We start from the raw sequence: 54423 nt of genomic DNA, 5'->3' as shown, positions 1-54423 counted from the left end.
CCAATCACTGCGTTCATCGGCGTGCGGATTTCGTGGCTCATGGTGGCCAGAAAGGTGCTCTTGGCCCTGTTTGCCTCATCGGCCTGTTCTTTTGCCGCGCGCAACTTATCGAACAGTTGTCGCCGTTCACTAATGTCGATCCAGCCGCCGATAATGCCTTGCACTTCACCACTCGAATCGCGATAGGGCAGGATCCAGTGATAGATCGTCAGCCGGCGGCCGCCAATGTGCAGCGGGCGGTCGAGTAACAGCGGAATCCCTTCGGCCACTACGCGCTGGTAATCCGCTTGAAACGCCTGGGCTTCGAAGGCGTTGCTCAGGGTGCCGTCCATTACGCTTTTGCCAATGACGTCTTCGCGTCTGGTGTTGAAGACCTCAAGATAGCTGTCATTACAGCTCTGTAGCAGGCCCTGGCGGTCGCGAACGTAGATCGGATGTGGCGTGCCGTTGACCAGTGAACGCATGAACTCGAACTGATCGTTCAGCGCCCGCTCGGCGGCCCGACGTTGTTTGATCTGTCGGCGCATGTAGGCATTCCAGGCGAGCAACAGCAATAGAACCAGGCAGGCGCCAATAATCACTTGATAGAACAGGCGCTGGTAATTGCGCCAGGTGTTCTGGGCGGCGGTTGAATAACCGCGCCAGCGGCCATTGATGACACCGAGTTCTTCAGGCGCGATGCTCAGCAAGGCCTTGTTGATGATTGAACTCAGTTCGGTATTGTCGCGCGCAGTGGCCAGTGAAAAGGCCGCCTGACCAGTGCCGATGGTGGTGGTGATCTGCAGCGCACGGTCGAAGATGCGTGACGAGATGAAGTAATTGGCGATTACCAGCGAGTTCACGGCGCCATCGACATGACCTTCAGCCAGCAACGAGACCGCGCTGAAGGTGTCCGCCGTTTCGATCAGATTAATCCTCGGAAAGTCCCGGCGCAGGTACTCGACCATCGGATTGCCTTGCGCGATCGCCACTTGCTTGCCTTTGAGCTGACCGAGGTTTGTCGCGCTGTCGGCGGATTTACGCGTCAGCAGGACAAAAGAGTTTTCCAGGTAGGGGCGGCTGAAGTTCAGTTGGGTCTCGCGTTGCGCGCTGGGGAGCAGCGCGGCGATCAAGTCGGCCTGATTGTCTTTGACCAGGGCGATCATTTGGTTGTCGCCGCGGCTGCGCTGGATGTCAAAGCGCAAACCGGTACGCAAGCGGATCAGTTCGAGAAGGTCGGCGGTGACGCCGCGAAAGTTTCCGTTGCTGTCAAAAAACGTCAGCGGCGCAAACGCCTCGTTGACCACCACACGCACCACCGGGTGTTTTGCCAGCCAGCGTTGTTCGCGTTCAGTCAGTTGCAGCTTGTGATCGGTGAGGAGAATGTCGCTGCCGGCACTCCAGCGCTTGGCGATGCTTTCCCGCTCGCTGGTGGGGACGGCCTTGAGCGTCGCGTTGATGATCTGTAACAGATCCGGGTTGTCCTTGTGCACCGCGAAGCTGAAGCCGTGGGCTTCGTGTTTACCGAAGTTGGCCATGCGGACGTTGTTCAGGTAACCCTTGTTGATCATGTAGTGGGTTGAAATGGTGTCGCCGAGAAAGACATCAGCCTGGTCGAAGGCCACTGCATTGATTGCATTCTGGTAGGAGGGGTAGTCGGTGATGATCGCTTTCGGGTACAGCGCCTTCACTTCCTCGCGCGGTAAATAGTGATACACCATGCTCAGTCGCAGCCCGGCGAGGCCGTCGGTCAGCGATCGGGTTTCCCCCTCGCGGGTGACAAGGACGGGTTGATCGGTGGCGTAGGGAACGGAAAGCGCGAGGTTAGCGTTGCGGGCCTCGTAGCCGTTGGCCGTACCGAGCATGTCGACTTGCCCGTCGACCAGCGCGCGAATGGCAGCATCGCGGGAAGGGAAACGCTCAATGCGCACAGGCAAACCTGTGGCGATGCTCAGGAAACCTGCATAGTCAGCGGTCAGACCCTCGTAATCACGACCGCTGACTGTCATGTCGAAGGGCGGATAATCGGGAGCAGATGTGCCCAGTATCAGTTCGCTACGAGTCTGTAGCCATTGCTGCTGAGACGGTTGCAGCGTCACCGGCACTGATTCGCTTGCCGAGCGGCTGAGCAGCGAATAGTGCGGGGTGGTCGAGAGCACGGCGAAGGCGTTGGTGCTCAGCAACAGACTGGCACTCAAGGCAATTAAATAGTCCTTTATGCGACTGGGCATCCTGTCTCTCACACTAACGCGTTACGTTTTGCCATCTCGATGAGTTCTACCAGGGATTTGGCCTTGAGTTTTTGCATGAGTCGTTTCTTGTAAGTGCTGACAGTCTTGTTGCTCAGGAACATGCCTTTGGCGATTTCCTTGTTGGTGCGCCCTTGGGCGAACAGTTGCAATACCATCAATTCACGGTCGTTGACTGACTTGAACAGCTCAAGTTCTGCATACCTTGCGTCATCCGGGCGCACGGGGTTCAAGGCCTGGCTGGGGAAGTAGTTGTAACCGGAAAGTACAGCCTTGATGGCGCTTACCAGTTCACTGAGATCTTCTTGTTTGCACACATACCCCGAGGCCCCGGATTGCATGCAGCGAATGCCGAAAAGTGTTGGGCATTGTGCTGTCAGTACCAGTGTTTTCAACGGTGTGCTCATGGCATTGAAACGAGCGAGTACTTCCAGTCCGTCGAGTTTGGGAATACTGATATCGAGAATGATCAAATCAGGCATGCATTCGCGAACCATCTGCATGGCATCGACCCCATTATCGGTTTCGCCCACGACTTTATAACCCTCATGCTCCAGCAGCATCCGGACAGCAAGCCGGATGACGGGGTGATCGTCGACAATAAAAACGGAGTTCATAATCAAGTCCCATACGAGCGCGAATAAAGCGCGCACCTTAGCTCAGATGTATGAGCGCTCACATGAACGGGTATGGCTCAAGGTGTGTTATCGGATTATTCCTACAAGTAATGAGGACGAGGACTACGGTCGAGTAGGTTTGATGTAAGGAGGAGGGATTATTAGTTGTATTGATCGGCGTGAAGTGTCACGTGAGATTTGTTCGTGAAGGATGTTTGTACGTGTCTGATATGGCTTGTTCGGGTGGTGTTTACTTGTACACCCGACCGGCCATGACGCCGGTCGGGTACAAACGATCAGTGACTGGAGCGGCCGGTCATTTCCTGGGCCATTTCGCTGGCATAGCTGTCGGTCATGCCGGCGATGAAATCAATCATGCGCAGGAACGATGTATGCAGCGGGCCATGGGGATCGGGCGCGTTGATACCCAACAGGTCGAGTACGCGGCGGCTCTTGAAGGACGGTGTGCGACCGTTGTGCTGTTCCAGTGCAGCGCCGCAGAAGGCGTTGAGCAGGATTTCCAGGGTGGTGTAGGCGCCGATTTCATGCAGCGTCTTGCGCTTGTCCTGGAAGATCTTTTTACGCGCCATGTCCTTGGCATTCAGCACGCAGCGCTTGGCCGGGCCGTGCATGTGCTCCACCAGGTCGCCCGGCAATGTGCCGGCCAGCAACGCGTCCTGTTGCTCGACGAAGGCCCGCGCGGCCGCGTTGGTCAGGTGTTCGATGGCCTTGCCCCGCAGGATCGCCAGTTTGCGTCGGCGCGAATCCTGTGGGCCGAGCAGGCGATAGGTTTCCGGTATATCGTCGCCTACCAGGTCCAGCAGCAGGGATTCGACTTCGGCGTATTCCAGCAGGTCCATCTCCAGGCCATCTTCAAGATCGATCAGCGCGTAGCAAATGTCATCGGCCGCTTCCATCAGGTACACCAGCGGATGACGGGCCCAGCGCTGGTCTTCCAGTTGCGGCAGGCCAAGTTTGTGCGCGATCTGTTCCAGCAGCGGCAGTTCGCTCTGATAGCAGCCGAACTTGTGCTTCTTGTAGCCCAGAGAATCGGCGTGCTTGGCTGTCCACGGGTATTTCAGATAAGTGCCGAGGGTGGCGTAGGTCAGCCGGGTACCGCCGTCGAACTGGTGATACTCCAGTTGCGTGAGCACGCGGAAGCCTTGGGCATTGCCTTCGAAGTTGAGGAAGTCGTTGCGTTCGACCTCGCTCATTGCATCCAGCCAGCCACGCCCGGCGGCTTGCTGGAACCAGTGACGGATCGCATCTTCGCCGGAGTGACCGAAGGGTGGATTGCCGATGTCATGGGCCAGGCAAGCCGATTGCACGACCATGCCCAGGTCGCTCGGTTCGCACCAGTCGGGCAGGGCGTTGCGGATGGTTTCGCCGACGCGCATCCCAAGGGAGCGGCCGACGCAACTGACTTCCAGTGAGTGGGTCAGACGCGTGTGGATGTGATCGTTGCTGGAGACCGGATGGACCTGAGTCTTGCGCCCCAGGCGGCGGAATGCGCCGGAGAAAATGATGCGGTCGTGGTCTTTGTGAAAAGGGCTGCGGCCGAGTTCTTCCGGGCTGTGCAGCGGCTTTCCGAGGCGTTCTCGGGTGAGCAGGGTTTGCCAATCCAAGGCTGGGTCTCTCCGTCAAGTGACTGATGGCCCAGTGTCCTTACTCGCATCAGTGCCTGCAAGCAGAACTACAACCCGGCGGCGTCGATATCGATGAGCAGCAGTCGCTCGCCATTGTCGAAAAACTGTCCCGCCGTCAGGCAATACTGATTGCTGGTGGCGTCGCGGTAGGTATTGGAAAGGGTTAGCCGACGCTCATCCCAACCTTCGGCCAGCAGGTGATAGAAGTACGGGCGCCATGACCAGTTGTGGCCCAGGTAGCGGTTGTCGGCCTCCCAACAGTTGTTGCGCCATTCAAGGTTGGGCGTCAGTTGCGTGCCGTGACGGTCGCATTGGTAGAAGCGCAACAGCCAGGGAAAAGCATCCAGTTGCGGTAAAGCGCTGAGGGGCGCGCGGGCCTGAGCCCAGTCTTGCAGGATGGCCATCAGCTCGGTGAGTTGCCGGCGCATGATCATCAGCCGGCCACGTTCCGTCAGCTTGCGCTGAACATAACGTTGGCGCAGTTGCGCGAACTGTTCGACAAAGGCATCGGTGGCAAAGAAACCGGTTTGCGCCCGGGCGAACAGAAACCCCTGCACATAGCGTGAACCGCACTCCAGGGCGAAATTAAGCTGGGCCTCGGTTTCCACCCCTTCGGCGATGATCCAGCACCCGGTTTTCTCGGCCATTTGCGCCAGGGCCTTGACCACTTCGCTGCTCGGCCCGCCCAAGGCGGCGGCCTGAAACAGGCGCATGTCGAGCTTGAGAATGTCCGGTTGCAGGGCCAGCACACGATCGAGTTGGGAGTAACCGGCACCGAAGTCATCGATCGCAATCCGTGCGCCGGCCTGTCGGTAGCGCGCGACCACTTCGGCCAGACGTTGGCTGTCGCCCCCCAGTTCAGTGATCTCGAAGACAATGCGTTGCGGATCGACGCTATGCCTGGCCAATTGCTTGAGACTTGGCAAAGCTTGGTCCGGGCGCAGGCGGCTGATCCAGCGTGGTGACATGTTCAGGCTCAGAAACCAGTCCGCAGGGGCCTCGTGCAAACGACTCAGGGCGTTATCGCGGATCTGTCGGTCGAGACGGCGCAGGGCGATGGCCGGGGTTCGCGGGTCGGCGAACAACGGTCCCACAGAGGTCAATTGACCATCGGCCTGACGCAGTCGACCCAGTGCCTCGACGCCGGCGATACGGCCAGTGGCGGTATCGATGAACGGCTGAAAGCAGGCGAGCGGTTGCCCGTCGATCACGAGGCCTCCTTGGTAAGGTCTTGTTTTTGGATAAACCTGGTCACCGGGTAGGTAGGCAGGATCGAACCCCTCGATAGAGAGGTTCATCCCGGTGGTATTGCAAGAATGCAGCCAGATAGCGGCTGATCAGGGTTTACGTGAGGAGCCCTGCATGACCAGTTTGATCAGCGGCCCCAGGCTGGCGCCGAGTTGAACCAGGCGAGTCAGGCTGCTGACGCCACCGTTTTTGGCGCTCTTGCCGGTGAGAAAACCGAGCAGGGTCACGGCGGCCACGCCCCAGAGCGGGGCGTGCTTGATGCCGAAACCGTCCTGCAGGTTTTGTGTCATCCCGCGCACTCGCTGCAAGGGTTGCAGCAGTTGCCGGGATTCCTGGCGGATTTCCTGGCGGTGCATTTCCATGCGCAAGCGGATCAGCGCCTTGCGCATTTCGGCGCGGGAACTGTTTTGAGGTAGCTGAGGCAGGCTCATGGCAGCAGGCGCTCCCGGTCGTTGGCCAATTCTTCCAAGGTGCCATGGAAGGGTGAGGACTCATCGAAGACCGCAGCCTTGAGCCGCATCCCGCAAAATATCGCAGCCAGGGTGTAGAACACGCAAAGCCCAATGATCGCGGCCAGGCGGTAGGTGTCCCAAAACAGGATCATCACCAGCGTCGATAACCCCACCAGCAACAGCAAGGCAAAGACCAGCGCCAGGCCTGCAAACAGCAACAGGCTGACGGTGCGTGCTTTCTGTTCCTGCAATTCGATGCCGAACAGTTCGACATGGCTGTGCAGCAACCCTAGAAATGCGGCACCCAGGCGCCGCGTTGTAGCGCTGGTGCCCGTCGCGGACGAGCCGGATTCGCCGATAGACATATCAGCGACGCGTGGCTAGCAGGCCGATGAGGAAACCCACGCCGGCGGCGATGCCGACCGATTGCCATGGGTTGGCCTGAACATAATCCTCGGTGGCGGTGACCGCAGCCTGGCCGCGATCACGCAAGGAGTCTTCGGTCAGCTTCAGGGTTTCGCGGGCGCGCAGCAGGCTGTCGTGGATCTGGTCGCGCAATTCATCGGCCTGGTCGCCGGCCAGGGACGCGGTGTGTTCCAGCAACCGTTCGGTGTCGTTGACCAGGGTTTGAAAATCGTTCATCAGGATTTCTTGAGCAGTCTTTGCCTTGATGCTGGCCATGGGTAGATCTCCGTAAGTGGCTTCTGATGCGTTCGAGTATGAGCCTTGGGCGAAGGTTCAGTACAAATGACTGGTACAACTTTTGCTATGTCGTGGTGCGTTGCCCGGCGGTCGTGCGCTGTTGCCGGGCGTAAGTGTTGAAAAACCTTAACCCAATTAAACCCGGTTCGTGTCAGCACATCGACCTCGTGCGCCAAAGCAGTTCACCCGGCATTCGCTTGTGTGACTCTGTGGTCGCAACTTGGTGCATGGATTGCCTGCGCGAACTGCTTTGGTGCTTTTTTAGCCTTCAGGTCTGCCAACCCCATGGAAAATCTGCAAAGCGCTGTGGACACGCTGGTCCACAGCTCCAACACGTTGTTCATTCTGATTGGTGCGGTGATGGTACTGGCGATGCACGCCGGTTTCGCTTTTCTGGAAGTCGGCACGGTTCGACAAAAGAACCAGGTCAACGCGTTGTCGAAGATCCTCAGCGACTTCGCCATTTCGACGCTGGCCTACTTCTTTATAGGCTACTGGATTTCCTACGGCGTCACTTTCATGCAACCGGCGGCGGTGATCAATGCCGATCATGGTTACGCGCTGGTGAAGTTCTTTTTTCTGCTGACGTTTGCCGCGGCGATCCCGGCGATCATTTCTGGCGGCATTGCCGAGCGTGCACGCTTCGTTCCGCAGTTGTGCGCGACCGCGCTGATAGTGGCGTTCATCTACCCGTTTTTCGAGGGCATGATCTGGAACGGTAACTTCGGTTTTCAAGCCTGGTTGCTGGAGCATTTTGGCGCCAGTTTCCATGATTTCGCCGGTTCCGTGGTGGTCCACGCCATGGGCGGTTGGTTGGCGCTGGCGGCGGTATTGTTGCTCGGGCCACGGCAGGGGCGTTATCGCGACGGTCGACTGGTGGCGTTCGCACCGTCGAGCATTCCGTTTCTGGCTTTGGGCTCGTGGATTCTGATCGTTGGCTGGTTCGGCTTTAACGTCATGAGTGCACAGACGTTGCAAGGTATCAGCGGGTTGGTGGCGGTGAATTCGCTGATGGCCATGGTCGGCGGCACCGTGGCGGCGTTGATCGTCGGGCGCAATGACCCGGGCTTTTTGCATAACGGCCCGCTGGCCGGGCTGGTGGCGATTTGCGCCGGTTCCGACCTGATGCACCCGGTGGGTGCACTGGTGACCGGGGCGATTGCCGGGGCGTTGTTCGTCTGGTGCTTCACCGCTGCCCAAGGCAAATGGCGCATCGATGATGTGCTGGGTGTCTGGCCATTGCATGGTCTGTGTGGCGTGTGGGGCGGGATCGCTTGCGGCATCTTCGGTCAGACTGCCTTGGGCGGTTTGGGCGGGGTGAGCCTGATCAGCCAGTTGCTTGGGACCTCGTTGGGCGTGGTCGTGGCACTGGCCGGTGGCTTTGCGGTGTATGGCACGATCAAGGCGTTCCACGGGCTGCGCCTGAGTCAGGAAGAGGAGTATTACGGCGCGGACCTGTCGGTGCACAAGATCGGCGCCGTGAGCCAGGACTAGTTTTCTTCATCTTCTGCACCGGGATAAAACCGGTGCAGCAGGCGATAGCGATCGTGGCGCACCTGATCGACACGCTCCTGAACCTGATGCGCGGGCAAACCCAGCATGATCAGCGCATGGGAGGCGAGCATCAGGCTCGACTCCAGCAGCTCCGGCACCACTTCATTGGCGCCGGCCGCTTTCAATTCGGCCCACTGACTGTCGTCCCGAGTGCGTACCAGGATTGGCACGCTCGGGTTATATCGGCGTGCTTCCTTCAAGATCAGTAACGCAATGTCGCTATTGTCCACCGCGATCACCAGCAACCTGGCCCGTTCCAGCCCCACGGCAGCCAGAAGTTCGCCACGGCGTGAGTCGCCGTAGTGCACGCTGCGTTCACCGACGGCAGCCTCCTGAACCCGCACGGGGTCGTTATCCAGGGCAATGTAGGTTTGTTGCGCGTTGTGCAGAAACCGGCCAATGGATTGCCCCACACGACCGTAGCCACAAATCACCACATGGCCTTGCAGGCCGGCATTGAGCGCGCTGATTTCCTCAAGCTTTGCTTCTTCGTTGGGTTTACGGTGCAGGCGTGCGGCGATGCGTGGCGCGGCGCGCAGCAACAGCGGCGTGACCAGCATCGAACAGAACGTCGCGGCCAGCAGCAGGCCGCCGAGGTCGGCGGGCATCAGTTTGTGTTGCTGCATCTGCGCCATCAAGGCAAAGCAGAACTCGCCACCCTGGGCCAATGCCAGACCGCTGCGCCAGGCTGTCTCGTCATCGCTGCCACGCCATTTGACCAGCAGGGCTACCACGCTGCCCTTGATCAAGAGTAGGCAGAGGGTCAAACCGAGGATGAGCAGACCGTGGCTGGCAAACAGCTGCAAGTCGATCAACATGCCGATACTGACAAAAAACAACCCGAGCAAAATGTCGCGAAACGGCCGGATATCGGCCTCGATCTGATGTCGGTAATGGCTTTCCCCCAGCAACATGCCGGCCAGGAAAGCGCCGAGGGCGGGGGAGAGGCCGAGCAAGTGCGTCAGCCAGGCCGTCAGCAGCACAATCACCAGGGCCAGTAGCACGAACAGTTCCGCGGAACGCGACGCGGCCACCTCATGGAACAATCGGGGCAGCAACCAGCGGCTGGCCAGCAGCAGGCCAACAAACAGCAGCACGGTCTTGGCCAGTGTCAGGGGGAGCGCCCAATACCAGGCTTGATCGCTGCTACCGGCAAACACCGGCACCAAGGTCAGCAGCAACACCGCCACTACGTCCTGGAACAGCAACACGCCGATGGCATTCTGGCCGTGACTGCTGAAAATCTCACCCAGGCTGCCAAGCTCCTTGCTGACAATGGCCGTGGAAGACAACGCCAGGCCGGCACCGAGCAATAATGCTGGTGTGACAGACATACCAAACAGCATCAGCAAAGCCCCCAGCAGCATCCCGGAGCCCAGCACTTGCAAGCTGCCAAGGCCGAACACGACGTGGCGCAGCGCGAGCATTTTCGACAGGGAAAACTCCAGCCCGAGGGAGAACAGCAGGAACACCACGCCCAGCTCAGCGAGGTCAGGTAGCTCGTCGCTTTCGTTCACCCAGTCGAGTGCTGTAGGCCCGATCATCAGTCCCACACAAAGGTAGCCCAGCACCGGCGGCAAGCGCAGGCGCCGGAACAAGGCAATGACCACCAGGGAGGAGGCAAGGATGATCAACAGATTGGCAAACACAAAAAACTCCGGTGACGACTTCGGGCTACCCAAGCGTAGAGGCAAAAAAGTCGAGAGCATCGCGCAAACGGGATTCGGCGCAAATGATATGCATCAGGAAATTGCCGAAACCTTTTGAAATCGACTGCCGGGGATGTCTCCAGGCCTTACGGTCATTGGCTCGACAGCTTTGGTGGGCCTAGAATGAAACCTCACTTTGCCTGGTCTGTTTGTCATGCCTCCTGAATGTCAGCTATTCGGCACCCTGGGTTGCCATCTGTGTGAACTTGCCGAAGAAGAACTGATGCCCTTGGTCGAGCACGGTTTGTTGGTGGAGTTGGTCGATATCGCGGAAAACGAAGATTGGGTCGAGGACTATGGCCTGCGTATCCCGGTGTTGCGGCGTCTTGATAGCGGCGCTGAACTCGATTGGCCCTTCGATGCCGAGCAGGTCGTGGCGTTCTTGCGCTGAACGTTCCCACCCGTCGCGGTGTTGCGTTCATCCATTGGCGCAAAACAGGTTATTCGGTTACTGTATGTCTGTACAGTTATTCGGATTGCCTGCCCTGCATCCTTCTCTTTCGGAGTTGGCCAGGTGATCCCGTGAGTCAGAGGGATGAACCGTGGTCAATGTCGAACAATTGAAGAACAGCGTGAACCGGATGTCGGCCGACGTGGTGCGCGAGGCGGTCCTCGAATTGCGTCTGGATGGCCTGGTCACCGAAGGTAAAACCCCGTTCAACAAGCTGCATTTCAACACCTGTTTCGCCGAAATCGAAGCCTTGTTCCAGCGCGCGGGCTATCACCGGCAACTGGATGTCGTGGGTTATCAAGGCTTGATGTATGCGCTTTACGATCCCGGCCGCTGGGAAGCGGTGGATGTATTGCGCTGGCTCAAGGAGTTCACTGAGGCTGCCGCGCGGACCCAGTCGATCCCGGCTTGAGGATTCTTCGCTAGGTTCGCTCCGGTCACTGTTGGATAATGCCGCCCTGCATTGAGGGTTAGAGCTTTCGTATGTCCACTTCGTCTTTTTCTGCTGCACACAGCCAGGCCAGCACCCTCTACTTGCCACCCGGCCCGTGGCAGACCGTCCTCGATTGCCTGTGCGAGCACTTTCGCGCAATTGGTCGTGAACAGTGGCTGGACCGGATCGCTCGCGGTCGTGTCCTCGACGGACAAGGCCTGCCAATCGCCCTTGACCTGGCCTACAAGGAAGGTCTGCGGATTCACTATTTTCGTGAGGTGCCGGACGAAAAACCTATTCCGGTGATCGAGTCGATCCTGTACGCCGACGAACATCTGGTAGTCGCGGACAAACCGCACTTTCTGCCCGTAACGCCGGCTGGCGAATACGTGGAGCAGACTCTGCTACGGCGGCTGATCCACCGCTTGGATAATCCCCACTTGGTGCCTTTGCACCGCATCGACCGGCATACCGCGGGGCTCGTGCTGTTTTCAGCCAATCCTCAGACGCGTTCGGCGTATCAGTCGTTGTTCCCAGCGCGGCAAATCGAAAAACGCTACGAGGCCATTGCCCCGGCGTTGCCTGAGCTGGCCTTTCCGTTGGTCCATAAAAGCCGGCTTGTCGATGGCGAACCGTTCTTTCGCATGCAGGAAGGTCCGGGCGTCAGCAACACCGAGACGGCGGTCGAGGTCAGGGAGAAAAACGGCGAACTCTGGCGTTACGGGCTCTATCCGGTCACCGGCAAGAAGCACCAGTTGCGCGTGCACATGACGGCTTTGGGCGCGAGTATCTGCAATGATCCGTTCTACCCACAGGTGCTCAAGGACGTCGAGGATGATTACGCCAACCCCCTGAAATTGCTGGCCCAGGGACTGCGCTTTGTGGACCCGGTCACCGGTCAGGAGCGGGCCTTCGAAAGCACCATCACCTTGCAGTGGTGATAACGCTTATAGCTTCTGATTCTTGACACTGTCCGGTCACGTTCTCTAGGATGTTGCTCATGCGCCGATTTAAACAGCTACTTGCGGGGCGCCAGGTGACTCATCCAGTTGCCGATAGAAGCTTGAAACAGGCTTCGAAATACCGCTAAAGCGCTGGTTCGGTGTTGCCTCTCACCTGCCATGCAGACTTTTGAGGCAGAGACACGACCCAATGAATGCACTAAGCCCCGTTGTACGCCCCGCGCCGATCACGGCACACCTCACCCAGCGCAATCCAAAAATCCTGCTTGGCGGCAAACATCAGCCGACGCTTCTGCGTTATCTCGACGGCTGGCCACGTCGTACTGGCGGCCCCGCAGCTTTCCTGATCCAGTTTGTCGAAGATGGTGAGTCACTGGCTCGGTTTGCCAACGACAGTTTTGATCTGGCGGTGATTCAGTCGCCGAGCCTTGAAGATGCGCCCGAAGTGATCAAACAATTAACCCGTGTCGCTCGACAAGGGTTGATTACCCGGCGCTGAGGTTTCAGGACGCTACAGATACTCGATCGCCACGATATACACGCACTGCTCACCGGTGGGTGTCTGGACCCGGACTTCTGCGTCCAGTGCCTTACCGATCAGAGCGCGGGCCAGTGGCGAATCAATGCTGATCAGTCCCAGTTTGAGGTCCAGTTCGTCCGGGCCGACAATGCGATAGCGCGACTCTTTGCCGTCCTCATCTTCAATCGTCACCCAGGCGCCGAAATACACCTTGTTCGGATCGCTGGGTTTTTCGCTGACGACTTTCAGGGCTTCCAGTCGTTTGGTGAGAAAACGCACACGACTGTCGATCTCGCGCAGCATTTTCTTGCCGTAGGTGTATTCGGCATTTTCCGAGCGATCACCCTGGGCCGCTGCCTCGCTGACCGATTGCGTTACCTGCGGTCGGCGCACGTGCCAGAGTTCGTGAAACTCGGCACGCATCCGCGCTTCACCTTCGGGGGTGATCAGCGCGGTGCCAGCGGTGCGGGGAGGGCGATAACGGCTCATGGCGACTTCTTGTGGTAGAGAGTGCTGGAGTCTATCAACCCTCGCGCAGGACTGTCAGGGGGCTGGCGTTCAGGGCGCGACGCGTGCCGAACACACCGGCACCGCCGATCAGTGCCGCGCCGATCAATGGCAGCACCAGCAGCCACGGATGCGGGTGCCAGGGCAGGTCGAAGGCGTAACGGTAAAGCACCAGGCTGACCAGCTCCGAACCCAGGGCCGCCAGCAGGCCGCTGACGGCGCCGAGCAAGCCGAACTCGATGCGCCGGGCCTTGACCAGCAATTGGCGCTCGGCCCCTAGGGCGCGTAACAGCGCCCCTTGGCGAATTCGTTCATCCAGTGTTGCTTGCAGGCCGGAGAACAGCACGGCCATGCCCGCCGCCAGCACGAACAACAACACGTATTCCACCGCCAGGGTGACTTGGGCAAGGATACTGCGCAGCTGTTCCAGCAAGGCTTCAACTTGCAGAATGGTGACCGCCGGGAACGCCCGGGACAGATCGACAATCTGCTGATCGTGACCGGCTGCCAGATAAAAACTGGTGAGGTAGGTCGCGGGCAGATCTTTCAAAGTGCCGGGCTGAAAGATCATGAAGAAGTTCGGCTGGAAGTTGTCCCAGTTGATCTCCCGCAGGCTGGTGACTTTCGCTTCGCGATTGACCCCGCCGACGGTGAACACCAGATGATCGCCCAGCTTGAGCTTCAGGCTCTCGGCAACCTTGCCTTCCACCGACACACCGGGAACATCCTCCGGCGTTTGTTCGGTCCACCAGGTTCCCGAAGTGAGCTTGTTGCCCGCTGGCAGGTCCGCCGCCCAAGTCAGGCTCAGGTCACGCTGGATCGCCCGGTCACCGGCCGAATCCTTGCTGACGATGTCCTGCACCGCTTCGCCATTGATACTGATCAGCCTGCCTGGTACCACCGGGTACAGCGGCGCCGATTGTGCCGACAGTTCGATCAGCCGATCGGTGAACGCCTGTTTGTCCGCCGGGAGAATATTCAGCGCGAAATAATTCGGTGCGTTTTTCGGCAACTGGTTCTGCCAGGTGTCCAGCAGCTCGCCGCGCAGCAATGCAATCAGCGCCATGGACAGCAGAATCAAACCGAAGGCCAGGGATTGGCCAGCGGCCGCCAATGGATGACGCAGCAGTTGGCCCAGACCCAGGCGCCACGGCAACGACGCACGGGCCAACATTCGACGCAGGCTATTGAGCAGCAACAGCAGCAAGCCGCCGAGCACCACCGCAGCGATCACGCCACCGCCCAGCAGGGCGAAGGTCAGCACCAGGTCCAGACTCAAACGCCACATGATCAACCCGAGTGCGCCCAGCGCCGCGCCATAGACCATCCAGGTGCTGGACGGGATTGGCAGCATGTCTCGACGCAATACGCGCAATGGCGGTACCCGGCCAAGGGCGGCCAGCGGTGGGAGGGCGAAACCGGCCAGTGCCACCAGCCCGGTGCCGATCCCGGCAATGGCTGGCAGCAAGCCGCCCGGTGGAACGTCAGTGGGCAGCAAGTCATGCAGCAGCGCAAACAGCCCGAGTTGCGCCAACCAGCCGAGAAGGGCGCCGCTGAGGCTGGCGAGCAAGCCAAGCACTGTCAGCTGCAAACTGAACAGCAGCATGGTTTCCCGACGGGACAGACCCAGACAGCGCAGCAAGGCGCTGGCATCGAATCGACGCATGGCGAAGCGTGTCGCTGACAGCGCCACGGCCACACCGGACAGCAAAACCGCCACCAGACTGGCCATGTTCAAGTAGCGCTCGGCCTTGCCCAGTGCACCACCGATCTGTCGGTTGCCATCCCGGGCATCTTGCAGGCGCTGGTTGGCGGCGAGGCCCGGCTTGACCAGTTGCCGATAGGTTTCCAGCGACTGGGCATTGCCGCGCCAGAGTTCGCGATAACTGACCCGGCTGCCGGGCTGCACCACGCCAGTCGCCGTAAGGTCGCTGAGGTTGATTAACACGCGCGGCGTCAGGCTGTAGAAATTGCCGGCGCGGTCCGGTTCATACGTCAACACCCGCGATAGCTTCAGGGTTTTCATGCCGACGTCGATGCTGTCGCCGATCTTCAGATCCAGAGCCGTCAGCAGGCGTGCTTCGACCCAGGCTTCGCCGGGTTTTGGCCCGCCGCCGGAAACTTCCGGGGCAAACGGCGCGGGGGCGCTTTTCAGTTCGCCGCGCAGTGGATAGACATCGTCGGCCGCCTTGATGCTGGACAGCTGAATGCCCTTGTCCGTGGCGATGACGCTGGAGAATTCCACCACCTGCGCATGTTCCAGGCCCAACTCCGTACCGCTTTTGATCTGCTCGGGGCGCGCAGGTGAACTGCCTTCGAGCAAAAGGTCGGCACCGAGAAACTCGGTGGCACGCAGCATCATGGCGCCATTGAGGCGGGCGCCGAAATAACCGATGGCAGTACTCGCCGCCACGGCCACCAGCAAGGCGAAGAACAACACCCGCAGCTCTCCGGCGCGGGCGTCGCGCAGCAGTTGGCGGATGGCGAGGCTGAACAGGCGCAATAGCGGCAAGCGTGCCATCAAGGCTCCAGAGGGGCGACCAGCAGGCCGGCTTCAAGGCGGATCAGGCGCCGGCAGCGATGTGCCAGGCGTTCGTCGTGGGTTACCAACACCAGGGTCGTACCGCGTTCCTGGTTCAGTTCGAACAGCAAGTCGCTGATGCGCTCGCCGGTGTGGCTGTCGAGGTTGCCGGTGGGTTCATCGGCAAACAACACGTCAGGTTCGGCGGCAAACGCACGGGCAATGGCCACGCGCTGCTGTTCACCGCCGGAGAGCTGGCGTGGCGAGTGGGTGAGGCGCTGGCCCAGGCCAACTCGTTGCAGCAATTCGGTGGCGCGCTCCCGGGCGTCTTTGCGGCCGTCGAGTTCCAGCGGCAGCATGACGTTTTCCAGCGCATTAAGACTGTCGAGCAACTGGAACGATTGAAAGACAAAACCCACGTGCTCGGCGCGGATGCGCGCGCGTTGATCTTCGTCGAGATTGCTCAGGGCCTGGCCGGCGAGGGTGACTTCGCCACTGCTCGGCAGATCGAGGCCGGCGAGCAGGCCCAGGAGGGTCGATTTACCGGAACCGGAGGCACCAACGATGGCCAGGCTGTCGCCCTTGTTCAGTTCCAGGCTGAGTTCGTGCAGGATAGTCAGTTCACCTTCCGCGCTGGGAACCACTTTGCTGAGGTTCTTCGCGGTGAGAATGCTTGCGCCCATGGAGAATCCGATGCGTGTGTGGTTTTTGAGTGCTGGCCTGGCCTTGATGTGCATGGCCCAGAACGCAGCGGCGGGTACAGTCCTGATCGTTGGCGATAGTATCAGCGCCGGTTTCGGACTGGATACCCGTTTGGGGTGGGTGTCGCTGCTTGAGCAACGGCTCAAGCGCGAAGGTTTCGACGATAAAGTGATCAACGCCTCCATCAGCGGCGACACCAGTGCCGGAGGCCAGGCACGCCTGCCGGCGCTGCTTGCAGAGCATAAACCCGAGTTGGTGATCCTCGAATTGGGAGGCAACGACGGCTTGCGCGGAATGCTGCCAACACAATTGCAACAAAACCTTGCGGCGATGATCGACAGCTCCCGGGCCAGTGGCGCCAAGGTCCTGTTGCTGGGCATGCAATTGCCACCCAACTACGGCAAGCGCTACACCGAAGCCTTTGCCGAGGTCTACGGCAACCTGGCCACCGAGAAAAAGATCCCGCTGGTGCCGTTTTTTCTCGAAGGAATCGGCGGTCATCCGGAGCTGATGCAAGCCGATGGCCTGCACCCGGCGGCAGGGGCTCAGGGCCAGTTGCTGGAAAATGTCTGGCCGACACTAAAACCGCTGCTTTGATATAGCTCTGCGGAGGCGTCAGAAAGGGGAAAGTTGTTTGCTGTATCCAAATTTGATCCCTGACGAGAAAAAGCCTCCGCATTCGCTTTGCTTTCTGCAGGTCAGGCATTCCGGCGCAAACTCATTTTTCCAGTCACTAATTGACTTTCGGTAGTACGGAAGAATGTCTGCGTTAACCAGACACAGCTGATGGTTGTAGACCGAAACGCTCATTCCATATTTGGCAAGAATCTGCACTGAATTGCTGAGAGTGTCTTTGTACTCGATGGGATCAATCCATAGCTCGTCAAGGTTAGCGCGAGTAAACCCCATCATTTCAAGCCCCATCAAAGCAACCTGATCAACGAACAAGAGATTGCGCGCAATGAACTCACATAATTGAGGAAGCCGCTGAATTGACAGCTTGTGCAAGACGACCCGAATCTCAACCTTCTGCCCCAAGCGTTTCAGGTTCAGAATGCCTCGGATGGTTTCGTCGAATGCGCCTCGAGCTTGCACGATGTAGTCATGCAGCATTGGATCGTCTGAGTAGACGGGAATGCCGACCATCGCATCGGGTATTCCTATCGCCGCGTATTTCTCAGCAAAGTCCGAGTCTTTAAAGCTTCTTCCGTTCGAAAGAATGTGGATGGCGGTTCTTGGCAAATAGCTTTTTGTCAGGCTAATGATTTTAAGAAACCGCTCCTTATTGGTCGTAGGCTCCCCACCAGTGAATCCTAGCTCACGGGTTTCCTTAGGAATCAATGGGATCAGGCTTTCGATTTCATCGAGTATCCATGAGTCATCGGCTGCTTTAGGAGGTTGTGAACACATAAGGCAATAGTTGTTGCACTGCTCAGTCAGCAGAATGCTGTTGTTCGGCGAAGAGGCCCGAAACAGAACCCGTATGCTTTGACGATCAGCGGAAAGCCGGACAATGTCATTGTTATCAATGTAGTCATAGTCATTCGGCAGGATCGAGTGGTCGGAACCCATTGGGAGTTCTTGAGCCAAATCCTGATGCTGCTCAGTCAGAAGATAGTGCGCAAATCCGCTGGGGATCGGGTATCCAGTCACCAGGTAGGCCATTTCTCTTCGTAGGATTTCGGGAAGGTTTCGGTTAGTGGAGACCTTGATTAGCGTGAGATCCTTGGAGACATCAACCGCATGTATTCGGATAATCTTTCCGCCGAGCTTCAGCATCGGTTGGCCCACCCCATAAAAATCCGTTTCGTTTGCTCATCGCTTCCCATCAGTTCAATGAGGTGCCTGAAGATCGACATATTCCGCTTGCAGAAAGCCGACTCAGGCTTTCTTGCCACCACATCCTTGTGTATTGCGTGATGGTAGACAGGTTCAGCACCACAGTAGGGTTCGAACGCACAGTCAGAACACATGGGGGCACTTAAAGTGAAGGAGTTTTCCAGTGCATCCAGAAGTTGATCAGAGAGGATGATCTCCTCATATGAATTCTCAAGAATGCTCCCCAACCGGAACGTATGATCACCCATTTCGGCAAGCATACGGCTTTCATCTGAGGCGTAGACCGATCCGTCATAGTTGAACACGATGGCTGCAATACCAGCACCGGCAGGGTTCATTAAATCAACAAACCCTGGGTCCCCCGATGTCAGCATTTTTGTCAGCACGATCGCGGAATACTGCTCTACAAATCGTATGCCCGACTTGTTTAGCTCAATGATGTACTCCAGACCTTCCTTGTAAAATTCCAGCCAGCGCTCCGTGTCATAGGACATGAATTTCTTGGTCTTGATCGCAAAGCCATAAGGGGAAAGCGTGCGCAGGAAAATGCCATCAAAGCCCAGGCGTAAGTATTCATCAATGATGTCACGTGCTCGTGGCAGGCTCTTATCTGTGGTTGTCATCAGGGCTGACACTTGATCATAGCCGAGGGCTGCACGGGCTTTCTTCAAGCCTTCCTCGAAACGCTGGTGACTATCTCGGCCAGGCCGTGGGCGATTTGCATTATGCAGATCCATTGGCCCATCGAGAGAAGATGAAAGCACGATATGGTGCTGCTTACAGAAATCGAGCATGTCATTGGTCAGTAGCGATAGCGTGGTCGCAATGACGAACCGCAGGTCACGCCCTTCCTTGAGGTTACGTTTTTTTGCCTCAAGAACGACGTACTTCACCAATTCGAAGTTCAGCAGCGGCTCGCCACCCTGAAACTCAATTTTGATGGCTGGATTCGGAGACCTGAAAACGAAATCCAACGACTTGTCTGCCATTTCCGTAGTCATGTCGAATTCGCCTTTGCTCTCCGACTGCCTCGACACCTGACAATATGGGCAGCTATGGTCGCAGCGAAGGGTCACCACAAAGATATGCAGATTGGTGAACTGGGCCAGCCTGGATAGCCGCGTGCGAATCTTGAGTGCCAGAAGCTGGAGCGGTGCTTGCTCTTCAGGAAATCGGATGAACTGCTTCGAACGTAGTGTTGGGATCAGCTCTGATGTAAACGATAGCGTTCTGTTGATCAGCTGTTCGAGTACCGGCACTGGCAGGACTTGGTACTCGCCCGCCATATTGGTAATGACGTATTGGCAGTCATTCAATCGATCGAATTTGAACGGCAGCAGCTCGTAAGGGCGTTGCTGAGCATAGAAATCCAGCTTCTGAAATTTACTCACTGATCAGTCCGGTTTTCGAGAAGGCCAGTCCAAGGATCAGATTTTTGATGGGCAACGTTTCAGCATTCAACTGGTGGCGCAGTTGGTAGTCGATCACGTCCTTCTTGAATTCTTGAACAGCGAGTAGAAATGAAGGCTCTTCGACGCCGATATTTGAGGACAAAACGCAGCTGAATTTTCCGTCAGCGCACGTAATATCAACCGTCAGCGAGTTCATTGCCCGATAAGCAGCTTTTTGCAGCACTTGTGCTTCGTAAAGCTGCTCGTCATATACGAGCGTCACCTCACGTCCCATGTCAGGAGCCCGAATGATGGGAGCTGTGGGAGCTGTGAGATGAGTGGGAGCTATGGGAGCTGTGATAGGCCATGAATTGACCTTGGTCACCGCGTTTTAACACGAACTCGAATAGATCATTGCCGCTGCGTACCGAAAGGTTTTCATTCGGAGGAGGCGTTTGAATTGAGATTGTTTGGTCGATGGTGGTTTCTACGATCTCGTGAGGTGCCGACGCTGAAGCCTGTTCAGTGGCAACAGCCGCGGCCAAGGTAGCCATAGGAACCAAAAAGGAACGGTTTTTCATAATGGGATTTCCTTATCAGAGTTGGGGTTACTCGAGGAGAGTCTATGTGCATACAAGGTGATGTCAATATGGAATTAGCGTGACCTTATGGTTCTTCCGTCGAAATCCGACAAACGTATCGGGCTCCCTGATTTTCTAAGCTCAAACGTTGGTCAAAAAGATCCCGCTGGTGCCGTTTTTTCTCGAAGGAATCGGCGGTCATCCGGAGCTGATGCAAGCCGATGGCCTGCACCCGGCGGCAGGGGCTCAGGGCCAGTTGCTGGAAAATGTCTGGCCGACACTGAAACCGCTGCTTTGACGCTTTTCTAGTGGCGGTGTTTCGGCTAAGGTGGCGCCCCGATTTGGAGCCCCCGATGTCGCGTCCCGCCTGGTCCCTTTTTGCCTACCAACTGATCGAGCCTGACGAGCAGCTGGATCTGTTCGCCTGCCAGGAAGTGCGGGTGCATCTGGTGACCCGTCAGCTGGAACTCGGCGGCTCGGCAGACCGGACCCTCTGCGGCAGCTTGCTGCCGGCGCAACCACGCTGGTCGAGCGTGGATCGCAGGGTCTTTCAGGATCAGCGTTTGTGCTCGTTGTGCCGGGCCATCCTCGAGTCGCAAAAACGCGGCACCTCGCCGATCTGGCCGGAACTGCGTTTCGAGCTTTGATCTTGTAGGAGCCGAGCTTGCTCGCGAAGGGGTCGTGTCAGTCAATACGTCTGGCGACTGACACACCGCATTCGCGAGCAGGCTCGCTCCCACCCAAAGCACCTTGCATCGCCTGCTGCAGGGTGGTCTCCCCGAAATTTCAAAGTGCGGTGTACAATCGCCGTCTTATACCTCTAGTCGTTCATGCGAAGGATTTTCCGGATGTTGCCGCGCTTTCCCGCCGTCACCCGCTGCTTGACCCTTGCTGCCCTCTGTGTGGCCGGTCCTGTTTCAGCATTGGAGCTGCCTCTACCACCCCCTGGTGAAGACATCATCGGTCAGGTGCAAGTGATCAAGGCCAAGTACGAAGATACCTTCGCCGACCTTGGTACCACTTACGATCTGGGCTATTCGGAAATGGTCGCGGCCAACCCGGGCGTCGATGCCTGGCTGCCGGGCGCCGGCACCGAAATCATTCTGCCGACCCGCTTCATCCTGCCGCCGGGTCCGCGTGAAGGCATTGTGATCAACCTGGCTGAATACCGTCTCTACTACTACCCGAAAGGCCGGAACGTGGTGTACACCTTCCCGCTGGGTATCGGTCGTGAAGGCTGGGGTTCGCCAATCGCTCACACCACCATCACCGCCAAAACGCCTAACCCGACCTGGACCCCCCCAGCGTCGATCAAGGCCGAGCACGCCGCTGATGGTGACCCGTTGCCGAATGTGGTGCCGGCCGGCCCTGATAACCCGCTGGGGCCGTTCAAGTTCAGCCTCGGCACGCCGGGCTACCTGATTCATGGCTCGAACAAAAAATTCGGTATCGGCATGCGCACCAGCCACGGCTGCTTCCGCATGTTCAACAACAACGTGCTGGAAATGGCGGGCATGGTGCCGGTCGGTACGTCGGTGCGGATCATCAACGACCCGTACAAGTTCGGCATGAGTGGCGGCAAGGTTTATCTGGAGGCGCATACGCCGCTGGACGACAACGGCAACCCGTCGGTGGTCGACAAGCACACCGCCGTGATCAACGCGATGCTCAAGCGTGAAGACATCACCAACAACCTGCGCATGAACTGGGATGTGGTGCGTGACGTGGTTGCTGCCGAAGATGGCATGCCGGTAGAGATTGCCGTGCCGAATACTTCTGCACCGATGGCGTCGAGTGCGCCGATCGACCTGCAGCAGTAAACGCTGAAAAGAACCCGCCGACGCAGGCTGTGTCGGCGGGTTTTTTTATGCCTGGGACTAAACGCCAGGCATAAAAAAAGCCGACCCATAAATGGATCGGCTTGATAACAACCCCGAAGGATTATTACTTGCGGCTAGCTTTGTCCAGCATGCGCAGAGCACGCTCGTTAGCTTCGTCAGCAGTCTGTTGTGCTTTTTGAGCAGCAGCCAGAGCTTCATCAGCTTTACGGTAAGCTTCGTCTGCACGAGCCTGGGAGCGAGCAGCTGCGTCTTCAGTAGCGGTCAGACGTGCTTCGGTTTCTTTCGATACGCTGCTGCAACCGGTAGCCAGAACTGCGGCCAGAGCCAGAGCAGAGAATTTCAGAACGTTGTTCATCGTGTTCCCCTTCAAGGACTTTCTATTAAGTAGCTGTCTCCTCAGAGTGAGGAAATAGCCGGCGTACATACTACCCATTACTTGTCGTAAGTAAACTGACGTAAAGCAAGAAGCAAAAAAAATTGTAGGCGTTGATTCTTTTTCGAGCAACTTTTAACTGCACTGGATAAAAAATATCCAGCTAGAAAGCCCGAGCTGAGCGAGCCGTGCGCAAAAAGTTCCCGATCAAAAAGGCGGTATTTTCAGTCTTTGTTAAAGTCTGTCTACATGCTGTCGTCTACACTTTTGTTCGGATTTTGCGCAGCGCCTCTCATATCTTTCTGCATGTTGAGGTGACTTTAACAAAGGGCGCTCGTCTTAAGTCTCAACATCCGGCAATGTTCAGGCTTTCGACCCGGGGAAGATCCTCGGTCGAGCCGTCCCTGCGTAACCCGGAGCCGTACCTGCCGCCCCCAACGTGATGACGAGCGCACCTTGAGCATTTCTGCCAATGGTGCCTACTATTTGATACGTGCCCGGTTGCGCGAGATAGGTGCAGCTCTTCTCGGTGTCCATTCAGGCACAGGGTGGCGTAGATGTTCCTTCGCCGGAAAAACATCGGTAAGGTAGGGGTCAGAATCCAAGACCCGCGAGGAGTAGTGATGAGCGAGGCGTTGTCCATCCACCATGACCAGGCTGGTCATCAGTTCGAGACCAATGTGGACGGTCATCGTGCCTACCTGACCTATATGGATCTGGGGAAACAGACCCTGGATATCTATCGCACTTTCGTGCCCAACGCCTTGCGTGGCCGCGGCATTGCGGCGGCATTGACCGAGCAGGCGCTGCAGTACGCCGAGGAAATGGGTTACACAGTCATTCCATCGTGCTCCTACGTGGAGCGCTACATGGAGCGTCACCAGCGGCACGCTGCCAAGCTGAGCCAGTAAACACAACGCATAAAAAAACGCCGGGTTTAGCCCGGCGTTTTTGTGTGCGCAGAAAACGGCGATCAGCTGCGATCGCGTTTCGGCAGCACGTCCTTGAGCTTGGCATGCATGCTGCGCAAGGTGTTTTCGGTGGCAGACCAGTCGATGCAGGCATCGGTGATCGATACGCCATATTGCAGATCGGCGAGGTCTTTCGGGATCGCCTGGCAGCCCCAGTTCAGGTGACTCTCGACCATCAGGCCGATGATCGACTGGTTGCCTTCGAGGATCTGGTTGGCGACGTTCTCCATCACCAGTGGTTGCAGGGCCGGGTCCTTGTTGGAGTTGGCGTGGCTGCAATCAACCATGATGTTTGGCTTGATCTTGGCTTTGTTCAGCGCTTGCTCGCACAGTGCGACGCTGACCGAATCGTAGTTCGGCTTGCCGTTGCCACCGCGCAATACCACGTGACCGTAGGCGTTGCCCTTGGTGGTGACGATCGAAACGCCACCTTCCTGGTTGATGCCCAGGAAACGGTGCGGGCTGGAAACCGACTGCAGGGCGTTGATCGCCACGGTCAGGCCGCCGTCGGTGCCGTTCTTGAAGCCGACTGCCGAGGACAGGCCGGAGGCCATTTCACGGTGAGTCTGGGATTCGGTGGTGCGCGCGCCAATGGCCGACCAACTGATCAGGTCCTGCAAATATTGCGGGGAGATCGGGTCGAGGGCTTCGGTCGCGGTCGGCAGACCCATCTCGGCCAGGTCCAGCAGCAATTTGCGACCGATGTGCAAACCGTCCTGAATCTTGAACGAGTCGTCCAGGTACGGATCGTTGATCAGACCTTTCCAGCCAACGGTGGTCCGTGGCTTCTCGAAATACACGCGCATGACCAGATACAAGGTATCGGACACTTCGGCGGCCAGTGTTTTCAGGCGCTCGGCGTATTCGTGGGCAGCCTTGATGTCGTGGATCGAGCAAGGCCCGATCACAACGAACAAGCGGTGGTCGGTGCCATCAAGAATGTTGCGAATGACTTCGCGGCCTTTGGTCACGGTGCGCAGGGCAGCGTCGCTCAGAGGGATATCACGCTTGAGCTGATCAGGGGTGATCAGCGTCTCGTTGGAAGCGACGTTTAGGTCGTTGATCGGTAAATCAGCCATCGTTTACTCGTCAGGTCACGGGTGCCGGCCGCCAGCGAACCCGCGCGGCGGAGCACAGCAAATTAAGCGCGTCGGGAGCGGAACCTTAGCGCGTTACACCGTGGCTCGACAATGGGCAAACACTGGTTTAGGGGGCATTCTCAGTTAGTTTGCGCGTGGACCTAATCCAGCACAGGCTGTGCAAAAGCCTTGCGAACCGTGTCGTGGGAGAACTCGTCGGCATGCTGCTGGACCCATTCGAGGGCCAGCGCTTGAATATCCTGCAAGTCCTCCTGCACCTCGTGCAGGCGGCAATAGCGTTCGATCTGGCATGCCTGTTCGCCCATCCGGGCACTGAACAGCATCTGCTCGTCAACAAAGGCAATGCCCACCAGATAGCCGCGCTTTCGTCGCAGGCACCAGGCTACATAGCCTAGGTAACGCAAGTCGGGGTTCAAGGTCGGCATGCGAACTTCCAGCGCCGTGCCGTGGCGCCAGGCGCGGTGGTAATTGCAAGCCATGCCGCCGAGGCTGATAGTGTGCAGCCGTTGCCGTGAAATGCACTCATGTTTGAGTAGCGTCAGCTCCACGGGCACATCGTCAGGATGAGGAAGAAAACGTCCCATGAACACGGACTCCCTGTGTCGCCCATTTGACATTGTTTCCCCCAGTATAGTGTTCGAATCGGAACTGACCGATTTCGACGCCGACCAACGGCTGCTGGCGATGAGCGGTACTTCACTGGTGATTTTCACCAGCGTCGGCTGCGCCAGTTGCCGTTTTGCCCGCGAGCAATTGCCAAGGCTTGATCTGGTGGTCGATCAGTTGTGCTGGATCGACGCCGGCAACAATGGCGGGTTGGTGGAACGTTATGAGGTCTTTCATTTGCCGGCGCTGTTTGTGGTGCGCGACGGTGAGTTCTTTGGGGCATTGCACACGCGCCTGGCTGCTGATGCGCTGAATGCGGCACTGGCCCAGGCACTGGATCGAATTGCAGAGGAGTTGCCATAAATGGGGACAATCAACAAACCGGTGGTGGGGATTATCGGTACTGGGGCCATCGGCGGGTTCTACGGTTTGATGCTGGCGCGGGCCGGATTCGATGTGCACTTTCTGTTGCGCAGCGAATTCTCTGCCGTTGCCGAGCGTGGTTTGCAGGTGGACAGCGCGGTGCACGGCAAGCTGACTCTCGATCCGGTGCAGGCCTATTCCGCGGCCGAAGACATGCCGCCGTGCGACTGGCTTCTTGTCGGCGCCAAGACCACCAGCACCGCCGGCCTCGCCCCGGCGATTGTCCAGGCAGGCAAACCCGACGCGAAAGTGCTGGTGTTGCAAAACGGTCTGGACGTCGAGGACAGCCTGCGTGAACTGCTCCCCGACTCCCTGCATGTATTGGGCGGTTTATGCCTGATCTGCGTGCATCGGGACGGGCCGGGGCAGATTACCCATCAGGCCCTCGGCGCGGTGAATGTCGGTTATCACAGCGGCCCGGCCGGTGATGAGCAGGCCCGCCAGGCAATCGTCGAAGAGGGCGCAGGATTGTTCCGCTCGGCTGGCATCGACTCTCAGGGCATGCCGAACCTGCATCAGGCGCGCTGGCAAAAACTGGTCTGGAATATCCCTTACAACGGTCTGTCGGTGCTGCTTGGGGCGAGCACTACACCGCTGATGGCCGACGCCGACAGTCGGGAACTGATCAAGGCGTTGATGGCCGAAGTGGTTCGGGGCGCAATCGCCTGCGGTCACGACATCCCGGCCGGGTATGCCGATCACCTGTTTATGGTGACCGAAAAAATGCCCGACTATTGGCCGAGCATGTACCACGATTTCCAGCACAAACGACCGCTGGAGCTGGAAGCGATCTACGCTCGGCCCCTGGCGGCGGCGAAAGCGGCGGGATGTGAATTGCCGCGCATCGAGGCCTTGTATCGGGCGCTTGGTTTTATCGATCGACGAAACGTTTAAGTCGATCAACCAGAGGGGACGGGCATGGCCAAGGACATAGATGACAAGTTGGTGCTGGCGATTTCATCGCGAGCGTTGTTCGACTTGAGCGAGAGCCACAAGGTGTATGAGTCGAGCGGCGTCGAAGCCTATCGGCAATACCAGATCGAGCACGAAGACGAGATCCTCGAGCCCGGCGATGCCTTTGCGCTGGTGGAAAAACTCCTGAAACTCAATACCAGCCTTGGCCGCGCCCGGGTCGAAGTCGTGCTGGTATCGCGCAATAGTGCCGACACCGGCCTGCGGGTGTTCAACTCGATTCACCACTACGGCCTGGCGATTTCCCGTGCGGCGTTTGTCGGCGGGCGCAGTCCTTATCCGTACCTCAAGGCTTTTGGTTGCGACCTGTTTCTGTCGACTCATGCCGAAGATGTGCGCAGCGCACTCGATGCCGGCTTTGCCGCCGCGACCATTCTGTCGGGCGGCGCGAGCCGTGCGGCCAGTGACGAATTGCGCATTGCCTTCGACGGTGACGCGGTGCTGTTTTCCGACGAGTCGGAGCGCGTGTATCAATCGGGTGGCCTTGCGGCATTTCAGGCCAGTGAACGTGAAGCTGCCCGCGAGCCCTTGCGCGGTGGGCCGTTCAAAGGCTTCCTGGCGGCGCTCAATCTGTTGCAGCGCGAATTCCCCGACGACGCTTGCCCGATCCGCACGGCGCTGGTGACTGCACGTTCGGCACCGGCCCACGAGCGTGTGATCCGCACGCTGCGCGAGTGGGACATTCGCCTGGACGAATCGCTGTTTCTCGGCGGCCTGACCAAAGCGGCGTTTTTGGAAGCCTTTGCCGCCGACGTGTTTTTCGATGATCAGGCCGGCCATTGCGAACTGGCTCGCGAAGTGGTCGCCACCGGTCATGTGCCTCACGGCATCAGCAACGAGCAGAAAGTTTAAGCCCTTGCTTCAAGGCGTTACGCGGCCCGTCGTACACGCCAAGGCACTGCTAAGCTGAATCAAATCTCCGCCAAGTTGGCACGCAAGGAGGTCATATGATTGGTTCCATGCTGTATGCCACCGACCTCGGCCTGTACGCACCTTTGGTGATGCAGCACGCCTTGGCATTGGCGCGAACATTCAATGCCGACTTGTATGTGGTGCACGCGGTGGAACCCATGGGGCTGTTCGCCGAATCGGTGCTGCAAAGTTATCTCGATGAACAGGCGCTGAACGAGTTTCACAGTCAGGGCCTGAGCACGGTAATCGCCAATATTGAGCAACGGGTGCTCGAAAGCTTTCGTGAAGAGCTGGGGGAGGAGGGCGAGCAGGATCTGGAGCGGATCAAAGCGGTGCGGGTGCTTCAGGGCGATCCGTCGCAGGTGATTCTTGAGCAGGCGCAGAAACTCTCGGTGGATTTGCTGATCCTAGGTAGTCATAGCCATCGTGCTGGTGCGGAAACACCTTTGGGGCGTACGGCGGCGCGTGTGCTGCAACTGGCGCGGGTGCCGGTCTATCTGGTGCCGTTGGTGGAACGTCGGCGCCAAGGTGATCGTTAGTGTCCTGCTTCGCAAATACTGTTCCTTTTTGACGGGGCCTGTTACTGCCATGGTGCGTTGCCTGGCAGCAACAGTCCCTCGTCAAAAGAGGAGCGTATTCACGAAGCAGGACGCCAGAACACGAATAATGGCGTTTTGATAAAAAAGTTCTAGATTTATTCTTCAAACCATTAATATAGTTATATACCGTCGCTGATGCCCGTGGCGTCTACCTGCTTTGAGGGATTCATATGAAGCTTCAACAATTGCGCTACATCTGGGAAGTGGCGCACCACGACCTCAACGTTTCCGCTACAGCCCAAAGTCTCTACACCTCGCAGCCGGGCATCAGTAAGCAGATCCGCCTATTGGAAGACGAATTGGGCGTTGAGGTGTTCGCTCGCAGCGGCAAGCACCTGACCCGCGTCACCCCGGCCGGCGAGCGTATCATCACCACCGCCGGCGAGATCCTGCGCAAGGTTGAAAGCATCAAGCAGATCGCCCAGGAATTCTCCAACGAGAAGAAAGGCACCCTGTCGATCGCCACCACCCACACCCAAGCGCGTTATGCGCTGCCGCCGGTGATCAGCAATTTCATCAAGCAATACCCGGACGTAGCCCTGCACATGCACCAGGGTTCGCCGATGCAGATCGCCGAAATGGCCGCTGACGGCACCGTTGATTTTGCCATTGCCACCGAAGCCCTCGAGCTGTTCGGCGACCTGGTGATGATGCCGTGCTACCGCTGGAACCGCTGCGTGGTTGTGCCTCAGGGGCACCCCCTGACCAAGCTGCCGAAGCTGACCCTCGAAGCCCTGGCCGAATACCCGATCGTGACCTACGTGTTCGGTTTCACCGGCCGCTCGAAACTCGACGAAGCCTTCAGCCATCGTGGCCTGACGCCGAAAGTGGTGTTCACCGCCGCCGACGCCGACGTGATCAAGACTTACGTTCGCCTGGGTCTGGGCGTGGGCATCGTCGCCAAAATGGCGGTCGACGCCAAACTCGATAGCGACCTGGTGATGCTTGATGCCAGCGATCTGTTCGAGTCCAGTATTACCAAAATCGGTTTCCGTCGCGGCACGTTCCTGCGTGGTTTCATGTGCGACTTCATCGAGAAGTTTGCCCCGCACCTGACCCGCGAAGTCATGGCCAAAGCCATTCAGTGCCACAACAAGCAGGAACTGGAAGAGCTGTTCGACGGCGTCGAATTACCAGTCCATTAATCTGCCTTACACAACCTCGGTGACAGCAAACTGTTGCCGAGCGCCCGCCACCAGAATCTCCACATCGTCCCCTTCGAACTTGCCCAGCAGGCTTTTGCCCAGCGGCGAGCGGGGGGTGATGACGGTGATCATCTGCCCCACCAAGTCAACCTTCAAACCCGCCGCATCGGGGGCCAGGAACAGCCATTGTTCACGACCCTTCTCGTCCTCCAGGCCGAGCAGGGCGCCGACCTCGATACCGCGCTGATCGTCATACGGGCGCAATGTCAGGTTTTGGCACAGCGTCAGTGAATGACGGATTTCCTCGACCCGTTTCGCCTGCCCGGCCGCGAGGTAAGACGCCTCCAGCCCCAACGTGTCGTACTTGTTTTCGGCGATATTTTCTTCGTGGGTCGCGGTTTCGTAGGCGGTTTGCGCAGCGCGTTCGGCGATGTCGAGATCGATGCGCAGCTTGTCGAGAATCAGTTGGTGGACGGTCGGCTTGTGCATAGAGAGCTTCATGATCAATCGCAGAATTGCAGGACGTTGGCGCGGCTTTTTTCGCTCGGCGCGGTCTGGTCCTGTTGCAGCCAGAACTGGCATTTCGGATTCGACAGGTTGCGGTTATTCGTGCGGGCCTGATCCAGGGTTTGTTGCTGTTCGTTCTTGCGCAGGTTTTCTTTGTATTGTTCGAACAGCGGGCTCTGAGGCGGGATGTCCGGCACCGGTTGCACCACTGCCGTCGGTTGGGTCAGCCGCTGGACGACCTGAGCCACGGGCGCCAATTGCTCGGAGGGCAAAAAACGCGAAGCGAGCCAACAGGTCAGCGCGATGGCGATGAACCCCAGCCAAAGACCCACGGCAATACTGGCGGTCAATTGCATGGCATTGAGGCGAATCGGCAACGGGCGGCGCGGGTTGGGACGGTAGGGCATGGCTGCCTCCTGGCGGGTAGTCGCGGGCGGATGGCGATTGTCGCACGAAGATTAATCGCCGTCGGCTCTTCTGCACGGGGTAATTTATGCGGACAATCGGCGCCTTTGCCAACGGGAGCCCGCAATGCCTGAACTGAAAACCCGCTGGGATATTTTTTGCACGGTGGTCGACAACTTTGGCGACATCGGCGTGACCTGGCGCCTGGCCCGGCAACTGGTGGCCGAACATTCTGTGGTCGTGCGCCTATGGGTTGACGACCTGCGCGCCTTCGAACGCCTGTGCCCGGAAATCGACATCAATGCGCCCCAGCAATGGCAGCAGGGAGTCGAGGTGTGTCACTGGCCAGCCGAATGGCAACCGGTTGATGCCGCTGATGTGGTGATCGCCGCGTTCGCTTGCCAACTGCCCGGCGTGTACATGGACGCCATGGTCGAGCAGGAAAAACCGCCGTTGTGGCTGAATCTGGATTACTTGAGCGCCGAGGACTGGGTCATCGGTTGCCACGGTCTGCCGTCGGTGAAGTACAAGAGCGTGCAGAAGTACTTCTTCTTCCCGGGGTTCCAGAAGGACACCGGTGGCTTGCTGCGTGAAAGCGGATTGCTGGAGCGGCGTCGGCAGTTTCAGCAAAGCCCCGAAGCCCAGCGAGAATTCCTGCAAGGTTTGGGCGTTGATCGTGCACCCGCAGCCCGGTTGATCTCGCTGTTTGCCTACGAAAACACTGGGCTGGCGAGCTGGCTTGACAGGCTGTCGACCGACCCGACACCCACGCATCTGCTGGTGCCCGAAGGGCGGATTCTCGGTGATGTCGAACGCTGGCTCGGGGTCAGCGGCCTGGTGGCCGGTGCGCTGCATGTGCGCGATGCACTGACTGTTCAGGTGCTGCCGTTCGTCCGGCAGGATCAATACGATCACCTGCTCTGGTGCTGCGATTTCAATGCTGTACGCGGCGAAGACTCGTTTGTCCGCGCCCAATGGGCAGGGCGGCCGATGCTCTGGCACATCTATCAGCAGGAAGAAGATGTGCACCTGGAGAAGCTCGAAGCCTTCATCGCGCTCTATACAAAAGGCTTGTCGACGCCGGCCAGCGAGGCGATCAGCGGTCTTTGGCGGGCGTGGAATGCTGGCGAAGACATGGCCGACCAGTGGCTGGCGACCCGTAAACACTGGCCGGAGCTGGAAAAACATGCCGAGGCGTGGTGTCTGGAACAAGCCTTGCAGGCTGATCTTGCCGCAGCGCTGGTACAGTTTTATGTAAATTGGATATGATACGCGGCCTAGATTTTTGTAAATCCCATCCAAATTCGGATATTCGCAATGAAAACTGGTAAAGAACTGAAACCCGGTACCGTGATCCGTCTCGAAAACGATCCTTGGCTGGTTCAGAAAGCTGAATTCACCAAGTCCGGTCGTAACAGCGCGATCATGAAGACCAAGCTGAAGAACCTGCTGACCGGTTACAAGACCGAGATCGTTTACAGCGCTGACGACAAACTGGACGACGTAATCCTCGACCGTAAAGAAGCGACCCTGTCCTTCATCAGCGGCGACACCTACACGTTCATGGACACCACTGACTACACCATGTACGAGCTGAACGCTGAGGACATCGAAGCCGTTCTGCCTTTCGTTGAAGAAGGCATGACCGATGTTTGCGAAGCGATCTTCTTCGAAGAGCGCCTGGTTTCCGTAGAACTGCCGACCACTATCGTGCGCGTAGTTGACTACACCGAAGGTTCCGCTCGCGGTGACACTTCCGGCAAAGTCATGAAGCCTGCCAAGTTGAGCAACGGTACTGAGCTGCAAGTTGCCGACTTCATCGAAATCGGTGATCGCATCGAAATCGACACCCGCGAAGGCGGTTCCTACAAAGGCCGTGCTAAATAAGCACAGCTTGAGTAATGAAAAAGCCCGACCATTGAGTCGGGCTTTTTTGTGCCTGCCAGAAAGATCGAAAGATCGCAGCCTGCGGCATTTCCTACAGGATTCGGTGTAGGCGCTGTCGCAGGCTGCGATCTTTTTGCTTTATTCAGACAGTGACGTGCAGGCGCACATCGACGTTGCCACGGGTGGCGTTCGAGTACGGGCAGACCTGGTGAGCGGCATCAACCAGGGTTTGTGCATCGGCTTGCTCAAGACCCGGCAGGCTGATGTGCAGGTCAATGTCCAGTCCGAAACCGCCCGGGATCTGGCCGATGCCGACATGGGCGGTGATCGAAGCGTCGTTCGGGATGGTGCGTTTGGTCTGGCTGGCGACGAACTTCAGTGCGCCGATGAAACAGGCGGAGTAGCCGGCGGCGAACAGTTGTTCCGGGTTGGTCGCCGAGCCGCCAGCACCACCGAGTTCTTTCGGAGTGGCGAGTTTGACGTCGAGGATGTCGTCGCTGGAAACCGCACGACCGTCACGGCCACCGGTGGAGGTTGCGATTGCGGTGTAGAGAGTTTGCATGGTGTGAGTCTCATTCGGGTTTTTGGTGTTTTGCGCTAAATGTTTGCGCGCTAAGTAACTGCGAGGTAAATGTAGTTCGCTAATAGTTTGTGCGCAATATAAATTTTTGAAAATGCAGCGCTGATAATTCCGATGCTTCGTTCAATGACGTTTATAAGCGCGGTCTAGAGCGGTCGGAGGGCGTTTTCGGAAGGCGAAAAGTCTTTGTAGGAGCAAGGCTTGCCCGCGATGGCGGTGTATCAGTCAAAGCGATTCCGGCAGGGAGCAAGTCTTCGCGGGCAAGCCTTGCTCCTACAAGAATCAGGCGAGGCTGTTTTGCAGGTAGCTGCGCAGGGCCTGCAATTCGGACTGCAGGTTTTGCAGACGCTCCAGGCTGAAGCCGCTGGCGCCAAGGATGCACTGCGGAATGTCCCGAGCCTTGTCCCGCAGGGCGCGACCCTGTTCGGTCAGTTCGACAATCACCACCCGTTCATCTTCACGGCTGCGGGTCCGGCTGAGCAAACCTTCGACTTCCAGGCGTTTAAGCAGCGGCGTCAACGACCCCGGATCGGTCAGCAGTCGCGTGCTGATTTCGCCTACGGTCAATCCATCCCGTTCCCACAACACCATCATCGCCAGGTACTGCGGATAGGTTAGCCCCAGTGCTTGCAGCAAAGGTTTGTAGACCTTGGTCATCAGTAGCGAAGTGGAGTGCAAGGCGAAGCAGACCTGATTGTCCAGCAGCAGGTTGTCGCAGTTGTCCGGGGTGTTGCGTTCGGTGGTCATGTCAAAGCCTTGATCAGTGATCGTCATGAATCTAGCGGGCGAATCTTTAATGCGCCAGATAATTATGGCTAGTGCCGGCCCAGATCGCTTTGCAGCGCCAGATCCCATGGGGCAATCGGGCTGAAGCGGGTTTTCAGGTATTCCAGCAGCAAACGACTGCGAGAACTGGCCTGTTGCTCCAGGCGCAGAGCGTAAATCCCTGCGGTCTCGGGTTTTGGCAAGCCCTTTTCGCAGAACAGCGGCAGCAGTTCGCCGCGCAGCAGGTATTCGCTGGCCAGCCATGTCGGCAGGTGCGCGATGCCCAGCCCGGCCAGTGCGCCGCAGACCAGCGCTTCGGCATTGTTGGCGCTCATGCGGATGCGCGCGGGTCGGTGCAACTGCATGTGCCCGTCCCGTTCAAAGCGCCAGGCGAAGGGCGGGGCCAGGCCGTCCCAGTCCAGACCATCGTGTTCGCTCAGTTGCGACGGATCGGTCGGCACGCCTCGGCGCTTCAAATAGTCGGGACTGGCGCAGGCAATGCGCACCATGTTCGCCAGCGGTGTGGCCACCAGCCGGGTATCGGCGATCTGCCCGGCGCGCAGCACCAGATCGACCTTGCCCAGGTTCAAGCCCTGCATGTCGACAAAGCTGTCGATCAGGTGCAATTGCACGTCGAGGCCGGGATACAGCATCAGAAAATCGGCAATGACCGGGGCCAGATGCCGGCGTCCGAATGCCGCTGGCGCGTCGACCCGAATCAAGCCTTCGGGCGCGCTGCTCAGGGACACCGCTTCGGCCCGGGCCAGGCGCAGCTCGGCAACGATCCGCCGCGCACGTTCGGCAAACGCCAACCCGGCCGGGGTCGCGCGCACGGCGTGGGTGCTACGCAGAAACAACTGGCTGCCGACCGCGTTTTCCAGACTGTCGATGCGTCGGGCCACCGCCGAAGGCGTCAGCGGATGGCGCCGGGACGCGGCGGAAAAGCTCCCGGTTTCCAGCACATCGAGGAACAGCCCGAGTTGGTCGGTCAATTGATTGGGGTTCATGGTTCTACCAGTGCCTGTGCGAAATCGGCACAGCCATTGTGCGTTGCTGTGCGTTTCCCCGCTAGCGCCGACTGCGTAGGATGAAAGACCTGACGAGAGGGAATTGGCCTGTGATTGAGTTTTTGATGTACCTGATCTTTGGCGCGGCCCTGGGCACTTTGGGTGGTTTGTTCGGCATTGGCGGTGGTCTGATCGCCATTCCGCTGCTCGGCGTGTTGTGCGGGCTCGACCAGCAACTGGCCCAAGGCACGGCGCTGGTGATGGTGGTGCCGAACGTGATGCTCGCGCTGTGGCGTTATCACCAACGCAATCGCATTGAATTGCGCCATGCATTGCCACTGGCTTCGATGGGGTTCTGCTTTGCCTGGATCGGTTCGATCTGGGCAGTGGGCATTGATGCGCAAACCATGCGCGTGGGATTTGTCGCGTTCCTGGTCGCCCTGTCGACCTACAACCTGCTGAAAATGTTCGGTCGTCAACCCGCTACCACTTCCGAAATGCGTTATTCGTGGCCATGGCTGGGCGTGCTGGGCGCGGCATCCGGGACCATGGGCGGGTTGTTTGGTGTGGGCGGGGCGGTGGTGGCGACGCCGGTGCTGACCAGCCTGTTCGGCACCACTCAGGTGGTGGCCCAAGGTTTGTCGCTGGCGCTGGCGTTGCCGAGCACCGGCGTTACCTTGGTAACTTACGCGGCGCATCATCAAGTGAACTGGATGATTGGCCTGCCCTTGGCAGTCGGTGGATTGCTGAGCATCAGTTGGGGTGTGAAAGTCGCTCACGCCATGCCGGAACGGCTGCTGCGCGGGCTGTTCTGTGGTTTCCTGGTGTTCTGTGCGGTGATGCTCGCGTTTAAAGTTTGAAGCCTTCGACGATGTGCTCGGCCAGGCATTCGGTGATTGGCGACGGGTTGTGGAGGTTGCGCACCAGCATAATGCAGGCCTCGGGCAGCAGCGGCAGGTCTTCGGCGGCGCCGAGGATTCGCATGTCCGGGGTGATCAGGCTTTCCAGTTGCGCGGTCACCGCCAGCCCGGCGCTGACCACCGCCATCAGCGCCGACAGGCTCGAGCTGTTGTAGGCAATGCGGTAATCGCGGCCCATCGCGTCGAGGGCGTTGCACGCCCACAACCGGCAGAAACAATCACTGTTGAACATCGCCAGGGGCAGGGGCGTTTGCTCGTGGGCGCTGAAACATTGCGCTTCGGCCCAGACAAAACGTTCCTTGCGCAGCAACTGGCCAATCTCGGTGCCCGGCTCGCGAGTGACGATCGATAGATCGAGATCGGTGCGCTGCAACAGTTGCTTGGTCGATTCGCAATGAACTTCGATCTGGATCAGCGGGTAGAACTGCGCGAATCGCGACAGGATCCCCGGCAGAAAGCGCATCACGTAATCATCCGGCGTGCCGATGCGCACCGTGCCGACCATGTGCGGCTCGCGCAGGGTATTGAAGACTTCGCTGTGGAGTTTGAGGATGCGTCGCGCATAGCCGAGCAGCACCTGGCCTTCGGCGGTCAGCTTGACCTGGCGCCCGTCGCGTTCGAACAGCTGGCGCTGCAACACGTCCTCTTCCAGGCGTTTCATCTGCATGCTCACCGCAGACTGAGTGCGGTTGACCATTTCGCCGGCACGGGTGAAGCCGCCCTGGTCGGCGATGGCAACAAAGGTGCGCAGTACATCAGTATCGATACTTGGGTACGCCGACATTCATCAATCTCCGAGATGCATACCATCAGAAACATTCGTTGGATTGATCTTAGCTTCGGCGCGAGACTTGAGCCATCCCTAAAGGAGGGCGACATGATGAAAGGTCAACACGAGCATGTAACGGCAGAAAAATTCTCAATCCACGCGGTTTCCGATTTGCTGCACAAGTTTAGTCGCTGGTACGAACTTCACCGCGAACGTGAGCTATTGGCGAGCCTGAGCGATGAAGCGCTGAAGGACATCGGTGTGAGTCGTGCGGATGTCGAGCACGAATCGATCCGGCCGTTCTGGGACGATCCGATGCATAAATGATGATTCCATTGCTACACAAACCCCTTCCTGGTGAGGTAGGTTGCGAGCAGACAAGGAGATGCTCATGCCCGCAACGCTGTCCTTTTCCAACAAACAGGCTCGACGTCTGGCACTGGCTGCCCAAGGGTTCAACGGGCGCCAGCCGCCAGCGGCGATCAAGCCGGTACAACTCAACCGACTGATCGAACGCCTGGGCATTTTGCAGATCGATTCGGTCAATGCGTTAGTGCGCTCGCACTACCTTCCCTTGTTTTCCCGCCTCGGCAACTATTCATCCGACTTGCTCGACCAGGCTGCCTGGAGTCAGGGCCGTCGACGCACGTTGTTCGAATATTGGGGCCACGAAGCTTCGTTGTTGCCGTTGTCCATGTACCCGCTGATGCGCTGGCGCATGCAGCGCGCTACCCGTGGCGAAGACATCTACCAGCAACTGGCGCGGTTTGGGCGTGAGGAACAGGACACGATTCGCCGGGTGCTGGGTTCGGTTGAGGAATTGGGCGCGCTGGGCGCTGGCAGTTTGTCGACCCGTCAGGAACGGGCCGGGCCGTGGTGGGACTGGAGCGCCGAAAAGCATGCGCTGGAATGGCTGTTTGCCGCTGGGGAGGTGACTGTCGCTGGCCGGCGCGGGTTCGAACGGCTTTACGATTTGCCAGAGCGAGTCATTCCCTCGGCCGTTCTCCAGCAGCCTTTGCTCACAGAAGCCGAAGCCCAATGCGGTCTGTTGTTGCATGCCGCGAATGCCTTGGGTGTGGCGACGGAAAAGGACCTGCGGGACTATTTTCGCCTGAACCCGGCCGACAGCCGACGGCGTGTGGCTGAGTTGGTCGAGGCCGGTGAGCTGCTGACCTGCGAAGTCGAGGGCTGGCGGCATCCGGCTTATTGCCTGCCCGAGCCCAAGGTGCCGCGCAAGGTCGAGGCCAGCGCCTTGCTGTCACCGTTTGATTCGCTGATCTGGGAGCGTAGCCGCACCGAGCGGTTGTTTGATTTCCGGTATCGGTTGGAGATCTACACGCCTCAGGACAAACGGGTCTACGGCTATTACGTGTTGCCGTTTTTGCACAACGAACGGATTGCTGCGCGGGTGGATTTGCGAGCTGAACGGGCGTTGGGCCGTTTGGCGGTGCACGCCGTGCATGAAGAAGAGCCGGGGCTGGATGAGGCGGGGATGATGGCGTTGGCGGTCAATTTGCGGCAGATGGCGGATTGGTTGGGCTTGGAGCGGGTGCAGTTGAATTGTCAGCGGGTGAGTGCGGGGCGGTTAAGGGTGGCATTGGCTCAAATTTGTGGTGATTGAGCTGACGTCATCGCGAGCAAGCTCGCTCCCACAGGGGTTAGGTGATCCACTGTGGGAGCGAGCTTGCTCGCGATAGCGGTAGGTCAATCAACCAGAGACTGGCTGACTCACCGGCGGACTTGCTTCAACGTCTCGGCAATCAAAAACGCCAACTCCAGCGACTGATCAGCATTCATCCGCGGATCGCAATGGGTGTGGTAACGGTCCGACAACCCATCCTCGGTAATCGGCCGCGCGCCACCAATGCACTCGGTCACGTTCTGCCCGGTCATTTCGATGTGGATACCGCCGGCATAGGTGCCTTCCGCTTCGTGGACCTGGAAGAACTGCTTAACCTCGCCGAGGATTTGCGCGAAATCGCGGGTCTTGTAGCCGCTGCTGGCCTTGATGGTGTTGCCGTGCATCGGGTCGCAGCTCCACAGCACTTTCTTGCCTTCACGCTCAACAGCGCGAATCAACTGCGGCAGATGATCGCCGACCTTGTTCGCGCCCATCCGTGCAATCAGGTTCAGGCGACCTGGATCGTTGTCCGGATTAAGCACGTCGATCAGGCGAATCAGGTCCTCTGGGTTCATGCTCGGGCCGACTTTCACGCCGATCGGGTTGTTCACGCCGCGCAGGAACTCGACGTGTGCGCCGTCGAGCTGACGGGTACGGTCGCCGATCCAGAGCATGTGGGCCGAGCAGTCGTAGTAATCGTTGGTCAGGCTGTCGCGACGGACAAAGGCTTGTTCGAAGTTCAGCAGCAGCGCTTCGTGGGCGGTGAAGAAACTGGTTTCGCGCAGTTGTGGCGAGGTGTCCATGCCGCAGGCGCGCATGAAGGCCAGGGTTTCATCGATGCGATCGGCCAGATGGCTGTATTTCTCGGCCAGGGCCGAATTGGCGATGAAATCCAGGTTCCACTTGTGCACCTGATGCAGGTCGGCAAACCCGCCCTGGGCGAAGGCGCGCAGCAGGTTCAGGGTCGCGGTGGACTGGTGATAGGACTGCAGCAGGCGTTCCGGGTCCGGGACGCGGCTTTTTTCGTCGAAACCGATGCCGTTGACGATGTCGCCACGGTAGGCGGGCAGGGTCACGCCGTTGATGGTTTCGTCGTTGGCCGAACGCGGCTTGGCGAACTGACCGGCCATGCGCCCGACCTTGACCACCGGGCAACCGGCGGCGAAGGTCATGACGATCGCCATTTGCAGCAACACTTTGAAGGTGTCGCGGATTTTCGCGGCGGAGAACTCGGCGAAGCTTTCGGCGCAGTCGCCGCCCTGCAACAGAAACGCGCGGCCCTGGGTCACTTCGGCAAACTGACGGCGCAACTCCCGGGCTTCACCGGCAAACACCAGCGGCGGATAGCTGGCCAGGGTTTGCTCGACCTGCAGCAAATGCGCTGCGTCGGGGTATTGGGGTTGTTGCTGGATCGGCAAGGCGCGCCAGCTGTCAGGGCTCCAGGGTTGGCTCATCACGTTCTCTAGTGTTTACGCACGGGCGCTCATGTTATCAGCAATTAGTGCGTGACCTATTCCCGTCGCTTCGCGGACAATCGCGCCTTTGCCGCTTCATGTTGCGGTGTATTGCGTCACCGTTTGCCAAGTGGCAGACCCGGTGACGATCAGGAGACGAAATGACTGAGGAGCGCGTCGAGCATCTGCTCGCCGAGGTACAGGATGAGTTCGGCGTGATTCGCGTGCTGGAAGTGGCCGATTACCGTTTTCTCGAATTCGGCGATGCCATCGAGCAAAGCTGCGTGTTCACTGCCGATCCGAGCTGGCTGGAGTACGACTACACCCGCGCCATGCTGATCGGCGCGTTGTGCCATGAACAGCCGGAAAGCGCGCTGTTCCTGGGCCTTGGCGCCGGCACGCTGACCCAGGCCTGTCTCAAGTTCCTGCCGCTGGAAGACGTCGAAGCCATCGAGTTGCGCCCCGACGTGCCACGCCTGGCCATCGAATACCTGGGGCTGGATGACGATCCTCGGTTGTACATCCGGGTTGGCGATGCGCTGGAACTGCTCGACACGGCCGAGCCGGCGGACCTGATTTTCGTCGATCTTTACACCGATGTCGGGCCCGGCGTCGGGCATCTGGCCTGGGGGTTTCTGACCGATTGCCAGAAACGCTTGAATCCGGGTGGCTGGCTGGTGATCAATCAGTGGGCGACCGACGATGGTAAACCGCTGGGTGCGGCGTTGTTGCGCGGGCTCTACCACCGCCATTACTGGGAGCTGCCGGTGAAGGAGGGCAATGTGATCCTGATCGTGCCGTCGGAGCTGGATCAGGAACTGGACATGGACGGCTTGATCGCCCGGGCCGAAGGGCTGGCGCCGCGATTGGGGTATTCGTTGACGTCCTTGATCAAGGCGATTCGCCCGGCCACATGATTCGCTGAATGTGCCGGCCCCATCGCGGGCAAGCCCGCTCCCACAGTGACCGTGTCGTTCACAGATTTTGTGTACGGCGCGGAACCTGTGGGAGCGGGCTTGCCCGCGATGGGGTCGGCATGACCGCCACCTGTTTCAAATACCTTTGAATATTCCGGGGCGCCGTTCCACCAAAGACCGCACGCCTTCCTTTGCATCCTCACTCGCCAGCAACTTCTTCACCATCGGCGGCAACGCCTGCGCCGCCGCCGTTTCCCCTTCGTAACGTGCCTGCCTGGCCGACATCAGCGTCGCCTGAACCCCCAGCGGCGCCTGTCGGGCAATGCGCTCGGCCAGTTCAATCGCCCTCGGCAGCAAATCCTCGCTGGCCATCACTTCCTGCACCAGCCCCAGACGCAAGGCGTCATGGGCGTCGAATTCATCGCCGGTCAGTAGCCAGCGCATGGCGTTGCCCCAACCGGCCACTTGATGCAGACGCAGGGTGGCGCCGCCGAACGGGAAGATCCCGCGCTGCACTTCCATCTGGGCGAAACGGGTATTGCTGGCACAGAGGTTGATATCGGCGGCCAGCATCAGCTCGATGCCAATGGTCAGGCAATAACCCTGGGCGGCGACAATCACCGGTTTGCTGACCCTGGGCCCGGCGAACACCCCCCATGGATCACAGCCGCCAGGTGGTGCCTGCCAACCGTTGGCGAGGGCGGCGCTGGCATTGATCAGGTCGAGCCCGGCAGTGAAATGCTCGCCATGGCCGAACACGATCGCCACCCGCGCTTCGCTGTCGGCCTCGAACTCGCCGTAGGCCAGGCTCAGTTCATTGAGCAGATCAAGGTCGAAGGCGTTGCGCTTGGCGACCCGGTCCAGGCCGATCAACAGGACATGGCCGCGTCGTTCGCGGCTGACACGGCTGGAAACGGGCTGATTCATGAGGCATTTCCTCGGGCGGGAAGGGGCTGGATGGGGGGTGTCAGACCGAAGGTCTGTGTCACAAGGGTGAACCGTTTTAGCGCCATCGCCAGCAGGGCCGGGCCTTTGAAAAATAGACCGTTGCGCGATTATCCGCAAAGCCTGTGACATAACGGTGTATGCGTCATTTTTCCGACAAATAATGCTCCCTTTTTGGGCGAATTCCGGTATAGTGCGCGCCGGCCTTTAACCGGGCCGCGTTTAGGTAGCGCAATTCCCCGAAGTCAGCTTCGGCTGCACGTCCGCACAGCGGACTCTTCCTTGACGAATCTTTTTCATTCATTCGTTTTCGCAAATCCCCGCCGACAAAGCAGCCAGGGCGACTCTTGAGTCTTACACGGCATGCGCAGCTTTGGAGCATGGGTCTTTGCGGATGCACTTAGAGGCAGACCCATGACCCAGGAAACCGGCGGCTTCGCCGCTTTTAATCTTAATCCGAATATTCTTGCAGCCGTCATCGCGACTGGCTACGAAGAGCCTTCGGCTATTCAGCAGCAATCGATCCCGATCATCATGGCCGGCCACGACATGATTGGCCAGGCGCAAACCGGTACCGGTAAAACCGCCGCGTTCGCTCTGCCAATCCTGCATCGCATCGATCCTGCTAAGCGCGAGCCGCAAGCCCTGATCCTGGCGCCAACCCGTGAGTTGGCGCTGCAAGTAGCAACCGCTTTCGAAACCTACGCCAAGCAAATGCCGGGCGTTACCGTTGTGGCCGTTTACGGCGGCGCCCCTATGGGTCCACAACTGAAAGCAATCCGCAATGGCGCACAGATTGTTGTCGCCACTCCGGGTCGTCTGTGCGACCACCTGCGTCGTGACGAAAAAGTCCTGTCTACCGTGAACCACCTGGTTCTCGACGAGGCGGACGAAATGCTCAAACTGGGTTTCATGGACGACCTCGAAGTTATCTTCAAGGCTCTGCCTCCAACCCGTCAGACCGTATTGTTCTCGGCGACCCTGCCGCAGTCGATCCGTGCCATTGCCGAGCGTCACCTGCGTGATCCGCAGCACGTGAAGATCCAGACCAAGACTCAGACCGTTACCGCGATCGAACAGGCTCACCTGTTGGTTCACGCTGACCAGAAGACCTCGGCTGTATTGAGCCTGCTGGAAGTTGAAGACTTCGACGCCCTGATCATGTTCGTGCGCACCAAGCAAGCGACCCTGGATCTGGCCAGTGCCCTGGAAGCCAAAGGCTACAAAGCCGCTGCGCTGAACGGTGACATTGCTCAGAACCAACGTGAGCGCGTGATCGAATCCCTCAAGGATGGCCGTCTGGACATCGTTGTTGCGACCGACGTAGCTGCTCGTGGTCTGGACGTTCCGCGTATCACTCACGTGTTCAACGTTGACATGCCGTACGACCCGGAATCCTACGTTCACCGTATCGGCCGTACTGGCCGTGCCGGTCGCGAAGGTCGTGCACTGCTGCTGGTGACTCCGCGTGAGCGCCGCATGCTGCAAGTGATCGAGCGTGTAACCGGTCAGAAGGTTGCTGAAGTTCGCCTGCCGGACGCCCAAGCTGTTCTCGATGCTCGCATCAAGAAACTGACCAACAGCCTGTCGCCGCTGGTTGCTGATGCCGAATCGACTCACGGTGATCTGCTGGATCGCCTGACCGCTGACATCGGTTGCACTCCGCGTGCACTGGCTGCTGCTCTGCTGCGCAAGGCCACCAACGCTCAGGCGTTGACCCTGGCTGCGATCGAGAAAGAACGTCCACTGGTGCCGAACAACGCACCGCGCGGCGATCGTCCAGAGCGTACCGGTGATCGTCCGGACCGTGGTGATCGTGAGCGTCGTGCTCCGGTTGCATTGGCTGAAGGTCGTGCTCGTTGCCGTACCGCGCTGGGCGCGCGTGATGGTATCGCTGCCAAGAACCTGCTGGGCGCTATCCTCAACGAGGGTGGCCTGGCTCGCGAAGCAATCGGTCGCATCCAGGTACGTGACAGCTTCAGCCTCGTCGAACTGCCGGAAGATGGTCTGGAAAAACTCCTGACCAAACTGAAGGACACTCGCGTTGCTGGAAAGCAGTTGAAGCTGCGTCGCTACCGCGAAGATTAATCCGCTCTCGGGCTGATTGATCGAACATAAAAAATCCCCGACTGGTTCGGGGATTTTTTTTGCCTGAAAAAAATCGCAGCCTTCGGCAGCGCCCACAGGCGCGTAGCTGCCGAAGGCTGCGATCTTTTGATCTTAACGTTACCCGAAACGATAAATGTCCATGCCTAGCGCCCCCATGGTGAATCCCTGGTGCGCAATCCCGAACTCACCCCCAGCCCCGCGAGCAAAGTACAACGGCAGCAAATGCTCATCACTCGGATGGTTGCGCACAGCGTTCGGCGCCTGCTGGCGATAATCGTGCAACGCCGTTTCATCGTTGGCGGCCAGTTTTTCAATCATCCAGTCACGGAACGCCTTGGCCCACGGCTCGACGCTTTCCGGGCCGGCATGCCAGTCCAGTTCACGCAGGTTGTGGGTGATGCTGCCGGAGCCGATCAGCAACACGCCTTGTTCGCGCAGACTGGCCAGCGCATGACCCACGCGGGTTTGCAGGGCTGGGCCGCCACGGGTTGGCAGTGAGACTTGCACCACCGGAATGTCGGCCTGCGGGTACATCAATGACAACGGCACCCAGACCCCGTGATCGAACGGTCGCTTGGCGTTGATGCGCACAGGCAAGTCATCGGCTTTCAGCAACTCGACCACCTCTGCCGCCAGTTGTGGATTGCCTGGCGCCGGGTATTGCACTTCGAACAAGGCCTTTGGGAAGCCGCCGAAGTCATGCCAGGTTTCAGGCTGCGGGTTACCGCTGACCAGCAGCTCGTTGCTTTCCCAGTGCGCTGACACAATCACGATGGCCTTGGGCTTCGGCATTTCTGCAGCCAAGCGCGCCAGGGCCGGGCCGCTGGCCCCCGGTTCCAGTGCCAGCATCGGCGAACCATGGGATATGTAGAGGCTGGGGAACATGAATGAGCTCCTGAGGGGTAAGATGGCACCATCTTCAGTCAGATCATTGATCTAAATCTAATATAAGTTTTAGCGTCTTTTGATCGAATTTTCGGGATTAATTATGCAGCCGGAGTTTTGGCACAAGCGGTGGACGTCGAATCAGATCGGCTTTCACCTGCCGGAAGTGAATCCATATCTGCAACGGTACTGGCCGCAACTGGGCCTGGAGGAGGGCGCGCGCGTACTGGTGCCCTTATGTGGGAAAAGCCTGGACCTGCTGTGGCTGGCTAAATGTGGTCATGAAGTGTTGGGCGTCGAATTGTCGGAAAAAGCGGTGGAAGACTTTTTCCACGAGCATCAATTTGACCCTGACGTCAGCGACCAAGGCCCCTTCACCGTGTATCGGGCGGGTTCGATCGAGATTTGGTGCGGTGATTTCTTCGCGCTGACCGCTGGCGATGTCGCCGATTGCAGCGCGCTGTACGATCGCGCGGCGTTGATCGCCTTGCCGCCGACGATGCGTGAGCAGTATGCGGCGCATCTCCAAAGCATCTTGCCTGTTGGGTTACAGGGATTATTGATCACGCTGGATTACGATCAGACGCAAATGGCTGGGCCACCCTTCTCGGTTGACGGTGCGCAGGTGCAGCGTTTGTTGGGTTCAACATGGCAGGTAAAGCTGTTAGAGGCGCAGGACGTGTTGGACGATAGCTGGAAATTTGTCCAGGCGGGAGTGACGCGGCTGGAAGAGCGGGTTTATCGGATTTCCGCTGAATAACGTTCGCAGAGCAATAAAAAATGCCCCGACAGGTCGGGGCATTTTTTTGGCCAGGCAATCTGACCGTTTCAGGTATCGCTTTGAACCTTACAACTCTTTAACAGTACGAACCTGATCCTTGTTGATGCGAGTGTGCTTGCCATCCAGCTGTTCGAACTCGTAGAAACCCGACTCGGAATCGAATTTAGGCTGGTCGACGGCCTGGATTTCACGACCGTCATTCAAGGTGATCACTGTTGGCGATGCGCAACCGGCGAGGGTGGCAAGGCCCAGTGCGAGCATGAATGTGGCGAGGGTCCGTTGAGTCATGAGCGTGTCTCCGAATATGAATTCTTTTGGTTACTGAGCTTGTAGACGTATGCAACGCGCGCAAGTTCCTTCTCGTGTCAGTCTGACACAGTGTTATGTGCACTTAACAGTTCGGGGGTGTTCAGGTTGGCCAGGCGAGGGTCATTGTCAGGGCATTGCAGGGCAATGGCGCCGAGCTGGCGCATGATCCGGCCCGGGCTGCGTTCACCCTCGTTCCAGGCGTTTTCGAACGCATCTAAAAGGGCGACGGGGATAACGCACAGCAACGGCTCCCAATGTTCGCCGTGGCGCAGCATTAGCGGCTTGTCCGGATGAAGCCCGGCCGTTTCGCGCATGCTTTGCAGCAGCGCATCATCAATACGCGGCACATCACAGGGCAACACCAGCAGGTGCGGATGGCGGGCGGCCTTCAGGCCAGCACGAATACCGGCCAGAGGCCCAGGGAAATCGGTGTGATCATCAACGACCAATCGGTCGGCGTACGGCGCATATTTTTCCTGGTTTCTGTTGCAGGAGATGATCAGGTCATCGCTGAGTGCACGGGTCTTACGGTGCAGGTGGGCAATCAGCGGTTCGCCATGCCATTCGATCAACCCCTTGTCCTGGCCGCCCATGCGTTGGCCGCGCCCTCCCGCCAGGAGCAGAATGGAACACAGCGACAGCGGTGTATTTGACGTCATGGCAACTCTCCCTGGGGGCGGCAAAAAAATGAGGTGCTGTGATATAACACCGGGCTGTTTCCCCTACAACTGGACGAGCCTATGAAAGCCAAGGCTGATGTACCTTTCGCACCGCTCAACATCGCGGTGCTGACTGTCAGTGATACCCGTACCCTGGAAACCGACACTTCAGGCCAGGTGTTCGTCGACCGCCTGAACGCTGCCGGTCATAACCTCGCGGCGCGGGTGCTGCTTAAAGATGATCTCTACAAAATTCGTGCGCAAGTCGCCACCTGGATTGCCGACGATGTCGTGCAGGTGGTGCTGATCACTGGCGGCACCGGGTTCACCGGCCGCGACAGCACGCCGGAAGCGGTGAGTTGCCTGCTGGATAAACAGGTCGATGGTTTTGGCGAGCTGTTCCGGCAGATTTCGGTGGCAGACATCGGTACCTCGACCGTGCAGTCCCGAGCCCTGGCCGGTCTGGCCAACGGCACGCTGGTGTGCTGCTTGCCGGGCTCGACCAATGCCGTGCGCACTGGTTGGGATGGCATCCTCGCCGAACAACTGGATTCGCGGCACCGTCCGTGCAATTTCGTCCCTCATCTGAAACAGGCGGCACCCTGTGAATCCCGCGGGTAAGCCTGGCAAGACCGGCAGTTTGATGCCAGTCGAAGTGGCGCTCGCGCGTTTGCTGGAAATGGCCGAAGCGGCGCCGATTCGTGAACGTGAACGCCTGCCGCTGGCGCAGGTTCAGGGTCGAGTGTTGGCGGATGATCTGATCTCGACGCTGGATTTACCGCCCTGGCCCAACAGTGCCATGGACGGTTATGCCCTGCGCCTAGCCGATTGGACCGGCGAACCGTTGGTGGTTAGCCAGAGGATTTTTGCTGGCCAGGCACCGCAACCCTTGCAGCCTGGGACTTGCGCACGAATCTTCACCGGCGCGCCGGTGCCCGAGGGTGCGGACTGCGTGGAAATGCAGGAGAACGCTGAGGTTCGGGCAGACGAACGCGTAGTGTTCTCCGAGGCCATGACGGCGGGTCAAAACATTCGTCCGCAAGGCCAGGAAACCACCGTCGGCGAGTTGGTCTTGTCGGCGGGCACGCGTCTTGGACCGATCGAGCAGGGCTTGGCGGCATCACTGGGCTGTGCCGAGCTTGATGTGGTGCGCAAGGTTCGCGTCGCGGTGCTGTCCACCGGCGATGAACTGGTCGAACCCGGTCGGGCCCTGGGCCCGGGGCAGATCTACAACAGTAATCGCGTGTTGCTCTGTAGCTGGTTGCAGCGTTTGGGTTGCGAGGTCATTGACGCCGGCATCCTGGTGGATGATCTGGCCACCACCCGCGAGCGCCTCGGTGCATTGCAGGACGTTGATCTGATTCTTTCGACCGGTGGTGTGTCGGTGGGTGAGGCTGACTTTCTTGGCATTGCGTTGAGAGAGGAGGGCGAACTGGCGCTGTGGAAACTCGCCATCAAGCCCGGGAAGCCGCTGACGTTTGGTCATTTTCGGGGTGTCCCGGTCATTGGGCTGCCCGGCAATCCTGCGTCGACTCTGGTGACCTTCGCCTTGCTGACGCGCCCCTATCTGTTGCGCCGTCAGGGCGTTCAGGACGTTGAGCCGCTGAAGTTTGTGGTGCCTGCAGGGTTCGTCTGGTCTGTGGCAGGTAACCGGCGCGAGTATTTGCGTGGGCGCCTGGATCAGGGGCGTGCCGTTATCTATCGTAATCAAAGCTCGGGTGTCCTGCGCAGCGCGGCGTGGGCCGATGGGCTGGTGGAGGTGCTGGAAGGGCGAACGCTTGTCGAGGGCGACGAAGTGCTGTTCATTCCGCTGAGTGAGCTCCTCAGCTAGTTCGACCGCTGCATGTGCAGGCTCGGAGGTGCCTCCGAAGCCTGCATTCAATCGAACATTCAGCGAGTCATGATCGAAACGAGTTGTTCGAAGCGGCTGTTCGCCACCCATCCAAGCAAGCACAGGATCACGGCTGTGGCGCCCGCCGAATAGGCCAATCGATGTTTGATGGTTCTGACATCGCTGCGGACTTCATCCATGTCCCGGCGAATGTATTTGAGGTGGGTTTCCAGCTCTGTGACACGAGGTTCCATATTCACTTCTCCGGATTTGGTGCTGCTGGTGTGACTGGCACGACTCTCCGCGAGTGGAACAACCGGGCTTCCAGGCATCCTGACTTCTTGACTATGCATTGACGTGTCCGCCTGAAGGCTGCTCGTTAATGCCGTCATTTGAAATATCGAAAGCGTTAAGCGTATATCGACTCATTACTGCACATCCTTGTGTGTTTCAAATTGAAGATTGCTACCGCCAGGGCACGATGTGCCAATGATGGCGCCGGGTCAATTGAGCCGATTCCTCACGTTTTGTAAGAAAATATCCCGCTCTGTAGGACGCGAGGCGCCGAGGCCTGAATTAATTCAAGATCCGCTGACTTTTTTCGGTGCCTGTGAGGTCAACATCTCCCATACGGATTCCAATCATGGGGAGTTATCGCAATGGATGAGCGCAAGGCGCTGTTGATTCTGCATGGCAAGCAGGCACTCAACGAAGACGTGCGCGCGGCCGTCGAAGGCAAGCGCAAGGAGGGCTGGAATCTGGCCGTTCGGCTGACTTGGGAGGCGGGCGACGCCCAGCGTCTGGTGGGTGAAGCGCTGGCAGCGGGTTATACGCAGATCATTGCCGGCGGCGGCGATGGCACCTTGCGCGATATCGCCGAGGCCATGGCAGCGCATTCGAACGAGTCCAGCCTGGTGCTGATGCCATTGGGTACCGCTAATGATTTTGCGCGCGCTGCCGGCATCTCTCTGGAGCCTGCCCGGGCACTGGAGCTTCTGGACAGCGCCCCGGTCTCCATCGACCTGGGCGAGGTAGACGGACAAGTGTTTCTGAATATGGCCACTGGCGGTTTTGGCAGTAATGTCACGGCCAATACGTCGGAGGACCTGAAAAAGGTTCTGGGCGGGGCGGCGTACCTGTTCACCGGTTTATCGCGCTTCAGTGAATTGCATGCGGCCTATGGCGAATTGCAGGGACCGGACTTTTACTGGCGTGGCGAGCTGTTGGCACTGGGTATCGGAAATGGCCGACAGGCCGGTGGTGGTCGTGTGCTGTGCCCGCAAGCGCTGGTTGACGATGGATTGCTGGATATCAGCATTCTGCCAGCGCCGCAGGAGGTGGTAGGCACCTTGAAAAACCTGCTGGCCGATGGCTTCGGCATCGACAACATGTTCGTGCGAGCCCGTTTGCCGTGGGTCGAGATCAAAGTCTCGGAAGGCCTGCACATCAACCTTGATGGTGAGCCTCTGGAGGGGGACAGCTTGCGTTTCGAGGCGCGTGAGGCGGCATTGCGTGTGCATTTGCCGCCTAACTCACCGCTGCTGGGTTCATCGCCGGCTGTCAATCATCCAGGCTGATGATCTGTTCGCGCACGGCAAACAGCACTAGGCCCGCCACGTCGTAGATCTGCAAGCGTTTCATGATCTGCGAGCGGTGGGTTTCGACAGTCTTGATACTCAGGCCCAGACCGTTGGCGATTTCCCGGGTGGATTTGCCGCGAACGATCAGGCGCAGGATTTCCAGCTGACGGGCCGTCAGGTTGTGAGAGTCCGCAATAGTCGGCTGGTTTTTCTGAGTGCGCGTCAGTGCCTGGTTGATCACCGTGTGGGCAATGGCCGGGCTCAGATAGCGCTCGTTGTTGCGCAAGGCGTCCAGTGCGTGTTCGAGCTCGGTGGCCGTGGTGTCCTTGAGCAAATAACCGTGGGCGCCGGACTCCAACGCTTGCATGATCAGTGTCGGGTCGGTGTGCATCGACAGGATCAGTACTTTGCTTTGTGGGCGAACTCTTTTGAGTCGCTGCAAGGCTTCGAGGCCGCCGGTTTCCTTCATGGAAATATCCAGCAGGACGATGTCCGGGGACAGTTGCTCGACCATCTCCAGTAGTTGCGAGCCGTCATTGGCCTCGCCAACGACCGCGTAGCCGGGAATATCCAGCACCAGAGCGCGCACGCCTGCCCGGATAAGCGAGTGGTCATCCACCAGAAGTAAGTTACAAGTCAACGCAGAACCTTATTCGTGCTGGCCCGCTCGAGTGCGCGGGGCGCCCAGGGGAAAAGTGCTTCGATTTGAGTGCCTTTGCCCGGCTCGCTGGTCACGGTCAAGGTCCCGCCCAATTGATCGATCCGTTCCGACATCCCGGCCATTCCGCGCTGCCCTTCACGCGCGGGGTTTACCGCGGGCTCAAAGCCCTGGCCGTCGTCGCTGATCAGCAATGTCAGGCCCTGAGGCAGGCGTTGCAGGCGTACCAATAAATTTCTGGCCTCGGCGTGGCGCAGGATATTGGTCACCGCTTCCTGAGTAATCCGGAAGGCTGCCAGGGCCATTTCTTCAGAGAGCCCGGTCAAGCGCTGATGACACTCCAGGCTCCAGTGCACCGACGTATTGGCCAGGGTCTTGAGCAAGTGTGCCCGCAAACTGGCTTCCAGCCCAAGACTGGTCAGTTGCCGGGGGTTGAGGATAGCCGACACGTCACGCACCTTGGTCAACGTTTCTTCCAGGGTATCGCAGAGCGTCGAGCACTGGTCCTGCAGGTCTTCGGGTAGCCGACGTTTGAGCCATTCGCTTTGAAGTTTCGCTGCCGTCAGTAACTGGCCGATGTCGTCGTGCAACTCCCGGCTGAGCCGATGGCGTTCGTTTTCCTGTACTTCCAGAAGCCGATCGGCCAGCTCTTGTGGCTGAAACTTTATTGATTTGCGCGAGAGGCGATGCCCGACCCAGACGCAGGCAAGTGCTGCCAGATTGAGCACCAGCAGACCCGCCGGCAGTTGAGTGGACAGGCCATAGACCAACAGGCTGCCAAGTGCTGAGCAGGTACATAGCACCAGAGTGAACCGACGCGCGTTTTCTCTGGAAGGTGGCCACGTGGTGATTGACTTGAGGCTGGCGTACATAGCGGATGGAGCCAATGGATGTTCGCTGCGGGAAAATCGGTCAGGGGGGCCTGACGGATCTCTGTCTGAAAAAAACTATTGGGTGAAACAGCGACTTCAAGGGGTGAAACCAGTGGTTGAAATCGGCCTTGAAGTTTATCGAGCCGCTCTCGTCTGGAATCACGACGCCATTAATTGAAGCCAACTAATGGGCGGCATAATACCACTTAAGATACCGTTGGTCGCGTTTGGTATATATGTCCAGACAGTCAGGAATTCAGCTGTTCTGGACGTTAGTTCCATAATGGAAAAAGTGTGGTTATTGTCACGCGAGGATGCCGAAGGTAATTGGCCATTTATTTTTATGGTCAGGTATTACCTGAGTGCTAGAGCAATAGTCCTTGCGCGACAGAAACAATTATTTGTTTAGTGCTGTCGCTGACAGGTAAGAAAGTTTCAATTGCGACAGGTGCGCTCAAGTTATTGAGTCGGGTCTGGGTATTAAGAAAACCAGGCAACGCCTAGTTGGCCGGCAAATCTAAGCTTGCCGTTCCGAGAAGGCCACGAGGGTGAGCGGCTTGGCGTGGGCGGGTGGCTGAAAACGGTTTTGCCCGAGTTGAAAGGCAAACGCCTCAATCAAAGACGCTTGCTCGCTGTCATCGAGGGTCAACTGTCCGGTTTTCTGATCGATGAGTTCAAGTTGCCAGGCCATCAGCGTAAAGCAGTCTTTCAGCGCATCGAGAGCTTGATCGTTCAGGGCCATGTGGTGTTGGGCGTGATTCAACAAGCCATGAATATGCAGCGAAAACTCTGAAACCGCTTCCAGGGCCAGGGCATCGGCCTTGTTCGCCAGCTTCAGGAGGGTGCTGAGCATGCAGTCAATGGCGTCGGTGTCATTGCTGATCAGTTGCAGATGACAGAGACATTCCTCGGATTTAGCCAGGAGTGTTTCAGCCTCGACGAGAAACTCGGGAAGCCGTTGAGCGCCCTCTTTATGGTCGTACGGCATGCTTATCTCCACAACGTCATGTCAGATGAGGGAATGTCGTGCGTGTCGATAATCACGAGTTTTTGCGCGAACGCACCCCGGCAGGCTATTGCGCACGCTGGAGAACTCGAGAGGGTGGAGGGCCACTGACCTGCGATCGCACACAAAAGCCTGACTCCGTTCATGCAATGAGAATGGCGTCACATTAATGGCTATTGGATATTGCGAATATCAGGTTGGGCCTGATTGTTACTAGGGGAATCCCTTACGCAGGGGAACCTAACGTGCAAACCGAGGTCTCGCGTCAGGGAATCAGGTGTGATGAAAATCACCGGGTCAGTAAAGCATGATGTTAATGTGACATCAATGGCTGGGCATGGCATTTTGTCTGAGGGTCAAGGTCCGGCAATAACAGCCGATAACCCTCTTTAGTGAATTCATCAGAACAAGCCCAGGAGTCATTAATGGCCGGCATTCTCGACACGGTAGACCAACGCACGCAACTGGTGGGTGAGAATCGCCTGGAAATTCTCATGTTCCGGTTGGCCGGGCGGCAATTGTTCGCGATCAACGTGTTCAAGGTTCAGGAAGTGCTGCAACTGCCGAAACTGACCCTGATGCCCCAGCGCCATCCGTTTGTCTGCGGTGTGGTCAACCTGCGTGGCCAGACCCTGCCGGTCATCGACTTGTCCCAGGCCATCGGCATGCGTCCACTGGTGCCAAGCCCTACCAGTACCATCATCGTCACCGAGTACAACCGTTCGGTGCAGGCGTTCCTGGTCGGTGGCGTGGACCGCATCGTCAACATGAACTGGGAAGCCATTCTGCCGCCGCCGACCAGCGCCGGTCGCCAGCATTACCTGACCGCCATCAGCAAGGTCGATGACCAGTTGGTGGAGATCATCGACGTGGAAAAAGTCCTCGCCGAAATCGTTCCGTACAACGCCAAGGTGTCCAAGGACAAACTGGATGACCCGGTTCTGGAACGTGCTCGTGGCCGTGAAGTGCTGCTGGTGGACGACTCCAACGTGGCGCTGTCGCAATTGCGCGACACCCTCGGCCAGTTGGGCGTGAAGATGCATATCGCCAGCGACGGCCTGAAAGCCCTGAACATGCTTAAAGCCTGGGCCGATACCGGCGTTGTCATGACCGACAAACTGCTGATGATCTTCACCGATGCGGAAATGCCGGAAATGGACGGCTATCGCCTGACCACCGAAATCCGTAACGATCCGCGCCTGCGTGGCCTTTATGTGGTCCTGCACACCTCGTTGTCCGGCAGTTTCAACGATTCGATGGTCAAGAAAGTCGGTTGCGACAACTTCCTCTCCAAGTTTCAGCCCGACAAACTCGTCGATGTGGTGCGCCAACGCCTGATGCTCGACGAAGTGCCGGCCTGATCACACCCCCTTTGTAGGAGTGAGCCCTGTGGCGAGGGGATTTATCCCCGTTGGGCAGCGAAGCGGCCCCAAATGCAGTTGACTCGTACACCATTTAAACCGCATTTGCTGAATTTGCGACTGCTGCGCAGCCGAACGGGGATAAATCCCCTCGCCACAAGGTCGAGTAGCAGCTGGAATCCAGTGTACGAATTGATCTTTTGATTCGGCGATCAAGCTCGTATAGGGTGGCGTTTTTGCCCACCAGGGAGCTGGCCATGCTGCATCTGAGCGCGCTTTATCGTTATCCGTTGAAATCCGCCAAGGGCGAGACCCTGCAACAGGTCAGCCTCGACAAACTGGGCCTGGACGGGGATCGACGCTGGATGTTGGTGGACGAGGCCAGCGGACGCTTCCTGACCCAGCGCGCAGTGGCGCAGATGAGTCAGCTGTCGGCGCTGTGGAATGCCGACGGTGGCTTGACCCTCAATGCTCCTGGCCACTCACCGATCGATATTGCCTTGCCCGGCAGCGACGCCGAACTGCGTGGCGTAACCATTTGGCGTGACACCCTGCGGGTGCCCGATGCTGGCGACGCGGCCGGTGCCTGGGTCAGCCGATTCATTGGAAAACCAACACGACTGGTACAAGTGCCGCTGGATCGCGCGCGCACCACCGAGGCCGGCTACGGCAAGGATGATGATCAGGTAGCGTTCGCCGATGGTTTCCCGCTATTGCTGATCGGCCAGGCGTCACTGGAAGACTTGTCGAGCAAGGTGGGTCGTCCGCTGGAGATGCTGCGCTTTCGGCCCAATCTGGTGATCGAGGGCAGCGAAGCATTTGCTGAAGACGGCTGGAAGCGCATTCGCATCGGCGACGTCGAGTTCCGGGTGGTCAAGTCGTGCTCGCGCTGCATTCTGACGACGATTGATCCGAAGACCGGTGAGCGCAGCGATGATCGCGAGCCGCTGGCCAGTTTGCAGAAGTATCGCGCAGAGGCGGACGGCGCGATGTTTGGCCAGAACCTGGTCAACGACAGCAATGGTCGACTTGAAGTCGGTATGCCGGTGACCATTCTCGAGTAAAAAGGCTGCAAACGAAAAATGCCCGTGTCGTTAGACACGGGCATTTTTTTTGCTGTGAAACCCAGGGTTTTAGCCGCGGTATTCGCACAGGTAAGCGGTGTCGACGGCCACTTTCAGCTGGAACTTGCTGTTGGCAGGCACATTGAATTGGCTGCCGGCAGCGAAGGTTTCCCAGTCGGTGCTGTCTGGCAGTTTGACGGTCAGGGCGCCGGTCACCACGTGCATGATTTCACGCTGGCTGGTACCGAATTCGTATTCGCCCGGTGCCATGACGCCGATAGTCGCTGGACCTTGTGCGGTGCCAAAGGCGATCGACTTGACGGTGCCGTCGAAGTACTCGTTGACTTTAAACATGGGCGATTCCTCGAAAAGGGCTTAAAAGGGCCGGCCAGTATGCACAACGCCCCTTGCGCCGTCACCTTCCTATATGGGAAGAATCAGCGGTAATAACCGCGCCGTATTGCGTGCGTCTTCCAGTGCCCGATGCTGCTGACCATTGAATTGCATGCCCGCCAGTTGCAGCGCG

Annotated in this window: 62 protein-coding genes and 1 pseudogene (2 of these 63 running past the window's edge); 28 read left to right on the top strand and 35 right to left on the bottom strand. The window is 58.5% G+C overall.

The window, feature by feature from the left end; translation table 11 throughout:
• The 7 genes from JFT87_RS24280 to JFT87_RS24250 form a co-directional block, all read right to left on the bottom strand.
• Window positions 1-2210, bottom strand: the 5' portion of a protein-coding gene (locus JFT87_RS24280; protein WP_201205520.1) for a transporter substrate-binding domain-containing protein. Its footprint begins 1435 nt before the window's first position; only the first 2210 of its 3645 coding nucleotides appear in the window; the start codon lies at window positions 2208-2210; its stop codon lies off the left edge, out of view.
• An 8-nt stretch (window positions 2211-2218) separates the two neighbouring features.
• Window positions 2219-2845, bottom strand: coding sequence for a response regulator transcription factor (locus JFT87_RS24275; protein ID WP_201206739.1), 627 nt, complete (start codon window positions 2843-2845; stop codon window positions 2219-2221).
• Window positions 2846-3141: 296 nt separating this feature from the next.
• The gene (locus JFT87_RS24270) at window positions 3142-4470 is read right to left on the bottom strand and encodes a deoxyguanosinetriphosphate triphosphohydrolase (protein ID WP_201205517.1); all 1329 of its coding nucleotides are present in this window, start codon (window positions 4468-4470) and stop codon (window positions 3142-3144) included.
• A 68-nt stretch (window positions 4471-4538) separates the two neighbouring features.
• Complete coding sequence (locus JFT87_RS24265; RefSeq protein ID WP_201205515.1) at window positions 4539-5702, bottom strand: EAL domain-containing protein; 1164 nt, start codon at window positions 5700-5702, stop codon at window positions 4539-4541.
• Window positions 5703-5828: 126 nt separating this feature from the next.
• Complete coding sequence (locus JFT87_RS24260; RefSeq protein WP_201205513.1) at window positions 5829-6170, bottom strand: hypothetical protein; 342 nt, start codon at window positions 6168-6170, stop codon at window positions 5829-5831.
• The gene (locus JFT87_RS24255; RefSeq protein WP_201191242.1) at window positions 6167-6556 is read right to left on the bottom strand and encodes a phage holin family protein; all 390 of its coding nucleotides are present in this window, start codon (window positions 6554-6556) and stop codon (window positions 6167-6169) included. Before JFT87_RS24255 ends, JFT87_RS24260 begins: the two co-directional genes overlap by 4 nt.
• Window position 6557: 1 nt before the next feature.
• A complete protein-coding gene (locus JFT87_RS24250; protein ID WP_201205511.1) occupies window positions 6558-6872 on the bottom strand; it encodes a DUF883 family protein in 315 nt (104 codons plus the stop codon).
• Between the two features lie 306 nt (window positions 6873-7178).
• On the opposite strand from JFT87_RS24250, the gene JFT87_RS24245 reads away from it, so the two are divergent.
• Complete coding sequence (locus JFT87_RS24245) at window positions 7179-8387, top strand: ammonium transporter (protein ID WP_201205509.1); 1209 nt, start codon at window positions 7179-7181, stop codon at window positions 8385-8387.
• Here JFT87_RS24245 and JFT87_RS24240 read toward each other — a convergent pair.
• On the bottom strand, window positions 8384-10096 hold the full coding sequence (locus tag JFT87_RS24240; protein WP_201205507.1) for a cation:proton antiporter: 1713 nt from the start codon (window positions 10094-10096) through the stop codon (window positions 8384-8386). The genes JFT87_RS24245 and JFT87_RS24240 overlap by 4 nt on opposite strands.
• A gap of 214 nt (window positions 10097-10310) precedes the next feature.
• Here JFT87_RS24240 and JFT87_RS24235 point away from each other — a divergent pair, with 214 nt between their 5' ends.
• The 4 genes from JFT87_RS24235 to JFT87_RS24220 all read left to right on the top strand — a co-directional run bounded on the left by JFT87_RS24235 (window position 10311) and on the right by JFT87_RS24220 (window position 12501).
• Complete coding sequence (locus JFT87_RS24235) at window positions 10311-10547, top strand: glutaredoxin family protein (protein ID WP_201191238.1); 237 nt, start codon at window positions 10311-10313, stop codon at window positions 10545-10547.
• A 151-nt stretch (window positions 10548-10698) separates the two neighbouring features.
• Complete coding sequence (locus tag JFT87_RS24230) at window positions 10699-11019, top strand: transcriptional regulator (protein ID WP_201205505.1); 321 nt, start codon at window positions 10699-10701, stop codon at window positions 11017-11019.
• Between the two features lie 71 nt (window positions 11020-11090).
• Complete coding sequence (locus JFT87_RS24225; protein ID WP_201205503.1) at window positions 11091-11981, top strand: pseudouridine synthase; 891 nt, start codon at window positions 11091-11093, stop codon at window positions 11979-11981.
• A 211-nt stretch (window positions 11982-12192) separates the two neighbouring features.
• Complete coding sequence (locus JFT87_RS24220) at window positions 12193-12501, top strand: class I SAM-dependent methyltransferase (protein ID WP_201205501.1); 309 nt, start codon at window positions 12193-12195, stop codon at window positions 12499-12501.
• Between the two features lie 12 nt (window positions 12502-12513).
• Here JFT87_RS24220 and greB read toward each other — a convergent pair whose 3' ends face one another.
• The 3 genes from greB to JFT87_RS24205 are packed head-to-tail and all read right to left on the bottom strand — an operon-like array spanning window position 12514 to window position 16233.
• On the bottom strand, window positions 12514-13011 hold the full coding sequence (gene greB, locus JFT87_RS24215) for a transcription elongation factor GreB (protein ID WP_033057207.1): 498 nt from the start codon (window positions 13009-13011) through the stop codon (window positions 12514-12516).
• 34 nt (window positions 13012-13045) lie between these two features.
• Window positions 13046-15550, bottom strand: a complete 2505-nt coding sequence (locus tag JFT87_RS24210; RefSeq protein WP_201205499.1) for an ABC transporter permease — start codon at window positions 15548-15550, stop codon at window positions 13046-13048.
• Window positions 15550-16233 (bottom strand): ABC transporter ATP-binding protein, encoded by a 684-nt coding sequence (locus tag JFT87_RS24205; protein ID WP_201205497.1) that lies wholly within the window; start codon window positions 16231-16233, stop codon window positions 15550-15552. Before JFT87_RS24205 ends, JFT87_RS24210 begins: the two co-directional genes overlap by 1 nt.
• A 10-nt stretch (window positions 16234-16243) precedes the next feature.
• Here JFT87_RS24205 and JFT87_RS24200 point away from each other — a divergent pair, with 10 nt between their 5' ends.
• Window positions 16244-16849: an arylesterase gene (locus JFT87_RS24200; protein ID WP_201205495.1), complete on the top strand. Its 606-nt coding sequence runs from the start codon at window positions 16244-16246 to the stop codon at window positions 16847-16849.
• Between the two features lie 18 nt (window positions 16850-16867).
• On the opposite strand, the gene hxsC is transcribed toward JFT87_RS24200, so the two are convergent.
• Genes hxsC through hxsA2 form a run of 4 tightly spaced genes read right to left on the bottom strand, consistent with a single transcriptional unit; the run spans window position 16868 to window position 20063 of the window.
• Complete coding sequence (hxsC, locus tag JFT87_RS24195) at window positions 16868-18031, bottom strand: His-Xaa-Ser system radical SAM maturase HxsC (protein ID WP_201205493.1); 1164 nt, start codon at window positions 18029-18031, stop codon at window positions 16868-16870.
• Entirely contained in the window at window positions 18025-19482 is a 1458-nt protein-coding gene (hxsB, locus tag JFT87_RS24190) for a His-Xaa-Ser system radical SAM maturase HxsB (RefSeq protein ID WP_201205491.1), read from the bottom strand. Before hxsB ends, hxsC begins: the two co-directional genes overlap by 7 nt.
• A complete protein-coding gene (gene hxsD, locus JFT87_RS24185) occupies window positions 19475-19777 on the bottom strand; it encodes a His-Xaa-Ser system protein HxsD (protein WP_166224438.1) in 303 nt (100 codons plus the stop codon). Before hxsD ends, hxsB begins: the two co-directional genes overlap by 8 nt.
• A 1-nt stretch (window position 19778) precedes the next feature.
• On the bottom strand, window positions 19779-20063 hold the full coding sequence (gene hxsA2 / locus JFT87_RS28930; protein ID WP_207202652.1) for a His-Xaa-Ser repeat protein HxsA2: 285 nt from the start codon (window positions 20061-20063) through the stop codon (window positions 19779-19781).
• A 154-nt stretch (window positions 20064-20217) separates the two neighbouring features.
• Here hxsA2 and JFT87_RS24180 point away from each other — a divergent pair.
• The 3 genes and pseudogenes from JFT87_RS24180 to JFT87_RS24170 form a co-directional block, all read left to right on the top strand.
• Window positions 20218-20361, top strand: a pseudogene (locus tag JFT87_RS24180) (arylesterase); the annotation flags it as partial.
• 55 nt (window positions 20362-20416) lie between these two features.
• Complete coding sequence (locus tag JFT87_RS24175) at window positions 20417-20710, top strand: hypothetical protein (RefSeq protein ID WP_201205489.1); 294 nt, start codon at window positions 20417-20419, stop codon at window positions 20708-20710.
• 201 nt (window positions 20711-20911) lie between these two features.
• Window positions 20912-21883 carry a L,D-transpeptidase family protein gene (locus JFT87_RS24170; RefSeq protein ID WP_201205487.1) on the top strand — a complete coding sequence of 324 codons (972 nt, stop codon included), beginning with the start codon at window positions 20912-20914 and terminating at the stop codon, window positions 21881-21883.
• 124 nt (window positions 21884-22007) lie between these two features.
• Here the strand turns inward: JFT87_RS24170 and oprI are convergent, their stop codons facing one another.
• Window positions 22008-22259 carry an outer membrane lipoprotei OprI gene (oprI, locus tag JFT87_RS24165; protein ID WP_002553018.1) on the bottom strand — a complete coding sequence of 84 codons (252 nt, stop codon included), beginning with the start codon at window positions 22257-22259 and terminating at the stop codon, window positions 22008-22010.
• Window positions 22260-22900: 641 nt separating this feature from the next.
• Here oprI and JFT87_RS24160 point away from each other — a divergent pair.
• The gene (locus tag JFT87_RS24160) at window positions 22901-23188 is read left to right on the top strand and encodes a GNAT family N-acetyltransferase (protein WP_020800382.1); all 288 of its coding nucleotides are present in this window, start codon (window positions 22901-22903) and stop codon (window positions 23186-23188) included.
• Between the two features lie 62 nt (window positions 23189-23250).
• Here JFT87_RS24160 and JFT87_RS24155 read toward each other — a convergent pair whose 3' ends face one another.
• Together JFT87_RS24155 and JFT87_RS24150 are read right to left on the bottom strand one after the other, a co-directional pair.
• Window positions 23251-24327, bottom strand: coding sequence for a 3-deoxy-7-phosphoheptulonate synthase (locus JFT87_RS24155; protein ID WP_149660118.1), 1077 nt, complete (start codon window positions 24325-24327; stop codon window positions 23251-23253).
• Window positions 24328-24488: 161 nt separating this feature from the next.
• Window positions 24489-24932 carry a PilZ domain-containing protein gene (locus tag JFT87_RS24150; protein WP_201205485.1) on the bottom strand — a complete coding sequence of 148 codons (444 nt, stop codon included), beginning with the start codon at window positions 24930-24932 and terminating at the stop codon, window positions 24489-24491.
• On the opposite strand from JFT87_RS24150, the gene JFT87_RS24145 reads away from it, so the two are divergent.
• The 5 genes from JFT87_RS24145 to cysB all read left to right on the top strand — a co-directional run bounded on the left by JFT87_RS24145 (window position 24931) and on the right by cysB (window position 29005).
• Window positions 24931-25317: a thioredoxin family protein gene (locus tag JFT87_RS24145; RefSeq protein WP_201205483.1), complete on the top strand. Its 387-nt coding sequence runs from the start codon at window positions 24931-24933 to the stop codon at window positions 25315-25317. The two genes, JFT87_RS24150 and JFT87_RS24145, sit on opposite strands and share 2 nt — an antisense overlap.
• Complete coding sequence (locus JFT87_RS24140; protein ID WP_201205481.1) at window positions 25318-26271, top strand: putative 2-dehydropantoate 2-reductase; 954 nt, start codon at window positions 25318-25320, stop codon at window positions 26269-26271.
• A gap of 24 nt (window positions 26272-26295) precedes the next feature.
• On the top strand, window positions 26296-27201 hold the full coding sequence (locus JFT87_RS24135) for a 5'-nucleotidase (protein ID WP_201205479.1): 906 nt from the start codon (window positions 26296-26298) through the stop codon (window positions 27199-27201).
• Window positions 27202-27296: 95 nt separating this feature from the next.
• The gene (locus JFT87_RS24130) at window positions 27297-27800 is read left to right on the top strand and encodes a universal stress protein (protein WP_201205477.1); all 504 of its coding nucleotides are present in this window, start codon (window positions 27297-27299) and stop codon (window positions 27798-27800) included.
• Window positions 27801-28030: 230 nt separating this feature from the next.
• Window positions 28031-29005, top strand: coding sequence for an HTH-type transcriptional regulator CysB (gene cysB / locus JFT87_RS24125; protein WP_054052018.1), 975 nt, complete (start codon window positions 28031-28033; stop codon window positions 29003-29005).
• A gap of 6 nt (window positions 29006-29011) precedes the next feature.
• Here the strand turns inward: cysB and JFT87_RS24120 are convergent, their stop codons facing one another.
• Both JFT87_RS24120 and JFT87_RS24115 read right to left on the bottom strand, forming a co-directional pair.
• A complete protein-coding gene (locus JFT87_RS24120) occupies window positions 29012-29494 on the bottom strand; it encodes a GreA/GreB family elongation factor (protein ID WP_201205475.1) in 483 nt (160 codons plus the stop codon).
• 14 nt (window positions 29495-29508) lie between these two features.
• Window positions 29509-29919, bottom strand: coding sequence for a hypothetical protein (locus JFT87_RS24115; protein ID WP_201205473.1), 411 nt, complete (start codon window positions 29917-29919; stop codon window positions 29509-29511).
• Between the two features lie 124 nt (window positions 29920-30043).
• On the opposite strand from JFT87_RS24115, the gene earP reads away from it, so the two are divergent.
• Entirely contained in the window at window positions 30044-31186 is a 1143-nt protein-coding gene (gene earP / locus JFT87_RS24110; RefSeq protein ID WP_201205471.1) for an elongation factor P maturation arginine rhamnosyltransferase EarP, read from the top strand.
• 48 nt (window positions 31187-31234) lie between these two features.
• Window positions 31235-31804 (top strand): elongation factor P, encoded by a 570-nt coding sequence (locus JFT87_RS24105; protein ID WP_032626910.1) that lies wholly within the window; start codon window positions 31235-31237, stop codon window positions 31802-31804.
• 142 nt (window positions 31805-31946) lie between these two features.
• Here JFT87_RS24105 and JFT87_RS24100 read toward each other — a convergent pair whose 3' ends face one another.
• The 3 genes from JFT87_RS24100 to JFT87_RS24090 all read right to left on the bottom strand — a co-directional run bounded on the left by JFT87_RS24100 (window position 31947) and on the right by JFT87_RS24090 (window position 34156).
• Entirely contained in the window at window positions 31947-32366 is a 420-nt protein-coding gene (locus tag JFT87_RS24100) for an organic hydroperoxide resistance protein (protein WP_201205469.1), read from the bottom strand.
• 300 nt (window positions 32367-32666) lie between these two features.
• Entirely contained in the window at window positions 32667-33131 is a 465-nt protein-coding gene (locus JFT87_RS24095) for a MarR family winged helix-turn-helix transcriptional regulator (RefSeq protein WP_201205467.1), read from the bottom strand.
• 68 nt (window positions 33132-33199) lie between these two features.
• A complete protein-coding gene (locus JFT87_RS24090) occupies window positions 33200-34156 on the bottom strand; it encodes a LysR family transcriptional regulator (protein WP_201205465.1) in 957 nt (318 codons plus the stop codon).
• Between the two features lie 125 nt (window positions 34157-34281).
• On the opposite strand from JFT87_RS24090, the gene JFT87_RS24085 reads away from it, so the two are divergent.
• The gene (locus JFT87_RS24085) at window positions 34282-35016 is read left to right on the top strand and encodes a sulfite exporter TauE/SafE family protein (RefSeq protein ID WP_201206736.1); all 735 of its coding nucleotides are present in this window, start codon (window positions 34282-34284) and stop codon (window positions 35014-35016) included.
• On the opposite strand, the gene JFT87_RS24080 is transcribed toward JFT87_RS24085, so the two are convergent.
• Window positions 35006-35860 (bottom strand): LysR substrate-binding domain-containing protein, encoded by an 855-nt coding sequence (locus JFT87_RS24080; protein ID WP_201205463.1) that lies wholly within the window; start codon window positions 35858-35860, stop codon window positions 35006-35008. The genes JFT87_RS24085 and JFT87_RS24080 overlap by 11 nt on opposite strands.
• Before the next feature lie 96 nt (window positions 35861-35956).
• On the opposite strand from JFT87_RS24080, the gene JFT87_RS24075 reads away from it, so the two are divergent.
• Window positions 35957-36172 (top strand): DUF1127 domain-containing protein, encoded by a 216-nt coding sequence (locus JFT87_RS24075; protein ID WP_123410637.1) that lies wholly within the window; start codon window positions 35957-35959, stop codon window positions 36170-36172.
• 64 nt (window positions 36173-36236) lie between these two features.
• Entirely contained in the window at window positions 36237-37466 is a 1230-nt protein-coding gene (locus JFT87_RS24070) for a winged helix-turn-helix domain-containing protein (RefSeq protein ID WP_201205462.1), read from the top strand.
• 107 nt (window positions 37467-37573) lie between these two features.
• Here JFT87_RS24070 and JFT87_RS24065 read toward each other — a convergent pair whose 3' ends face one another.
• On the bottom strand, window positions 37574-38920 hold the full coding sequence (locus JFT87_RS24065; protein ID WP_201205460.1) for a class II 3-deoxy-7-phosphoheptulonate synthase: 1347 nt from the start codon (window positions 38918-38920) through the stop codon (window positions 37574-37576).
• A 161-nt stretch (window positions 38921-39081) separates the two neighbouring features.
• On the opposite strand from JFT87_RS24065, the gene JFT87_RS24060 reads away from it, so the two are divergent.
• Window positions 39082-39837 (top strand): spermidine synthase, encoded by a 756-nt coding sequence (locus tag JFT87_RS24060; protein WP_201191269.1) that lies wholly within the window; start codon window positions 39082-39084, stop codon window positions 39835-39837.
• A gap of 135 nt (window positions 39838-39972) precedes the next feature.
• Here JFT87_RS24060 and JFT87_RS24055 read toward each other — a convergent pair whose 3' ends face one another.
• Window positions 39973-40764 carry a crotonase/enoyl-CoA hydratase family protein gene (locus JFT87_RS24055; protein WP_201205458.1) on the bottom strand — a complete coding sequence of 264 codons (792 nt, stop codon included), beginning with the start codon at window positions 40762-40764 and terminating at the stop codon, window positions 39973-39975.
• 432 nt (window positions 40765-41196) lie between these two features.
• Between JFT87_RS24055 and JFT87_RS24050 the strand changes: the two genes are divergently transcribed.
• Window positions 41197-42870, top strand: a complete 1674-nt coding sequence (locus JFT87_RS24050; protein WP_123510266.1) for a DEAD/DEAH box helicase — start codon at window positions 41197-41199, stop codon at window positions 42868-42870.
• Window positions 42871-43008: 138 nt separating this feature from the next.
• Here JFT87_RS24050 and JFT87_RS24045 read toward each other — a convergent pair whose 3' ends face one another.
• Window positions 43009-43776: a DODA-type extradiol aromatic ring-opening family dioxygenase gene (locus tag JFT87_RS24045; protein WP_201205455.1), complete on the bottom strand. Its 768-nt coding sequence runs from the start codon at window positions 43774-43776 to the stop codon at window positions 43009-43011.
• A gap of 103 nt (window positions 43777-43879) precedes the next feature.
• On the opposite strand from JFT87_RS24045, the gene JFT87_RS24040 reads away from it, so the two are divergent.
• Complete coding sequence (locus JFT87_RS24040) at window positions 43880-44536, top strand: thiopurine S-methyltransferase (protein WP_201205453.1); 657 nt, start codon at window positions 43880-43882, stop codon at window positions 44534-44536.
• Between the two features lie 87 nt (window positions 44537-44623).
• Here JFT87_RS24040 and JFT87_RS24035 read toward each other — a convergent pair whose 3' ends face one another.
• Window positions 44624-44845, bottom strand: coding sequence for a YgdI/YgdR family lipoprotein (locus tag JFT87_RS24035; RefSeq protein WP_201191232.1), 222 nt, complete (start codon window positions 44843-44845; stop codon window positions 44624-44626).
• Window positions 44846-44922: 77 nt separating this feature from the next.
• Complete coding sequence (gene mobA, locus JFT87_RS24030) at window positions 44923-45525, bottom strand: molybdenum cofactor guanylyltransferase MobA (RefSeq protein WP_201205451.1); 603 nt, start codon at window positions 45523-45525, stop codon at window positions 44923-44925.
• Window positions 45526-45606: 81 nt separating this feature from the next.
• On the opposite strand from mobA, the gene moaB reads away from it, so the two are divergent.
• Together moaB and JFT87_RS24020 are read left to right on the top strand one after the other, a co-directional pair.
• Entirely contained in the window at window positions 45607-46146 is a 540-nt protein-coding gene (gene moaB, locus JFT87_RS24025; RefSeq protein WP_201205449.1) for a molybdenum cofactor biosynthesis protein B, read from the top strand.
• A 22-nt stretch (window positions 46147-46168) separates the two neighbouring features.
• Window positions 46169-47356 (top strand): molybdopterin molybdotransferase MoeA, encoded by a 1188-nt coding sequence (locus tag JFT87_RS24020; protein WP_201206734.1) that lies wholly within the window; start codon window positions 46169-46171, stop codon window positions 47354-47356.
• A 59-nt stretch (window positions 47357-47415) separates the two neighbouring features.
• Here JFT87_RS24020 and JFT87_RS24015 read toward each other — a convergent pair whose 3' ends face one another.
• Window positions 47416-47709 carry a hypothetical protein gene (locus JFT87_RS24015; RefSeq protein ID WP_201205447.1) on the bottom strand — a complete coding sequence of 98 codons (294 nt, stop codon included), beginning with the start codon at window positions 47707-47709 and terminating at the stop codon, window positions 47416-47418.
• Window positions 47710-48015: 306 nt separating this feature from the next.
• On the opposite strand from JFT87_RS24015, the gene yegS reads away from it, so the two are divergent.
• Window positions 48016-48933 carry a lipid kinase YegS gene (gene yegS, locus JFT87_RS24010; protein WP_201205445.1) on the top strand — a complete coding sequence of 306 codons (918 nt, stop codon included), beginning with the start codon at window positions 48016-48018 and terminating at the stop codon, window positions 48931-48933.
• Here yegS and JFT87_RS24005 read toward each other — a convergent pair.
• The 3 genes from JFT87_RS24005 to JFT87_RS23995 form a co-directional block, all read right to left on the bottom strand.
• On the bottom strand, window positions 48917-49576 hold the full coding sequence (locus tag JFT87_RS24005; RefSeq protein WP_201205443.1) for a response regulator: 660 nt from the start codon (window positions 49574-49576) through the stop codon (window positions 48917-48919). The genes yegS and JFT87_RS24005 overlap by 17 nt on opposite strands.
• Window positions 49573-50466, bottom strand: a complete 894-nt coding sequence (locus JFT87_RS24000) for a sensor histidine kinase (protein WP_201206733.1) — start codon at window positions 50464-50466, stop codon at window positions 49573-49575. Before JFT87_RS24000 ends, JFT87_RS24005 begins: the two co-directional genes overlap by 4 nt.
• Window positions 50467-50983: 517 nt before the next feature.
• Window positions 50984-51454, bottom strand: a complete 471-nt coding sequence (locus tag JFT87_RS23995; RefSeq protein WP_201205441.1) for a hypothetical protein — start codon at window positions 51452-51454, stop codon at window positions 50984-50986.
• Between the two features lie 443 nt (window positions 51455-51897).
• On the opposite strand from JFT87_RS23995, the gene JFT87_RS23990 reads away from it, so the two are divergent.
• Window positions 51898-52833 (top strand): chemotaxis protein CheV, encoded by a 936-nt coding sequence (locus JFT87_RS23990; RefSeq protein ID WP_054052105.1) that lies wholly within the window; start codon window positions 51898-51900, stop codon window positions 52831-52833.
• Between the two features lie 257 nt (window positions 52834-53090).
• On the top strand, window positions 53091-53897 hold the full coding sequence (locus JFT87_RS23985; protein ID WP_201205439.1) for an MOSC domain-containing protein: 807 nt from the start codon (window positions 53091-53093) through the stop codon (window positions 53895-53897).
• 69 nt (window positions 53898-53966) lie between these two features.
• Here JFT87_RS23985 and ppnP read toward each other — a convergent pair whose 3' ends face one another.
• Both ppnP and JFT87_RS23975 read right to left on the bottom strand, forming a co-directional pair.
• Window positions 53967-54251: a pyrimidine/purine nucleoside phosphorylase gene (ppnP, locus tag JFT87_RS23980; protein WP_201205437.1), complete on the bottom strand. Its 285-nt coding sequence runs from the start codon at window positions 54249-54251 to the stop codon at window positions 53967-53969.
• 69 nt (window positions 54252-54320) lie between these two features.
• Window positions 54321-54423, bottom strand: the final stretch of a protein-coding gene (locus JFT87_RS23975) for an exonuclease domain-containing protein (RefSeq protein ID WP_201205435.1). The gene runs 440 nt beyond the window's last position; only the last 103 of its 543 coding nucleotides appear in the window; its start codon lies off the right edge, out of view — the gene reads right to left on this strand; the stop codon is at window positions 54321-54323.

The organism is Pseudomonas sp. TH15 (assembly GCF_016651105.1).
GTDB lineage: Bacteria > Pseudomonadota > Gammaproteobacteria > Pseudomonadales > Pseudomonadaceae > Aquipseudomonas.
Note: the sequence above shows the minus strand (reverse complement) of the source record. Positions and strands in the feature narration are given on the sequence as shown.

Coding starts and splice junctions, on each gene's coding strand:
- JFT87_RS24065 (WP_201205460.1), bottom strand. CDS start 38,920: ATGAGCCAACCCTGGAGCCCTGACAGCTGGCGCGCCTTGCCGATCCAG.
- ppnP (WP_201205437.1), bottom strand. CDS start 54,251: ATGTTTAAAGTCAACGAGTACTTCGACGGCACCGTCAAGTCGATCGCC.
- JFT87_RS24225 (WP_201205503.1), top strand. CDS start 11,091: ATGTCCACTTCGTCTTTTTCTGCTGCACACAGCCAGGCCAGCACCCTC.
- JFT87_RS24100 (WP_201205469.1), bottom strand. CDS start 32,366: ATGCAAACTCTCTACACCGCAATCGCAACCTCCACCGGTGGCCGTGAC.
- JFT87_RS24150 (WP_201205485.1), bottom strand. CDS start 24,932: ATGGGACGTTTTCTTCCTCATCCTGACGATGTGCCCGTGGAGCTGACG.
- JFT87_RS24175 (WP_201205489.1), top strand. CDS start 20,417: ATGTCGCGTCCCGCCTGGTCCCTTTTTGCCTACCAACTGATCGAGCCT.
- JFT87_RS23995 (WP_201205441.1), bottom strand. CDS start 51,454: ATGCCGTACGACCATAAAGAGGGCGCTCAACGGCTTCCCGAGTTTCTC.
- JFT87_RS24055 (WP_201205458.1), bottom strand. CDS start 40,764: ATGAATCAGCCCGTTTCCAGCCGTGTCAGCCGCGAACGACGCGGCCAT.
- greB (WP_033057207.1), bottom strand. CDS start 13,011: ATGAGCCGTTATCGCCCTCCCCGCACCGCTGGCACCGCGCTGATCACC.
- JFT87_RS24015 (WP_201205447.1), bottom strand. CDS start 47,709: ATGCATAGTCAAGAAGTCAGGATGCCTGGAAGCCCGGTTGTTCCACTC.
- JFT87_RS24020 (WP_201206734.1), top strand. CDS start 46,169: ATGCCAGTCGAAGTGGCGCTCGCGCGTTTGCTGGAAATGGCCGAAGCG.
- JFT87_RS24220 (WP_201205501.1), top strand. CDS start 12,193: ATGAATGCACTAAGCCCCGTTGTACGCCCCGCGCCGATCACGGCACAC.
- hxsA2 (WP_207202652.1), bottom strand. CDS start 20,063: ATGAAAAACCGTTCCTTTTTGGTTCCTATGGCTACCTTGGCCGCGGCT.
- hxsD (WP_166224438.1), bottom strand. CDS start 19,777: ATGGGACGTGAGGTGACGCTCGTATATGACGAGCAGCTTTACGAAGCA.
- JFT87_RS24130 (WP_201205477.1), top strand. CDS start 27,297: ATGATTGGTTCCATGCTGTATGCCACCGACCTCGGCCTGTACGCACCT.
- cysB (WP_054052018.1), top strand. CDS start 28,031: ATGAAGCTTCAACAATTGCGCTACATCTGGGAAGTGGCGCACCACGAC.
- JFT87_RS24045 (WP_201205455.1), bottom strand. CDS start 43,776: ATGTTCCCCAGCCTCTACATATCCCATGGTTCGCCGATGCTGGCACTG.
- JFT87_RS24035 (WP_201191232.1), bottom strand. CDS start 44,845: ATGACTCAACGGACCCTCGCCACATTCATGCTCGCACTGGGCCTTGCC.
- JFT87_RS24200 (WP_201205495.1), top strand. CDS start 16,244: ATGCGTGTGTGGTTTTTGAGTGCTGGCCTGGCCTTGATGTGCATGGCC.
- JFT87_RS24135 (WP_201205479.1), top strand. CDS start 26,296: ATGGCCAAGGACATAGATGACAAGTTGGTGCTGGCGATTTCATCGCGA.
- JFT87_RS24070 (WP_201205462.1), top strand. CDS start 36,237: ATGCCCGCAACGCTGTCCTTTTCCAACAAACAGGCTCGACGTCTGGCA.
- JFT87_RS24075 (WP_123410637.1), top strand. CDS start 35,957: ATGAAAGGTCAACACGAGCATGTAACGGCAGAAAAATTCTCAATCCAC.
- JFT87_RS24250 (WP_201205511.1), bottom strand. CDS start 6,872: ATGGCCAGCATCAAGGCAAAGACTGCTCAAGAAATCCTGATGAACGAT.
- JFT87_RS24260 (WP_201205513.1), bottom strand. CDS start 6,170: ATGAGCCTGCCTCAGCTACCTCAAAACAGTTCCCGCGCCGAAATGCGC.
- JFT87_RS24050 (WP_123510266.1), top strand. CDS start 41,197: ATGACCCAGGAAACCGGCGGCTTCGCCGCTTTTAATCTTAATCCGAAT.
- JFT87_RS24105 (WP_032626910.1), top strand. CDS start 31,235: ATGAAAACTGGTAAAGAACTGAAACCCGGTACCGTGATCCGTCTCGAA.
- mobA (WP_201205451.1), bottom strand. CDS start 45,525: ATGACGTCAAATACACCGCTGTCGCTGTGTTCCATTCTGCTCCTGGCG.
- JFT87_RS24235 (WP_201191238.1), top strand. CDS start 10,311: ATGCCTCCTGAATGTCAGCTATTCGGCACCCTGGGTTGCCATCTGTGT.
- JFT87_RS24085 (WP_201206736.1), top strand. CDS start 34,282: ATGTACCTGATCTTTGGCGCGGCCCTGGGCACTTTGGGTGGTTTGTTC.
- JFT87_RS24140 (WP_201205481.1), top strand. CDS start 25,318: ATGGGGACAATCAACAAACCGGTGGTGGGGATTATCGGTACTGGGGCC.
- JFT87_RS24245 (WP_201205509.1), top strand. CDS start 7,179: ATGGAAAATCTGCAAAGCGCTGTGGACACGCTGGTCCACAGCTCCAAC.
- JFT87_RS24275 (WP_201206739.1), bottom strand. CDS start 2,845: ATGAACTCCGTTTTTATTGTCGACGATCACCCCGTCATCCGGCTTGCT.
- JFT87_RS24255 (WP_201191242.1), bottom strand. CDS start 6,556: ATGTCTATCGGCGAATCCGGCTCGTCCGCGACGGGCACCAGCGCTACA.
- JFT87_RS24120 (WP_201205475.1), bottom strand. CDS start 29,494: ATGCACAAGCCGACCGTCCACCAACTGATTCTCGACAAGCTGCGCATC.
- moaB (WP_201205449.1), top strand. CDS start 45,607: ATGAAAGCCAAGGCTGATGTACCTTTCGCACCGCTCAACATCGCGGTG.
- JFT87_RS24205 (WP_201205497.1), bottom strand. CDS start 16,233: ATGGGCGCAAGCATTCTCACCGCGAAGAACCTCAGCAAAGTGGTTCCC.
- JFT87_RS24090 (WP_201205465.1), bottom strand. CDS start 34,156: ATGAACCCCAATCAATTGACCGACCAACTCGGGCTGTTCCTCGATGTG.
- JFT87_RS24000 (WP_201206733.1), bottom strand. CDS start 50,466: ATGTACGCCAGCCTCAAGTCAATCACCACGTGGCCACCTTCCAGAGAA.
- JFT87_RS24210 (WP_201205499.1), bottom strand. CDS start 15,550: ATGGCACGCTTGCCGCTATTGCGCCTGTTCAGCCTCGCCATCCGCCAA.
- JFT87_RS23985 (WP_201205439.1), top strand. CDS start 53,091: ATGCTGCATCTGAGCGCGCTTTATCGTTATCCGTTGAAATCCGCCAAG.
- JFT87_RS24170 (WP_201205487.1), top strand. CDS start 20,912: ATGTTGCCGCGCTTTCCCGCCGTCACCCGCTGCTTGACCCTTGCTGCC.
- oprI (WP_002553018.1), bottom strand. CDS start 22,259: ATGAACAACGTTCTGAAATTCTCTGCTCTGGCTCTGGCCGCAGTTCTG.
- JFT87_RS24155 (WP_149660118.1), bottom strand. CDS start 24,327: ATGGCTGATTTACCGATCAACGACCTAAACGTCGCTTCCAACGAGACG.
- JFT87_RS24160 (WP_020800382.1), top strand. CDS start 22,901: ATGAGCGAGGCGTTGTCCATCCACCATGACCAGGCTGGTCATCAGTTC.
- JFT87_RS23990 (WP_054052105.1), top strand. CDS start 51,898: ATGGCCGGCATTCTCGACACGGTAGACCAACGCACGCAACTGGTGGGT.
- hxsC (WP_201205493.1), bottom strand. CDS start 18,031: ATGCTGAAGCTCGGCGGAAAGATTATCCGAATACATGCGGTTGATGTC.
- JFT87_RS24040 (WP_201205453.1), top strand. CDS start 43,880: ATGCAGCCGGAGTTTTGGCACAAGCGGTGGACGTCGAATCAGATCGGC.
- JFT87_RS24145 (WP_201205483.1), top strand. CDS start 24,931: ATGAACACGGACTCCCTGTGTCGCCCATTTGACATTGTTTCCCCCAGT.
- JFT87_RS24080 (WP_201205463.1), bottom strand. CDS start 35,860: ATGTCGGCGTACCCAAGTATCGATACTGATGTACTGCGCACCTTTGTT.
- earP (WP_201205471.1), top strand. CDS start 30,044: ATGCCTGAACTGAAAACCCGCTGGGATATTTTTTGCACGGTGGTCGAC.
- yegS (WP_201205445.1), top strand. CDS start 48,016: ATGGATGAGCGCAAGGCGCTGTTGATTCTGCATGGCAAGCAGGCACTC.
- JFT87_RS24115 (WP_201205473.1), bottom strand. CDS start 29,919: ATGCCCTACCGTCCCAACCCGCGCCGCCCGTTGCCGATTCGCCTCAAT.
- JFT87_RS24060 (WP_201191269.1), top strand. CDS start 39,082: ATGACTGAGGAGCGCGTCGAGCATCTGCTCGCCGAGGTACAGGATGAG.
- JFT87_RS24095 (WP_201205467.1), bottom strand. CDS start 33,131: ATGACCACCGAACGCAACACCCCGGACAACTGCGACAACCTGCTGCTG.